The 49630-nt window shown below is 67.7% G+C and carries 46 protein-coding genes and 1 pseudogene; 24 read left to right on the top strand and 23 right to left on the bottom strand.

Features of this window, described 5'->3' with window-relative positions:
- Positions 1-739 (bottom strand): hydantoinase/carbamoylase family amidase (locus tag AC6LJ2_RS20650; RefSeq protein ID WP_498152074.1); only part of this gene is annotated, 739 nt, incomplete at its 3' end.
- An 11-nt stretch (positions 740-750) separates the two neighbouring features.
- On the bottom strand, positions 751-2106 hold the full coding sequence (gene ertD / locus AC6LJ2_RS20645) for a hydantoin-5-propionate amidohydrolase (RefSeq protein WP_498152073.1): 1356 nt from the start codon (positions 2104-2106) through the stop codon (positions 751-753).
- Between the two features lie 102 nt (positions 2107-2208).
- Here ertD and AC6LJ2_RS20640 point away from each other — a divergent pair, with 102 nt between their 5' ends.
- The 13 genes and pseudogenes from AC6LJ2_RS20640 (at position 2209) to AC6LJ2_RS20580 (ending at position 18144) form a co-directional block, all read left to right on the top strand.
- The gene (locus AC6LJ2_RS20640; protein WP_263909466.1) at positions 2209-3114 is read left to right on the top strand and encodes a LysR family transcriptional regulator; all 906 of its coding nucleotides are present in this window, start codon (positions 2209-2211) and stop codon (positions 3112-3114) included.
- Positions 3115-3318: 204 nt separating this feature from the next.
- Complete coding sequence (gene ertC, locus AC6LJ2_RS20635; protein ID WP_498152072.1) at positions 3319-4410, top strand: thiohydantoin desulfurase; 1092 nt, start codon at positions 3319-3321, stop codon at positions 4408-4410.
- 11 nt (positions 4411-4421) lie between these two features.
- Complete coding sequence (gene ertB / locus AC6LJ2_RS20630; RefSeq protein WP_498152071.1) at positions 4422-6074, top strand: thiourocanate hydratase; 1653 nt, start codon at positions 4422-4424, stop codon at positions 6072-6074.
- Positions 6075-6124: 50 nt separating this feature from the next.
- Positions 6125-7464, top strand: a pseudogene (locus tag AC6LJ2_RS20625) (MFS transporter).
- Positions 7457-9250 carry an HAL/PAL/TAL family ammonia-lyase gene (locus tag AC6LJ2_RS20620; RefSeq protein WP_498152070.1) on the top strand — a complete coding sequence of 598 codons (1794 nt, stop codon included), beginning with the start codon at positions 7457-7459 and terminating at the stop codon, positions 9248-9250. The pseudogene AC6LJ2_RS20625 and the gene AC6LJ2_RS20620 overlap by 8 nt, the downstream one beginning before the upstream one ends.
- Positions 9251-9421: 171 nt before the next feature.
- Complete coding sequence (locus AC6LJ2_RS20615; RefSeq protein WP_498152069.1) at positions 9422-10120, top strand: glutathione S-transferase N-terminal domain-containing protein; 699 nt, start codon at positions 9422-9424, stop codon at positions 10118-10120.
- A gap of 325 nt (positions 10121-10445) precedes the next feature.
- Entirely contained in the window at positions 10446-11795 is a 1350-nt protein-coding gene (locus AC6LJ2_RS20610) for a c-type cytochrome (RefSeq protein ID WP_498152068.1), read from the top strand.
- Positions 11788-12699 (top strand): c-type cytochrome, encoded by a 912-nt coding sequence (locus tag AC6LJ2_RS20605; RefSeq protein WP_498152067.1) that lies wholly within the window; start codon positions 11788-11790, stop codon positions 12697-12699. Before AC6LJ2_RS20610 ends, AC6LJ2_RS20605 begins: the two co-directional genes overlap by 8 nt.
- A gap of 135 nt (positions 12700-12834) precedes the next feature.
- Entirely contained in the window at positions 12835-13761 is a 927-nt protein-coding gene (locus AC6LJ2_RS20600) for a LysR family transcriptional regulator (protein ID WP_263910236.1), read from the top strand.
- A gap of 77 nt (positions 13762-13838) precedes the next feature.
- A complete protein-coding gene (gene tcuA / locus AC6LJ2_RS20595) occupies positions 13839-15254 on the top strand; it encodes an FAD-dependent tricarballylate dehydrogenase TcuA (protein ID WP_263909482.1) in 1416 nt (471 codons plus the stop codon).
- Positions 15241-16479, top strand: a complete 1239-nt coding sequence (gene tcuB / locus AC6LJ2_RS20590) for a tricarballylate utilization 4Fe-4S protein TcuB (RefSeq protein ID WP_498152066.1) — start codon at positions 15241-15243, stop codon at positions 16477-16479. Before tcuA ends, tcuB begins: the two co-directional genes overlap by 14 nt.
- Before the next feature lie 68 nt (positions 16480-16547).
- Positions 16548-17522: a Bug family tripartite tricarboxylate transporter substrate binding protein gene (locus AC6LJ2_RS20585; RefSeq protein ID WP_445657564.1), complete on the top strand. Its 975-nt coding sequence runs from the start codon at positions 16548-16550 to the stop codon at positions 17520-17522.
- Positions 17523-17568: 46 nt separating this feature from the next.
- A complete protein-coding gene (locus AC6LJ2_RS20580) occupies positions 17569-18144 on the top strand; it encodes a hypothetical protein (protein WP_263909488.1) in 576 nt (191 codons plus the stop codon).
- Between the two features lie 22 nt (positions 18145-18166).
- On the opposite strand, the gene AC6LJ2_RS20575 is transcribed toward AC6LJ2_RS20580, so the two are convergent.
- The 9 genes from AC6LJ2_RS20575 to AC6LJ2_RS20535 form a co-directional block, all read right to left on the bottom strand.
- Entirely contained in the window at positions 18167-18643 is a 477-nt protein-coding gene (locus AC6LJ2_RS20575) for a hypothetical protein (protein WP_263909490.1), read from the bottom strand.
- A 56-nt stretch (positions 18644-18699) separates the two neighbouring features.
- The gene (locus tag AC6LJ2_RS20570; RefSeq protein ID WP_263909492.1) at positions 18700-19422 is read right to left on the bottom strand and encodes a hypothetical protein; all 723 of its coding nucleotides are present in this window, start codon (positions 19420-19422) and stop codon (positions 18700-18702) included.
- A 102-nt stretch (positions 19423-19524) separates the two neighbouring features.
- Positions 19525-20934, bottom strand: a complete 1410-nt coding sequence (locus AC6LJ2_RS20565) for an aminotransferase-like domain-containing protein (protein ID WP_498152065.1) — start codon at positions 20932-20934, stop codon at positions 19525-19527.
- A gap of 24 nt (positions 20935-20958) precedes the next feature.
- Positions 20959-21099: a DUF2474 domain-containing protein gene (locus AC6LJ2_RS20560; protein WP_445657562.1), complete on the bottom strand. Its 141-nt coding sequence runs from the start codon at positions 21097-21099 to the stop codon at positions 20959-20961.
- Positions 21099-22106, bottom strand: coding sequence for a cytochrome d ubiquinol oxidase subunit II (cydB, locus tag AC6LJ2_RS20555; protein ID WP_498152064.1), 1008 nt, complete (start codon positions 22104-22106; stop codon positions 21099-21101). Before cydB ends, AC6LJ2_RS20560 begins: the two co-directional genes overlap by 1 nt.
- 4 nt (positions 22107-22110) lie before the next feature.
- Positions 22111-23547: a cytochrome ubiquinol oxidase subunit I gene (locus AC6LJ2_RS20550; protein ID WP_263909500.1), complete on the bottom strand. Its 1437-nt coding sequence runs from the start codon at positions 23545-23547 to the stop codon at positions 22111-22113.
- A gap of 354 nt (positions 23548-23901) precedes the next feature.
- Positions 23902-24588: an alpha/beta hydrolase gene (locus tag AC6LJ2_RS20545; RefSeq protein WP_498152063.1), complete on the bottom strand. Its 687-nt coding sequence runs from the start codon at positions 24586-24588 to the stop codon at positions 23902-23904.
- A gap of 94 nt (positions 24589-24682) precedes the next feature.
- Entirely contained in the window at positions 24683-24910 is a 228-nt protein-coding gene (locus tag AC6LJ2_RS20540) for a tautomerase family protein (RefSeq protein ID WP_263909504.1), read from the bottom strand.
- A gap of 58 nt (positions 24911-24968) precedes the next feature.
- Positions 24969-25706 (bottom strand): SDR family NAD(P)-dependent oxidoreductase, encoded by a 738-nt coding sequence (locus tag AC6LJ2_RS20535; RefSeq protein WP_498152062.1) that lies wholly within the window; start codon positions 25704-25706, stop codon positions 24969-24971.
- Between the two features lie 116 nt (positions 25707-25822).
- Between AC6LJ2_RS20535 and AC6LJ2_RS20530 the strand changes: the two genes are divergently transcribed.
- The gene (locus tag AC6LJ2_RS20530; protein WP_498152061.1) at positions 25823-26734 is read left to right on the top strand and encodes a LysR family transcriptional regulator; all 912 of its coding nucleotides are present in this window, start codon (positions 25823-25825) and stop codon (positions 26732-26734) included.
- Here the strand turns inward: AC6LJ2_RS20530 and AC6LJ2_RS20525 are convergent.
- Complete coding sequence (locus AC6LJ2_RS20525; RefSeq protein ID WP_498152060.1) at positions 26649-27611, bottom strand: EamA family transporter; 963 nt, start codon at positions 27609-27611, stop codon at positions 26649-26651. The two genes, AC6LJ2_RS20530 and AC6LJ2_RS20525, sit on opposite strands and share 86 nt — an antisense overlap.
- A 145-nt stretch (positions 27612-27756) precedes the next feature.
- Between AC6LJ2_RS20525 and AC6LJ2_RS20520 the strand changes: the two genes are divergently transcribed.
- Positions 27757-28653, top strand: coding sequence for a LysR family transcriptional regulator (locus tag AC6LJ2_RS20520; RefSeq protein ID WP_498152059.1), 897 nt, complete (start codon positions 27757-27759; stop codon positions 28651-28653).
- A gap of 78 nt (positions 28654-28731) precedes the next feature.
- On the opposite strand, the gene phbB is transcribed toward AC6LJ2_RS20520, so the two are convergent.
- From phbB to AC6LJ2_RS20485, 7 genes are read right to left on the bottom strand one after another with little or no spacing between them, the layout of a single operon-like run.
- Positions 28732-29478, bottom strand: a complete 747-nt coding sequence (phbB, locus tag AC6LJ2_RS20515; protein WP_445657558.1) for an acetoacetyl-CoA reductase — start codon at positions 29476-29478, stop codon at positions 28732-28734.
- On the bottom strand, positions 29468-29941 hold the full coding sequence (locus AC6LJ2_RS20510) for a hypothetical protein (protein ID WP_498152058.1): 474 nt from the start codon (positions 29939-29941) through the stop codon (positions 29468-29470). The genes phbB and AC6LJ2_RS20510 overlap by 11 nt, the downstream gene beginning before the upstream one ends.
- A gap of 44 nt (positions 29942-29985) precedes the next feature.
- Positions 29986-31113 (bottom strand): ABC transporter permease, encoded by a 1128-nt coding sequence (locus AC6LJ2_RS20505; protein WP_498152057.1) that lies wholly within the window; start codon positions 31111-31113, stop codon positions 29986-29988.
- 2 nt (positions 31114-31115) lie between these two features.
- Positions 31116-33917 carry a ribosome-associated ATPase/putative transporter RbbA gene (rbbA, locus tag AC6LJ2_RS20500; RefSeq protein ID WP_498152056.1) on the bottom strand — a complete coding sequence of 934 codons (2802 nt, stop codon included), beginning with the start codon at positions 33915-33917 and terminating at the stop codon, positions 31116-31118.
- Positions 33917-34984, bottom strand: a complete 1068-nt coding sequence (locus AC6LJ2_RS20495; protein WP_498152055.1) for an HlyD family secretion protein — start codon at positions 34982-34984, stop codon at positions 33917-33919. Before AC6LJ2_RS20495 ends, rbbA begins: the two co-directional genes overlap by 1 nt.
- Complete coding sequence (locus AC6LJ2_RS20490) at positions 34981-36456, bottom strand: efflux transporter outer membrane subunit (RefSeq protein ID WP_498152054.1); 1476 nt, start codon at positions 36454-36456, stop codon at positions 34981-34983. Before AC6LJ2_RS20490 ends, AC6LJ2_RS20495 begins: the two co-directional genes overlap by 4 nt.
- Positions 36457-36458: 2 nt before the next feature.
- On the bottom strand, positions 36459-37979 hold the full coding sequence (locus AC6LJ2_RS20485) for a PHA/PHB synthase family protein (RefSeq protein ID WP_498152053.1): 1521 nt from the start codon (positions 37977-37979) through the stop codon (positions 36459-36461).
- Between the two features lie 244 nt (positions 37980-38223).
- Here AC6LJ2_RS20485 and AC6LJ2_RS20480 point away from each other — a divergent pair, with 244 nt between their 5' ends.
- Both AC6LJ2_RS20480 and AC6LJ2_RS20475 read left to right on the top strand, forming a co-directional pair.
- A complete protein-coding gene (locus AC6LJ2_RS20480; RefSeq protein ID WP_498152075.1) occupies positions 38224-38826 on the top strand; it encodes a TetR/AcrR family transcriptional regulator in 603 nt (200 codons plus the stop codon).
- A gap of 77 nt (positions 38827-38903) precedes the next feature.
- The gene (locus AC6LJ2_RS20475; protein ID WP_498152052.1) at positions 38904-40472 is read left to right on the top strand and encodes an EAL domain-containing protein; all 1569 of its coding nucleotides are present in this window, start codon (positions 38904-38906) and stop codon (positions 40470-40472) included.
- Here AC6LJ2_RS20475 and AC6LJ2_RS20470 read toward each other — a convergent pair.
- Positions 40467-40664 (bottom strand): hypothetical protein, encoded by a 198-nt coding sequence (locus tag AC6LJ2_RS20470; RefSeq protein WP_263909531.1) that lies wholly within the window; start codon positions 40662-40664, stop codon positions 40467-40469. The two genes, AC6LJ2_RS20475 and AC6LJ2_RS20470, sit on opposite strands and share 6 nt — an antisense overlap.
- A gap of 97 nt (positions 40665-40761) precedes the next feature.
- Between AC6LJ2_RS20470 and AC6LJ2_RS20465 the strand changes: the two genes are divergently transcribed.
- From AC6LJ2_RS20465 to AC6LJ2_RS20455, 3 genes are all read left to right on the top strand, one after another.
- The gene (locus AC6LJ2_RS20465) at positions 40762-41397 is read left to right on the top strand and encodes a DUF2975 domain-containing protein (RefSeq protein ID WP_263909533.1); all 636 of its coding nucleotides are present in this window, start codon (positions 40762-40764) and stop codon (positions 41395-41397) included.
- Positions 41397-41636, top strand: a complete 240-nt coding sequence (locus AC6LJ2_RS20460) for a helix-turn-helix domain-containing protein (protein ID WP_263909535.1) — start codon at positions 41397-41399, stop codon at positions 41634-41636. The genes AC6LJ2_RS20465 and AC6LJ2_RS20460 overlap by 1 nt, the downstream gene beginning before the upstream one ends.
- A 188-nt stretch (positions 41637-41824) precedes the next feature.
- A complete protein-coding gene (locus tag AC6LJ2_RS20455; protein ID WP_263909538.1) occupies positions 41825-42205 on the top strand; it encodes a DUF4156 domain-containing protein in 381 nt (126 codons plus the stop codon).
- A gap of 65 nt (positions 42206-42270) precedes the next feature.
- On the opposite strand, the gene kch is transcribed toward AC6LJ2_RS20455, so the two are convergent.
- Positions 42271-43482: a voltage-gated potassium channel protein gene (kch, locus tag AC6LJ2_RS20450; protein WP_445657550.1), complete on the bottom strand. Its 1212-nt coding sequence runs from the start codon at positions 43480-43482 to the stop codon at positions 42271-42273.
- A gap of 431 nt (positions 43483-43913) precedes the next feature.
- Positions 43914-44732, bottom strand: a complete 819-nt coding sequence (locus tag AC6LJ2_RS20445) for a response regulator transcription factor (protein ID WP_498152051.1) — start codon at positions 44730-44732, stop codon at positions 43914-43916.
- Between the two features lie 712 nt (positions 44733-45444).
- Here AC6LJ2_RS20445 and AC6LJ2_RS20440 point away from each other — a divergent pair.
- Positions 45445-45840, top strand: coding sequence for a helix-turn-helix domain-containing protein (locus tag AC6LJ2_RS20440; protein WP_263909544.1), 396 nt, complete (start codon positions 45445-45447; stop codon positions 45838-45840).
- Here AC6LJ2_RS20440 and AC6LJ2_RS20435 read toward each other — a convergent pair.
- On the bottom strand, positions 45821-47047 hold the full coding sequence (locus AC6LJ2_RS20435; protein ID WP_498152050.1) for an acyltransferase family protein: 1227 nt from the start codon (positions 47045-47047) through the stop codon (positions 45821-45823). The genes AC6LJ2_RS20440 and AC6LJ2_RS20435 overlap by 20 nt on opposite strands.
- Positions 47048-47277: 230 nt before the next feature.
- On the opposite strand from AC6LJ2_RS20435, the gene AC6LJ2_RS20430 reads away from it, so the two are divergent.
- From AC6LJ2_RS20430 to AC6LJ2_RS20420, 3 genes are all read left to right on the top strand, one after another.
- Positions 47278-47808 carry an META domain-containing protein gene (locus AC6LJ2_RS20430; protein WP_263909546.1) on the top strand — a complete coding sequence of 177 codons (531 nt, stop codon included), beginning with the start codon at positions 47278-47280 and terminating at the stop codon, positions 47806-47808.
- A 161-nt stretch (positions 47809-47969) separates the two neighbouring features.
- The gene (locus AC6LJ2_RS20425) at positions 47970-48764 is read left to right on the top strand and encodes a DUF4377 domain-containing protein (protein WP_263909548.1); all 795 of its coding nucleotides are present in this window, start codon (positions 47970-47972) and stop codon (positions 48762-48764) included.
- Positions 48765-48849: 85 nt separating this feature from the next.
- Positions 48850-49587, top strand: a complete 738-nt coding sequence (locus AC6LJ2_RS20420) for a sulfurtransferase (RefSeq protein ID WP_263909550.1) — start codon at positions 48850-48852, stop codon at positions 49585-49587.
- The last annotated feature ends 43 nt before the right edge of the window (positions 49588-49630 follow it).

The raw sequence follows: 49630 nt of genomic DNA, 5'->3' as shown, positions 1-49630 counted from the left end.
CCGCGCCCACCAGGGCATCGCGGCGGATGTCCATGGGGGTGGTGCCGGCGTGGTCGGGCTGGCCTTCGACCACGATCTGCACGCGGCGGATACCGACGATGTTGGTGACCACGCCGATGGGCAGCTGCCGGCTTTCCAGCACGGGGCCCTGTTCGATGTGCAGTTCGACGAATGCGGCGGTGCCGTGGGCGCCGCGCAAGGGGGCGTTGAGTGCGGCCGGGTCGCCGCCGATGCGGGCGATGCCCTGGGCCAGCGTTTCGCCGTCGGGGTTGCGGGCGGCCAGCATGTCGGCGCTGAGCTGGCCGCTGAGCGCGCGGCTGCCGACGCAGGAAATGCCGTAGTCGCTGGGCTCTTCGGACAGGAAGTCGATGACCTCGAAGTCGTGTTCCAGTTCGATGCCGTGTTCTTGCAGGGTGTGGGCGACTTCGATGCCGGCCAGCACGCCGATGATGCCGTCGAAGCGGCCGCCGCTGGGCACGGTGTCGCAATGCGAGCCGGTGGCGATGGGCTTGCGGGCGGGGTTGCGGCCGGCGCGGGTGCCGATCAGGTTGCCGCCGGCATCCACGCGCGTCGTCAGGCCCGCGGCCTCGAATTCGGCGCGCAGCCACTGGCGCGCTTCCTGGAACAGCGGCGAGAACGCGCGGCGAGTCCAGGGCTGGTCGGGCAGGGTGAAGCGCGACAGCGCTTCGACGCGAGCCCACAGGCGGTCGGCGTTCAGGGGAGGAAAGGGCTGGGACATGGGCGCGGCCTTCATGCCTGGCGCGGGCGCAGGAAGCGGCCGTCGCCTTGCTGGTTGACGATGCGCTGGCCGTCGTAGACCTGCTGGCCGCGGCACCAGGTGCCGGCTACCCGCACGGTGAATTCACGGCCTTCGAACGAGCTCCAGTTCACGGCGGCCAGGCTGCCGGACGGATCGAAGGCGTAGCGTTCCGGGGTGAGGATGACGATGTCGGCGTCCTTGCCGATATCCAGCGTGCCCTTGCGGTCGTCGAGCAGGAAGTGCCTGGCGGGGTTGCTGCACAGCTGGCGCACCACCATGGTGGGCGAAATGCCGTGTTCTTCGCAGCCGGTCCAGAAGGCGGGCAGCAGGGTTTCCAGGCCGGGGCCGCCGGATGAGTTCTTGAAGACGTTGGGATTCTGCTTGCGCTCCAGCCCCCAGCTGACGTGGTCGGACGAGACGAAGGTGCATTCGTCGTTGGCGATGTGGGTCCAGAGCCGGTCGACCTCGGCCTTGGGGCGGATGGGCGGGTAGTGCTTGGTCTTGGCGCCGAAGCGGCGGGTGTGTTCTTCGTGGTTCAGCATCAGGTACTGCACGCAGGTTTCGATGCTGGCGCGGTGGCCGTTGCGGCGGTACATGTTGCAGATCTCGAAGCCGCGCGAGGTGGACACGTGCACGGCGTGGGCGCGGGCGCCCGTCTCGGCGCCGATCTCGTAGATCAGGGCGGTGGCCAGGTTTTCGATCAGCGGCGTGTGGGCGCGCATGAACGCGTCCCAGCCGGTGTCGCCGGCGTCGATGAGGCGCGCGATGTTCTTGCGCGTCATTTCCTGCATCTGGTTGTGCACGCCGCAGGCCAGGCCCGACGGCGCGATCAGGCGGAAGGCGTCGTACAGGTCGTCTTCTTCGATGCGTGGAAAGCGGCCGGGCGTGGCTTCGAAGGTCGAGAACTTGAAGGCACAGACGCCGCCTTCGATCAGGCCGGCCGCGGCCGCCAAGCCGTGTTGCGTGTTCAGCGTGCCGAACAGGGCCACGTCGACGTGGCAGTCGCGTTCGACCTCGGCGATCTTGGCATCAAGGTGCGGGCGCGAGGCCACGGGTTCGGGGTCGTCGTAGGGCATGTCGACCATGACGGTGACGCCACCCGCCGCCGCGGCGCGGGATGCCCAGCCCAGGCCTTCCTGGTTGGCCTGGCTGCCGGAATGCACCTGGCCGTCGACCACGCCGGGGATGATCCATTGGCCGGTGGCGTCGACGCTCTCGCGCGCCGCGGGGGCCGCGCCGGTGCCGCGCGCGGCGATCTTGCCGCCTTGCACCGCCAGCCAGCCGTTTTCCACAATGCCGTGCGGATCGACGATATTGCCGCGCACCACCCAATCGAAATCGCTCATGACCACTTCCATTCAGACCAAGGATTGAAGGGCAGTGTAGTAAGCGCAGGTCAAAACGTCTTATGCTTATATGTACGTAGGAATTAACATCAGGTTAAGCATATGAAATTGAATCTGCGGCAGATCGAGGTGTTCCGCGCCATCATGATCAGCGGCTCGATCAGCGGCGCCTCGAAGCTGTTGTTCGTGTCGCAGCCCGCCGTCAGCCGGCTCATCGCCTACACCGAGCAGCGCCTGGGGCTGATGCTGTTCGAACGCATCAAGGGCCGGCTGTACCCCACGCCGGAAGCGCGTCGGCTGTTCGTGGAAGTGACCGCGCTCTATCAGAACGTGCAGCGCGTGAACGAGGTGGCCGATAACCTGGCCGAGAACCGCGAAGGCCAGTTGCGGCTGTCTTGCAGCCCCAGCCTGGGGCAGTCGCTGCTGCCGCGTGCCATCGCCCGGTTCCGCCGCCAGTTTCCCGAGATCCGCATCGTGTTGCAGACGCTGATTCCCGCAGTGATGGAGCAGTCGCTGCTGACCCAGCAGGTCGAGCTGGGGGTGGCGTACATGCCGGTGAACCACCCCAGCCTGGCCACCCGGCCGCTCTATGAAAACAAGATCGTGGCGGTGCTGCCGGCGGGCCATCCGCTGGCCGCGCGCCGCCAGGTCACGGCGGCTGAACTGGCGCGCGAACCGCTGATCGGCTACAGCGCCGACATTCCGTTCGGCATGCTGGTGCACAAGCTGTTCGGCGCCGAAGATGCCCAGCCCGAGCCGCGCATCGAGGTGCAGCAGGCGCACGTGGCCTGCGCCCTGGTGCAGGCCGGCGCCGGGGTGGCGCTGGTGGACGAGATCACGGTGGCGGGGCCGATCTGGTCCGATGTGGTGACGGTGCCGATCGTGGATACGGTGCACGCGCCGGTCAATGTCTTTCACCTGCAGTTGCAGCCGCTGTCGCGCTTGGCGCAGGCGTTCATCGACGTGCTGCACAAGCTGGACCTGCCCGCCGCCCCGGAATCCGACTGATATATCGCCTGGGGATATCCCTAGGTGGGGCGCGGCGCCACGTCGCGCCGCTCTCTGAGTGCGGCCAACAATTAACACAGCGTTATAGACAAGGCATAAAAGGTAATACGACATTAACAAGATTGCTTCCTATGATTCCCCGAAATCTCCAGCGCCATGGCGTCGCTGGACCGGCTGAACCGCTATCGGGAAAGGAAGGGCGAAATGGGAAGAATCTTGACGATGAAAGACGTCGAAGCCGCGGTCAGGGGCGGTTCGGTGTTTGCCTGTGGCGGGGGCGGCTGGGCCGATCATGGCCGCGAACTGGGGTCGCTGGCGGTGACCATCGGCCGGCCCGAGCTGGTCTCGATGGACGAAGTACCTGACGACGCCTGGATCGCCACCGCCGCCGCCATCGGCGCGCCGGGCGGCCTGACCGATTGGCAGATGCTGGGCATCGACTACGTCAAGGCGGCCGAACGCCTGCAAGATGCCCTGGGCGAACGCCTGTACGGGCTGATCATCGGCCAGAACGGCATGTCGAGCACGCTCAACGGCTGGCTGCCGTCGGCGGTGCTGGGTACCAAGGTGGTGGACGCGGTGGGCGACATCCGCGCCCATCCCACGGGCGATATGGGGTCCCTGGGCCTGGCCGGCAGCCCCGAACCCATGATCCAGTGCGCCGTGGGCGGCAACCGCGCCAACAATGCCTATATGGAACTGACCGTGCACGGCGCCACGGGCAAGGTGTCGCCGGTGCTGCGCAAGGCGGCCGACATGGCCGGCGGCTTCATCGCCAGCTGCCGCAACCCGATCCGCGCGTCGTACGTGCGGCGTCATGCGGCGCTGGGCGGCATCAGCCGCGCGCTGGCGCTGGGCGAAGCCATCCTGGCGGCGCAGCCCAAGGGCGGCAGCGCCGTGATCGACGCCCTCTGCAAGGCCACGCAGGGCGAGATCATCGGCTCGGGCAAGGTGGTGCGCAACACGCTCAAGTACACCGAAGAAGCCTTCGATATCGGCACGGTCGAAATCGGCGAAGGCGCGGGCAAGCGCGTCATCCACGTGATGAACGAGCACATGGCCGTGACCGACGCACAAGGCGAACGCATCGCCTGCTACCCCGACGTCATCACCACGCTGGACGGCGACGGCAACCCGGTCAGCGCGGGCAAGCTGAGGGAAGGCCTGCAGGTGTCGATCCTGCACGTGTCCAAGCAGCACATTCCGCTGTCTTCCAGCGTGACCGATGCGTCGGTGTATCCCATCGTCGAAAAGGCGCTGGGCATGGATTTCACCGGCTACGCGCTGGCACGCTGAGGGGCCGCACGATGAAACGCGAATTCAACGTTCCCGGCGGCACGGCGCTGCGTTGCAAGGGCTGGCGCCAGGAGGCCCTGCTGCGCCTCCTGGAAAACGTGCTGGCGGTGGGCGAAGACCCGGACAATCTGGTGGTCTACGCCGCGCTGGGCCGCGCGGCGCGCGACTGGCCGTCGCACGACGCCATCGTGCGCGCGCTGCTTGAACTGGAAGAAGACCAGACCCTGATCGTGCAGTCGGGCAAACCCATCGGGGTGCTGCGCACGCATCCGCAGGCGCCCATCGTCATCATGGCCAACTGCAATATGGTGGGGCAGTGGGCCCACGCCGAAAACTTCTACCAGCTGCAGGACGACAACCTCATCTGCTGGGGCGGGTTGACTGCCGGCGACTGGCAATACATCGGCTCGCAGGGCGTCATCCAGGGCACCTACGAAATCTTCTGCCGCATCGCCGAGCGCCACTTCGGCAACGACCTGCGCGGCCGCTTCATCCTGACCGCCGGCATGGGCGGCATGGGCGGCGCCCAGCCCCTGGCCGGCCGCATGGCCAACGCCGCCATCCTGACCGTCGAGATCAACCCGGAACGTATCGAAAAGCGCCTGAAGGCGGGCTTCCTGGAGCGCCGCGCCGAGTCGCTGGACGAGGCGCTGGCCCTGATCCGCGAGGCCCAGGCGGCGCGCCGCCCGATCTCGGTAGGGCTGCTGGGCAACGCGGCCGACGTCTATCCGGAAATCCTGGCGCGCGGCATCGTGCCGGACATCGTCACCGACCAGACGTCCGCGCATGACCTGGTGTACGGCTACGTGCCGTCGGGCTACACGCTGGACCAGGTAGTGCGCATGCGCCAGGACGACATGGCCGGGCTGATGCACGCCAGCCGCCAGTCCATTGTGCGCCACGTCACCGCGATGCTGGGCTTCAAGGACCGTGGCGCCGTGGTGTTCGACAACGGCAACCTGATCCGCACCCATGCCAAGCAGGGCGGCGTGGAACGCGCGTTCGAGATTCCGGTGTTCACCGAGGCCTTCCTGCGGCCGCTGTTCGCGCGCGCCATCGGCCCGTTCCGCTGGATCGCGCTGTCCAACGACCCGGGCGACATCCGCAAGATCGACGACTTTCTTTTGCAGCGCTTTCCGGACAACCTGATCGTATCCAACTGGATTCGCCTGGCGCGCCAGGAAGTGCCGTTCGAAGGCTTGCCGGCGCGCATCGCCTGGCTGGGCCACGGCGAACGCACCGAGCTGGCGCTGGAAGTGAACCGCATGGTGCGGGAAGGCGTGCTGGCCGCGCCGGTGGCCTTCACCCGCGACCATCTGGATGCCGGCGCCATGGCGCACCCCAACATCATGACCGAGAACATGCGCGACGGCTCGGACGCCATCGCCGATTGGCCCTTGCTGAACGCCATGATCAATTGCGCGTCCAGCGCCGACCTGGTGGCGATTCATTCCGGGGGCGGCGGTTACAGCGGCTACATGACCAGCGCGGGTGTCACGGTGGTGGCGGACGGCACCGACGCGGCGGCGCAGCGATTGTCGCTGTCGCTCACCAACGACACCGCCAGCGGCGTGCTGCGCTATGCCGACGCCGGCTACGAAGAGGCGCTGGACGAGGTCAGCAAAAAAGGCATAGGTCGCATCGATACGTCGGTGCGGGCTTGAACGGCAGGACATAACAGCCCCGGATACGGGGCGATTCAACGGGAACGTCAATGAAGAACATCGCAATCAACCCGGGCGCCGGGGTATTGGGGGGCAATCCCCCCCATGCCGGCGCCGACGAACACAAGGGCGCCAAGAAGGCTGTCATCGCCGCATCCATCGGCAATGCGCTGGAATGGTATGACTTCTCGGTCTACGCGCTGTTTGCGGTGTATATCGGGCAGAACTTCTTTCACAACGCAGACCCGACGGTGCAGCTGATGGCCTCGTTCCTGGCCTTCGGGCTGGGCTTCGTGGTGCGGCCGCTGGGCGCGCTGGTGCTGGGCTCGTACGGCGACCGGGCCGGGCGCAAAGCCGCGCTGACCATGACCATCATGCTGATGGCGCTGGGCACCCTGCTGATCGCCATTGCGCCGCCGTACGCGGCCATCGGCGTGGGGGCGCCGCTCTTGATCGTGTGCGGCCGCATGCTGCAGGGCTTTTCGGCCGGCGGCGAAGTGGGCGGCGCCACCGCATTCCTGGTCGAGCATGCACCGGAAGGCAAGCGCGGCCAGTATGCCTCGTGGCTGCAGGCCAGCATGGGCATTTCCAACCTGCTGGGCGCGCTGGTCGCCACGCTGGTGACCACGTTCCTGACCGAAGACCAGGTGGCGAGTGGGGCTGGCGCATTCCGTTCATCGTGGGCCTGTCGATTGCGCCGGTGGGGCTGTGGATGCGCCGCACGCTGGACGAAACGCCCCATTTTCGCGAAGAGCAGGCCCGTCAGGCGGCCACGAAAAATCATGTCAAGGCGCCGCTGCTGGCGGTGCTGCGCGACTACCCGCGTGAACTGTTCACGGGCCTGTGCATGTCGGTGCTGTGGGCGATCGGCCCGTACGCGCTGATCATCTTCATGCCGATCTACGTGCAGAAAAGCATGGGCTTTACCAGCTCGCAGGCGTTTCTGGGGGCGCTGGTGGGCAACCTGTTCCTGATCGGCGGCTGCTTCTTTTCGGGCACGCTGTCCGACCGCTACGGCCGCCGCACGGTGCTGCGCGGGTCGGCCTTGCTGCTGCTGGTGACGGTGTATCCGCTGATGATGTGGCTGCAGGCCAACCACACGCAGTTCGCACTGATCGTGGTGCAGTCGCTGTTCTGCCTGCTGGTGGCGATGTACGTGGGCACGGCGCCGGCCGCCCTGTCCGAAGTCTTCCCGACGGCGGTGCGCTCGTCCGGCATGTCCCTGTCGTACAACACCGCGGTGACGGTGCTGGGCGGTTTTGCGCCGGCCATCCTGACCTGGATCACCTACACCACCGGGGTGTCGTTCGCGCCGGCCCTGTATGTGATGGGCGCCTGCGTGGTGGCGCTGGTGGCGTTGACCCTGCTGCCGCCGAGCCGCCATGTCTGACGGCCCCGTGAAGTCGCCGCGGAGGTCGGCGCCGGGATGGCTGGCCGCGCTGGCCGCGGCGCTGGTCCTGTCGCCACTGGCGGGCGTTGCCGCGCCGGCCGCACCGGCCGGCCAGGCCGCGCCCGAAACTGCCAGTGCCGCGGCATCGACCGCTGCGCCCCGGTCCGTAGCCGATTGCGCCGTCACCCTCGACGGCCGCTCGCTGACCGCCGCCCAGGTCGTGGCGGTGGCGCGGCAGGACTGCGCCGTCACCATCGCCCCGCAAGCCGCCCAACGCGCGGCCCGCGCCTACGATCTGTTGCTGGCCTACGCCCGCCTGGACAAGCCGGTGTACGGCCTGAACCGGGGCGTGGGCCTGAACAAGGACCAGACCATCTTCCAGGGCGGCGACATTTCGCCCGAGGTGCGGCGCCTGTCCGAGCAGTTCAACCGCAACCTGCTGCATTCGCACAGCGCGGCCTACGGCAACGAGGCGCCGCGCGATGTGACCCGCGCGGCCATGCTGATCCGCCTGAACACCGCGCTGTTCGGCGGGGCCGGCATGCAGCCCGCGGTGCTGGACCAATACGCCGCCTTCCTGAACCGCGACGTGACGCCGGTGATGCTGGGCGAAGGCTCGGTCGGCCAGGCCGACATCACCATCCTGCCGCAGATCGGCCTGGTCATGATGGGCGAGGGCGAGGCCTGGCGTGGCGGGCGGCGCCTGGGCGCGGCGCAGGCGCTGCGCGAGGCGGGGCTGGCGCCGGTGCGGCCGTTCGGCAAGGATGCGCTGTCCATGGTCAGTTCCAACGCCTACGGTGCCGCGGTGGCGGTGCTGGCTGCGCACGATGCGCGGGCGCTGCTGGCTCAGGCCGATGCGGTGGCGGCGCTGTCGCTGGAAGGGCTGGATGGCAATCTGGCGCCGCTGCTGGCCCCGGCGCAGTCGCAGCGGCCCTATGCCGGCCAGCGCGCCACCGCCGAGCGCATGCTGGGGCTGCTGCAAGGCAGCGCGTTGTGGAAAACCGATGCGCAGCGGCCGCTGCAGGATCCGCTCAGCTTCCGCACCGTCAGCCAGGCGCACGGGGCCGCCCGCGACATGCTGGCGCTGCTGGACGGCCAGTTGCAGGTGCAGATCAACAGTTCCGATGACAACCCGACCGTGGTGCTGGACGCCACGCCCAGCCCCGGTGCCTCCGCCTACGAAACCCAGTATTTCGTGACCGACGGCCCGGTGCGGGGGGCGGTGCTGCCCAGCGCCGGCTTTGACCCCAGCGCCTGGGTGCTGCCGCTGCAGGGCACGGCGGTGGCCCTGTCGCAGGTGGCGCAACTGTCGGCGCAGCGCACCTTGCGCCTGACCGACCCGGCCTTCACGCGGCTGCCGCGCTTTCTCAGCCCGGGCAACGGCGCCATCGGCTACGGCCCGATCCAGAAGACCGTGTCGGCGCTGGCGGCCGACGTGCGGGCCCTGTCCGGCCCGGTCGTGACCGACGTGCAGGCGCAGGCCGGCAACATCGAAGACGTGGGCACCAACGCGCCGTTGACCGGGCTGCGCGTGACCGGGCAGATCGCCGCCTTGACCCGGTTGCTGGCGGTGGAACTGATGCATGCGGCCCAGGCCGTGGACCTGCGCTATCCGCAAGGGCCGGCAGCCGCCCTGGGGCAGGGCACGGCCATCCTGTGGCGGGACTTCCGCAGGCAGGTGCCGCACCTGGCCGAAGACCGCCGCAACGACGCCGACATCATCGCGGCCACGGCATTCCTGCGGCAGAACCGGGACGCCCGATCCGCCTGGGCGCCTGGCCTGTAGGCGTGGAACAGTCTGTTGCGCGGCGGCCGCCCACGGGCCGGCCGCCGAACGCTTGCCAAGCGGGTGATTTGCGTTAAATTTGCGCGACGCCCGCAGGCGCCGGATTGCCCGCCGCCCGCGCCGCCACCGCGTTTCCAATCGCCACCCCCGGATCTCCAGGAGTTCCTACGCATGTCTTCCCTAGACTCGTTCGCCATCACCCAAAAATGGCCCGCCCGGCACCCCGACCGCATCCAGCTCTATTCGCTGCCCACGCCCAACGGCGTGAAGGTGTCGATCCTGCTGGAAGAGCTGGGCCTGCCCTATGAGCCGCACCGGGTCAGCTTCGATTCCCAGGACCAGTTTTCGCCGGAATTCCTGTCGCTCAGCCCGAACAACAAGATCCCGGCGATCCTGGACCCCAACGGCCCCGACGGCAAGCCGCTGGCGCTGTTCGAGTCCGGCGCCATCCTGGTCTACCTGGCCAGCAAGACGGGCCAGTTCATCCCCGCCGACACCGCCGGCCGCTATGAAACGCTGCAATGGGTGATGTTCCAGATGGGCGGCATCGGCCCGATGTTCGGCCAGCTGGGCTTTTTCCATAAGTTCGCCGGCAAGGACTACGAAGACAAGCGCCCGCGCGACCGTTATGTGGCCGAATCCAAGCGCCTGCTGGGCGTGCTGGACAAGCGCCTGGAAAGCCGCGCCTGGGTCATGGGCGACCAGTACACCATCGCCGACATCGCGATCCTGCCGTGGGTGCGCAACCTGATCGGCTTCTACGGCGCCGGCGACCTGGTCGAATTCTCGCAATTCAAGAACGTCGCCCGCGTGCTGGAAGCATTCGTGGCGCGTCCGGCAGTGGTGAAGGGTCTGACTATTCCGGCTTGAGCATTGCGCCGTGCCTGGATGTCGGCAAAGATCCGTTTAACGCAATAGCTGGTGAGCCCTCGGGCAAATGCGTTGACTGCCGCGATAGCGGTTCCGCCAAAAGCGGAGGTAACAGACGCCAGGCTACGGGGCCCCTTCGGGGGCCTTCGTTCTTTGCCGCGGCGCCGTTGTCTGAACGCCCTTTGCGTCCGGTCAAACAAGCCCGATACTTTCATGCTTTTCAGTCATATGCTTATTACCAGAAGGCGTAAGCTGGCCTCATAAGCTGGACAACGCTGTACGAACACCCGACGTGCGCGCTTGCCGGCGCGTAACGGAGGGTCAGATGAAGAAGTTCGGGATCAAGGCGGTGGTGGCGCTGCTGGTATTGGCAGGCGGGGCCATTGGCGGCGCCCAGGTGCTTACCGCCCATCGCAAGACAGACACCACGGCGACGATCGATCCGCAGGATCGGCGCCTGGTCGAGGCCGGCGCCTATATCGCGCGCACAGCCGACTGCGTGGCCTGTCACAGCGTGCCCGGCGACAAGCCCTTTGCGGGCGGCCTGGCGATGCAGACGCCGGTGGGCACGATCTACTCGTCCAACATCACGCCCGACAAGGCCGCCGGCATCGGCGCCTACACCTACGCCGATTTCAAGAACGCGGTGCAGTACGGCATCCGCAAGGACGGCACGCCGCTCTATCCGGCCATGCCGTATCCGTCGTACGCCATCATGCCGGACGCCGACGTGCAGGCGCTGTACGCCTACTTCATGGCCGACGTGAAGCCCGATGGCAAGCCCAGCGCCGATTCCACCATTCCGTGGCCGCTGAACATGCGCTGGCCCATGGCCTGGTGGCAGGCGCTGTTTGCCGGCAAGCGGCAGTTCGCGGCGCCGGCCGGCGCCGACGACATGCTGACGCGTGGCGCCTATCTGGTGGAAGGGCCGGGGCATTGCGGCGCCTGCCATACGCCGCGTGGCCTGGCCTACCAGGAAAAGACGCTGTCCATGGCGGATGGCGATGCCTTCCTGTCGGGCGCGGTGATCGACGGTTGGCGGGCCAAGAGCCTGCGCGGCGAAGCCCAGGGCCTGCAATCGTGGACGGCGGCCGACATCGCGCTGTTCCTGAAGACCGGCCGCACCGACAAGGTGGCGGCCTTTGGCGCGATGGCCGACGTGGTCGAGCACAGTACGCGTTATTTCAGCGACAACGACCTGGCCAGCATCGCGGCCTACCTGAAGCAATTGCCGCCGGTGCAGGGCAAGTTGCCGGTGTTTGCCGCCAAGGCCGATGCCACCACGGCGGCGTTGATGGCCGGTCGCTACGACAGTCGCGGCGCGGTGATCTACATGGAACAGTGCGTGGTCTGCCATCGCGCCGACGGCCAGGGCATGCCGCGCATTTTCCCGGCGCTGGCGGGCAATTCGGCCGTGTTCGCGCAGAACCCGCAGTCGATCATCCAGATCACGCTGGAAGGCGGCAAGATGCCCGCCAACGACCATGACGCCATGGCCTTTGCCATGCCCGGGTTCAACCACCTGAGCGACCGCGATATCACCGACGTCATCAATTTCATCCGCACGGCCTGGACCAACCAGGCGCCGGCCATCGCCGATGGCGACGTGGCGCACATCCGCGACTTCCTGGCGGGCAAGAAACCGAACATCGTGTCGGGAGGCAAACATGAATAACAGGATCAAGATCGCCGCCGCGCTGGTGCTGGCGGCCACGGTCGGGGGCGGCATGGCCGCGATGGCGGCGCAGGATGCGCCGGCTGCGGACCCCAACGGCAAGACCTTCGCCGTGCTGGACAAGGACGGCAAGCGGCTGGCCGACTACACCATTCCGTCCGACACGCTGATTGCCAAGGAACCCAACGCCGACCAGATCAACTACGGCAAGCGCCTGCTCAACGAAACCCGCCGCCTGCTGCCGCAGAACACCGGCGCCAGCATGAATTGCAACAGCTGCCACGTGCAGCAGGGCAAGAAGCCGCTGGGCGCGCCGTACATCAACACGGTCAATTCGTTTCCGCAATTCAACCCGCGCGCCAACCGCGTGGTGACGCTGGAAGACCGCATCAACGGCTGTTTCATGCGGTCGATGAACGGCAAGCCGCTGGACAAGACGTCGCCGGAAATGCAGGCCATGGTGGCCTACATGAAGTGGCTGGCGCAGGACGTGCCGCATGGCGCCAAGGTGCAGATCGAAAACGCCTGGCCGATCGACACGAGGTTGGTCGGCGACCCTGTGCGCGGGAAAAGCCTGTACGCGGCGCAGTGCGCCGCCTGCCACGGCGCCAACGGCGAAGGCAAGAAGGACCGCGCAGGCGACATCGTGTTTCCGCCGCTGTGGGGCGACGAGTCGTTCAACATCGGCGCGGGCCTGGCGCGCACCTACAAGGCCGCGGCCTTCATCCGCAACAGCATGCCGATGGGGGTGAACACCCACGGCACCTGGGGCGAAGGCGGCGTACTGTCGGACCAGGACGCGGTGGACGTGGCGGAATACTTCACTCACATGCCGCGCCCGGACTTCCCGGGCAAGGAAAAGGATTGGCCGAACGGCAAGAAGCCCAAGGACGCGCGGTATTGAGGTGATCGTTGCCGAGGACCGCCCCGAGCCGCCGCCGCGGCGCGGGACCTCGTAGCGGACGCGTTGCCGGCGGCCGTGTGCTGGCCAGACCGCCCTACAATCGGCGGATCTTCACTTGCGATCATCCGGCCCATCATGGAACTGCGCCAGCTGCGTTATTTCGTCCGCGTCGTCGAAGCCGGCAGCATCGGCCGCGCGGCCGCGTCGCTGGATATGGTGACGTCCGCGCTCAGCCAGCAGATCAGCCGCCTGGAAGGCGAACTGGCCACGCGGCTGTTGCAGCGCAGCGCCAGCGGCGTGGTGCCCACCGACGCGGGGCTGGCGTTCTTTCGCCAGGCCCAGCTGGCGCTGCGCCATGCCGATGACGCCGTGCGCGCCGCGCAGCAAGCCCGGCTGGCCGGGCACGTCAGCGTGGGGCTGTCGTCCACCACCGCATCGATCCTGGGGGCGCCGTTCGTGCAGGCCATGAACGAACGCTATCCCGACATCCGGCTGCACCTGGTCGAGGCGCTGTCGGGCCACCTGGCCGACATGCTCAACGGCCGGCTGCTGGACCTGGCCATCGTGTTCCATGCCGAGGCCGCGCGCCGCTGGAGCGTCATGCCGCTGCTGGACGAACCGCTGTACTTGTGTGCGCGTCGCGGCATGGCGGGTTTGCCGGCTGGCGCCACGACCCGCCTGGAAGACCTTGCCGACCTGCCGCTGGTGCTGCCCAGCGGCCGCCACGGGCTGCGCGCCCTGGTCAACCATGCCTTCCAGAAGTCCGGATTGACGCCACGGGTGGTGGCCGAGGTCGACGGCCTGGCGCTGCTGATGGACGTGGTGCAGCTGGGCTACGCCGCCACCATCCAGCCCAGCTCGGCCACCGCTCGCATCGCGCCTGGCCAGTTGGCGATGGCGCGCATCGACGATGCGGACCTGTTCCGGCCCAATCTGCTGGCCAGCCTGTCCGAAGATGAGCTGTCGCCCGCGGCGCTGGCCGCGCGGCTGGTGCTGGCGGACGTGTCGCGCAGCCTGGCGCGCGCGGGCACCTGGGCGGTGACGACCCTTCACGAATCGTGAAGACCCGTTGACGCCGCGCTGATATCGCGGCGCAGGGCGTAGACCTACAGTGCATTCCTTGATTCAGGAATGCTGTCATGGTCGACGTTCTGGTGGTGGGAGGGGGCAATGCGGCGCTGTGCGCGGCCCTGATGGCGCGCGAAGCCGGCGCCAGCGTGTTGCTGCTTGAGGCCGCGCCGCGCGAATGGCGCGGCGGCAATTCGCAGCACACGCGCAACCTGCGCTGCATGCACGATGCGCCGCAGGACGTGCTGGTGGACGCGTATCCCGAAGAGGAATACTGGCAGGACCTGCTCAAGGTCACCGGCGGCCAGACCAATGAACACCTGGCGCGGCTGGTGATCCGCGAGTCGTCCACCTGTCGCGACTGGATGCGGCGCCACGGCGTGAACTTCCAGCCGCCGCTGTCGGGCGCGCTGCACGTGGCGCGCACCAATGCGTTCTTCATGGGCGGCGGCAAGGCGCTGGTGAATGCCTATTACCGCAGCGCCGAAGCGCTGGGCGTGCAGATACGCTACGACGCGCCGGTGGACGCGCTGGAACTGCAAGACGGCCGCTTCATCGCCGCTCGCATCGGCGCCGAACGCATCGAGGCGCGCGCCTGCGTGCTGGCGGCCGGCGGCTTCGAGTCCAACCGCGAATGGCTGCGCGAGGCCTGGGGCCAGAACGAACGCGGCGAATGGCCGGCCGACAACTTCCTGATCCGCGGCACGCGTTTCAACCAGGGCGTGCTGCTCAAGTTCATGCTGGACGCGGGCGCGGACCGCATCGGCGATCCGTCGCAGTCGCACTGCGTGGCGATCGACGCCCGCGCGCCGCTGTACGACGGCGGCATCTGCACCCGCATCGACTGCGTGTCGCTGGGCGTGGTGGTCAACCGCGACGCGCAGCGCTTCTATGACGAAGGCGAGGATTTCTGGCCCAAGCGCTACGCCATCTGGGGCCGCCTGACCGCGATGCAGCCGGGGCAGATTGCCTATTCCATCATCGACGCCAAGGCCATCGGCCGCTTCATGCCGCCGGTGTTTCCCGGCGTCAAGGCCGACACGCTGCCCGAGCTGGCCACGCAGCTGGGCCTGGACCCGGTGGCGTTCGAGCGTACCGTGCGCGATTACAACCAGGCCTGCCGGGTCGGGAAGTTCGACCACACCGCGCTGGACGACTGCCATACCGAAGGCGTGACGCCCGCCAAGACCCACTGGGCCCGACCGATCGACACCGCGCCGTTCTACGGCTATGCGCTGCGTCCCGGCATTACGTTTACCTACCTGGGCCTGAAGGTCGACGAGACCGCCGCGGTGCGCTTTGACGACGTGCCCAGCGACAACCTGTTCGTGGCCGGCGAGATGATGGCCGGCAATGTGCTGGGCAAGGGCTATACGGCGGGGGTGGGCATGTCCATCGGCACGGCGTTCGGCCGCATCGCCGGCACCCGCGCCGCGGCCGCCGCGCGCCGCGCCCACCCTGAAGGAGCCCGCCATGCGGCAGCTTGAAGCCCTGGCCCAGGAGGCCCAGTCGTTCACCCCACCCCAGCCGGCGATGACCGAGCAGGTGGTCACGTGGCATGGCCGCGGCGCCGGGCCGGCTTCAGCACCGGTGACCGCCGAGCCCGGCGCGCTCAGCGGCGACGAGGCCGAGGTGGCCCGCGTCATGCAGATCTGCAACGCCTGCCGCTATTGCGAAGGGTTCTGCGCGGTGTTTCCGGCCATGACCCGGCGCCTGGAATTCGGCAAGGCCGACCTGAACTACCTGGCCAACCTGTGCCACAACTGCGGCGCCTGTCTGCACGCCTGCCAGTACGCGCCGCCGCACGAGTTCGCGGTGAACGTGCCGCAGGCCATGGCCAAGGTGCGCATGCAGACGTACACCGACTACGCCTGGCCGCCCGCGCTGGGCCAGCTGTATCGCCGCAACGGATTGACGCTGTCGCTGGCCACCGCGGCGGGCCTGACGCTGTTCCTGACGCTGGCGGTGCTGCTGACCGGCGGCCTGTGGCATGCGCCGATGGCCGGCAATTTCTATGCGGTGTTTCCGCATAACACGCTGGCGCTGATGTTCGGCGTCGTGTTCGGCTTTGCCATGCTGGCCCTGGGCGTGGGGGTGGCGAAGTTCTGGCGCGACGTCAGCCCGGGCGCGGCCAGCGGTGCCGCGGTGGCCGAAGCCGCGCACGACGCGCTGCGGCTGCGCTATCTGGACGGCGGCCACGGCAAGGGCTGCAACAACGCCGACGACGCCTTCACCCTGTGGCGTCGCCGCTTTCACCACTTCACGTTCTACGGCTTCATGCTGTGCTTTGCCGCCACGGTCGTGGCCACGCTGTACCACTACCTGCTGGGCCAGCAGGCGCCGTATCCGTTCTGGAGCGCGCCGGTGCTGCTGGGCACGGTGGGCGGCATCGGCCTGCTGGTCGGGCCGGCGGGGCTGCTGTGGCTGAACCTGAAACGCCATCCGCAGCATGGCGACGCCGCGCAAAAGCCGATGGACCGCGGCTTCATCGCGCTGCTGTTCCTGACCAGCGCCACGGGCCTGGCGCTGCTGGCCGGACGCGACACGGGCGCCATGGCGCTGTTGCTGGCGGTGCACCTGGGCGTGGTGATGGCGCTGTTCCTGACGCTGCCCTACGGCAAGTTCGCGCACGGCATCTACCGGTCGGCTGCGCTGCTCAAGTGGTCGATCGAAAAACGCCAGCCCAACAAGCTGCAGTTGGGATCTGACTGATCCGTTGTACCCGCTCGCATGACGGCGCCCTGGATGGCGCCGCAATCCATACCTATCAGGAGACTCGCATGTTCCCTTCCCGCATCGCCCGCGCGGCGCTTGCCGCCTGTCTGTGGTCGGCCCTGCCGACCGTGCACGCGCAGACCTTTCCCGCCAAGCCCATCACGCTGGTGGTGCCGCATTCGGCGGGCGGCACGTCCGACATCCTGGCGCGCACGGTGGCCGCCGAAGCGGCCAAGACGCTGGGCCAGACCATCGTGATCGACAACAAGGGCGGCGCCAACGGCACCATCGCGGCCAAGCAGGTGGCCTCGGCCGCGCCGGACGGCTACATGCTGCTGCTGGCCACCGCCAGCACGCACGGCATCAACCCGTCGCTGTACTCGCGCATCTCGTACGACGCGGCCAAGGACTTCACGCCCGTCACGCTGCTGGCCACCGTACCCAACGTGCTGGTGGTCGGCCCCAATGTGAAGGCTACCGACGTGCAGGCGCTGATCGTTCATATCAAGGCGCAGGGCGACCGCAGCAACATGGGCTCGGCCGGCGCCGGCACCCCGGGCCACCTGGCCGGCGAGATGTTCAAGCGTGCGGCCGGCCTGCAGTTCACCCATGTGCCCTACAAGGGCGGCAGCCCCGCCATCACCGACCTGATCGGCGGGCAGATCGATTTCCTGTTCACCACCATTCCTGGCGCGTTGCCGCATATCAAGGCGGGTACGTTGCGCGCCTTGGCGGTGACCTCGCCGCAGCGTTCGCCCGCGCTGCCCGACATTCCCACCATGGCCGAATCCGGCTTGCCCGGCTTCCAGGCCCTGTCGTGGCATGGCGTGGTGGCGCCGGCCGGCACGCCGGACGCGGTGGTGCAGAAGCTGAATGCGGCGTTGAGCGGGGCATTGGCCGCGCCCGCCGTGCGCCAGCGGCTGATGGAAGAGGGCGCGCAGGCATCCAACGTGAACACGGCTGCGTTCGGCGTCTTCATCCGGGAAGAAATCGTGGCCTGGGCGCAGGCGGTGAAGGATTCGGGCGCGACGGCGAACTGACGATCGTCATGTGAACCCTGCGGGGGCGCGTGCTAGGATTTCGCGCATGCTCACGACCCTGCTTTTTTCGTTGCTGGCACACGCGCCGGTGACCGCTTCCGATTTCGACCTGAGCTGCCTGGCCGCGGCCCGGGGCACGGGCGGCATGATGGAAACCACGGCGCATTGCGCGCGTCGTGACGGCAGCCAGCTGTCGTTCAATCCGGCCGTGCTTGGGCAGCTGGAATACGATGCCGACGGCCTGAGCGCGGTGGCGGTTGGCGGCGGCTGGTCATGGGTGCGCGCCGATGGTGCATCGGCGCAGGTGATCCCCTTCGACAATGGCCCCGACGATTTCGTCGACGGGCTGGCTCGTGGCCGGCGGGCCGATGGCGCCATGATCTACATCGACAAGCGCCTTGACGTCGCGTTGGCGACACCCTACACCTGGGTGGAACCCTTTGCCGACGGCATCGCCGCGGTCTGCGCGCGTTGCCGTTTCGAACCCGACGCCAGCGGGGAGCACCAAGTGGTGGTCGGCGGCGAGTGGGGCGCCATCGATCGCGCGGGCAAGCTGGTGTTGCCTTTGCGCGCGGATGCCGCCTCGTTGCGGCGGGAATTGGACGCCGCCAGAAAGCGCTAGCGGCGGCGCCTATCAGTGTCGGTCAACGCGCCTGGTAGGCGTCGCACAAGGCCAGGTATTCGTCGCCGTTGATCTCCAGCGCCATGGCCTGGATCAGCACGCGCTTGCGATTGGGCAGCGAGGTCTTCAACTGGATCTGCTTGGCGATCGGGATACCGACGTAGCTTTGGTTGACGTAGGTGTTCTCGTTGATGGCGTGCCACGGCACGACGGTGCCGTCGGTGATCTTCAGCCCGTCGCGGGTGAAGGTGATGACGGGCGTGGGCGGGCTGAAGGCGCGCTTCAGGCATCTGATGACCAGCCAGACGCCGATGGCGGCGATGGCGCCGAAGAACGCCAGTGCGCCCATGCTGTCGCGCGACCGCGCGGCCAAAAAGCCGAAGACCCCCGCGGCCACCGTCCAGATGATCGCACCGGCAATCAGGCGGTTGCGGGAGAAAAACACCGGGCGGTCGGCCAGCGTTTGGGATTGTTGGGCGTTGGAGCTGTAGATTTCCATATCGAGGCTGCGCAAAAGGGGAAGGGGGCCGCCCTGTAAAGGGGGCGGAATCGAAGTCAGGCGCCGGGCAGGTATTGGCGCAGACAGGCCAGCATCACCGGCTCATTGACGATCTTGGACCGGTCGATCTTGTGGGTCTTGCCCCGCGCGACGATGATCAGCGTCTCGTCGGTTTCCATGCCTTCGCTGTCCGATTGCGTGCGGATGGTGTCGATGGCGGTCCAGGGAATCTGCTGGCCCTTGTGCACCAGGCCGGCGGCGTTCATGCCCAGCGGGCCGAACGCCACGGTGGCGCCGGCCTGCAGCTTGCGGTGGGTGTCGGCTTCGAGATTGCCGCCCACCGCGTCTTCCAGGTGCTCGGCCAGTTCGTAGGCGTCTTGCCAGATCGCCAGGCGCAGCCGGATGCGTTCGCCGCCGTGCAGGGTCAGCAGCAGATGGTCGCGGTTGTGCAGGTGGCGCATCGACGCGATGTCGGCGTAGGGCACGGTGCGTGTGCCAAGGTGCAGCGCGTGGTCGTCAAGCGTGATTGCGGCCGGGGCGCGCCACCACGCGACCAGGTCCGATCCGCGCCACAGCAGGTAGCCGACGGTGGGCAGCGTCAGGAAGAACACCAGCCACATGGCGCGGTAGCGCAGCATTTCGACCAGCAGGCTGCGGGGCAGCAGCCAGATGTCGATCGCGGCCAGCAGTTGGGCGCAGAACAGATACAGCAGGGCCGCGGCGCCCAGGTAGCAACCCAGCGCGTAACGCGGCAAAACTCGGGGGAACGAAGCAGTCATGAGAAACGCGCCGCGACGCGGCACCGTCCGGATGTCGAAGGCTTCGCACTCTAAGGGATGTGCGTCAGGGTGGGGTTTCTATCTGTATCAAGATGGCGAATTTCATGTCCCCATCAGCTTGCCCAGGGTGGCCATGCCCTGTTCCATCTCGGCATTCCAGGGGTGTCCGTAGTTCAGGCGCAGGAAGTTGCCGAAGGCGCCCGACGACGAGAACAGCGGCCCCGGCGCGATGCTGATGCCGTGGTCCAACGCGGCGCGGTGCAGCCGCAAGGTGTCGATGTGGGCGGGCAGTTCCACCCAGGTGAAGTAGCCGCCCAGCGGCCGCGTGGCGCGCGTGCCTTTCGGAAAGTAGCGCGCCACGGCCTGAAGGACTTCGCCCTGCTGCAGCGCCAGTGTCTGGCGGAAGTGGCGCAGGTGCCGGTCGTAGCCGCCCTGGGCCAGATAGGCGGCAATGGCGGCTTGGGTAGGCGCGGCGGTGGCCAGGCTGGTGGTGAGCTTGTTGCGCATGATGGCTCGGGTGTAGCGCCCGGCCGCCACCCAACCCACGCGGTAACCCGGCGCCAGCGTTTTCGAGAACGACGAGCAATGCATCACGATGCCTTCGCGGTCGAAGGCCTTGGCGGGGCGCGGGCGGGTGTCGCCAAAGTAGAGCTCGCCGTAGACGTCGTCTTCGATCAGGGCCACGCCGTGTTCGGTCAAGAGCCGCACCAGCGATTCTTTCTTGGCCTCGGGCATCAGGCTGCCCAGGGGGTTCTGGAAGGTGGTCATCAACCAGCAGGCGCGCGGCTTGTGCTGCACGATGGCCTGCTCCAGGGCTTGCAGGTCGATGCCTTCGCGCGGATGCGTGGCCACTTCGATGGCGTGCAGCTGGTTGCGTTCCAGCGATTGCAGCGCGGCGTAGAAGGTGGGCGATTCGACGATGACGGCATCGCCCGGCTGCGTCACGGCGGCCAGCGACAGGTTCAGCGCGTCCAGCGCGCCATTGGTGATGATGATGTCGTCGACCGGCACCGTCAGGCCGTCGGCCAGGTAGCGCAGCGCGATGGCGCGGCGCAGCGCGGCATCGCCCGGGCTGAGGTCGTCGATGGAACTCCAGGGGTCCAGCTGTTGCACGGTGGCGGCCATGAACCTGGCCAGCCGGCCGTAGGGCAATAGCGACGGGCTGGGAAAGGCCGAGCCGAACGGCAGCATGTCGCGCCGCAGGGTGGCATTGAGCACTTGCAGTACGTTGTCGCTGACGTCCACCGGATGGCGGCCCGCGCTGGCGCTGGACAGGGCGTCGGGTTCGGGCAGGGCGGCGTGCGGCGTGCGCAGCACGTAGTAGCCCGAGCGATCACGTGCGCGGATCAGGCCGCGCGCTTCCAGCAGGTAGTAGGCCTTGAACACCGTCGACGGGCTGACCCCGCGGCTGGCGCTGGTCTGACGCACCGAGGGCAGGCGGTCGCCCGCCTGCAACAGGCCCGAGAGGATCGAGGCGGTGATGTCTTCGGTCAGGCGTTCATAGCGTTTCATGGCGGGTCCGTGAAAGGCGGGGAATCAGGTCGACATGCCGATGGCGCGCATGACCAGGCGCAGGGCGCAGGCGGTCACGCCCAGCGCCGCCACGCTGCCGGCCCAGATCAACGCCAGCCACAACAGCCGGCTGCGCCACGTGGTGGGGGGTGTGCGAGCGTGCATCAATGGAACTCCTCGCCCGTGCGTACCTTGCCGCGGAACACGTAGTAGGACCAGGCGGTGTAAATCAGGATAATCGGAATGATGGCCAGCGCCCCGACCAGCGCAAAGCCCAGGCTTTGCGGCGGCGCGGCGGCGGTCCAGATGGACACGTCGGGCGGAATCACGGCGGGCCAGATGCTGATGCCCAGGCCGCTGTAGCCCAGGAACACCAGGCACAGCGCCAGCACGAAGGGACCGGCGTTGGGCGTGCCACGCACGCGCCGCACCAGGTCGAAGCCGGCGGCGGCCACCAGCAGCGGCACGGGCAGGAACCAGAACATGTTCGGCAGGCTGAACCAGCGCTGCGCGATCTGCGGCTGCGCCAGCGGCGTCCACAGGCTGAGCGCGGCGATCACGGCCAGCAGCGCCAGCGTCAGCGGCCGGGCCAGCGCGCACATGTGGCGGTGCAGGCGGCCTTCGGTCTTCATGATCAGCCAGGTGCAGCCCAGCAGCGCATAGGCCACTACCAGGCCCACGCCGGTGAACAGCGAGAACGGGCTGATCCAGTCCCATGCGCCGCCGTGATACGCGCGGTCCACGACCGGAATGCCTTCGATGTAGGCGCCCAGCGTCACGCCCTGGAAGAACGTCGCGCACAACGAGCCCAGCACGAACGCACGGTCCCACAGCGGGCGATGGTGCGGGTCCGCCTTGAAGCGGAATTCGAACGCCACGCCGCGAAAGATCAGCCCCAGCAGCATGAACACCAGCGGCAGGTGCAGCGCGCTGAGAATCACGGAGTAGGCCAGCGGAAACGCGGCCAGCAGGCCCGCGCCGCCCAGCACCAGCCAGGTCTCGTTGCCGTCCCACACGGGCGCCACGGTGTTGACCATCACGTCGCGTTCCTCGGCATCGTTGACCAGCGGGAACAGGATGCCGATGCCCAGGTCGAAGCCGTCCATCACCACGTACATCATCACGCCGAACAGGATGATGACGGCCCATATCAGTGCAAGATCGATACCCATGGCGTCAGGCTCCCGTGGCGTTGCGTGAGGCGGACGGGACGTCCGCCGTGGTGGAGGCGGCCGACAGCGGCCGCGAGGGTTGGCGCGGTTCGCCCGGCCCGCCGGACAGGGGCGCATGGCCGGGCGCCGGGGTCGGGCCCATGCGGATCAGGCGCAGCATGTACGACACGCCGGCGCCGAACACGAACAGGTACACGACCACGAACAGCGCCAGGGTCAGCGTCAGTTCGCCGATGCCATGGCGGGTGGCGGCATCGGCCGTGCGCATCACGCCGTAGACGATCCACGGCTGGCGGCCGATCTCGGTGACGTACCAGCCCGCCAGCATCGCCACCAGGCCGGATGGGCCCATCCACAGCGCAAAACGCTGCAAGGCCCGCGACTGGTACAGCTTGCCGCGCCAGCGCGCCCACAGCGCCCAGGCCGCCAGGGCGATCATCAGCATGCCCAGCCCGGCCATCACGCGGAATGACCAGAACACCACGGTGGCGTTGGGCCGATCTTCGGGCGGATACGACTTCAGGCCGGGAAACTGGCCGTCCCAGCTGTGGGTCAGGATCAGGCTGCCCAGACGGGGAATGTTGAGCGCGTAGCGGGTTTCTTCGCGTTCCATGTCGGGAATGCCGAACAGCGTCAGCGGCACGCCCGCACCGGGTTCGTTGTCCCAGTGGCCTTCGATGGCGGCGATCTTGGCCGGTTGATGCTTGAGGGTGTTCAGGCCATGGAAGTCGCCCACCACGGCTTGCAGCGGCGCCGATATCGCCAGCATGGCCATCGCCATCGCGAACATCTTCTTCACGGCCGGGCTGCGGTCGCCGCGCAGCAGGTGCCAGGCGCCGGAGGCGCCCACCATGAGCGCGGTGGCCAGGAAGGCGGCGATGCCCATGTGCGCCAGGCGGTAGGGAAAGGACGGGTTGAAGATCACGGCCAGCCAGTCGGTCGGCACCACGCGGCCATCCAGGATCTCGTAGCCCGCGGGCGTCTGCATCCAGCTGTTGGACGCCAGGATCCAGGTGGCGGACACCAGCGTGCCCAGCGCCACCATGATGGTCGAGAAAAAGTGCAGGCCCGGCCCCACGCGGGACCAGCCGAACAACATCACGCCCAGAAAGCCGGCTTCCAGGAAGAAGGCGGTCAAGACTTCGTAGGCCAGCAGCGGTCCGGTGACGCTGCCGGCGAAATCGGAAAAAAAGCTCCAGTTGGTGCCGAACTGGTAGGCCATCACCAGGCCGGACACGACCCCCATGCCGAAATTGACGGCGAAGATCTTGGTCCAGAAATGGTAGAGGTCGCGGTAGACCGTGTTGCGGGTCCGCAGCCAGCAGCCTTCCAGCACGGCCAGGTAGCTGGCCAGCCCGATGGTGATGGCGGGAAAGATGATGTGAAAAGAGATGGTGAAACCGAACTGTATTCGGGCAAGCAGTAGCGCGTCGCTATCCATGGCGGGGTTTTCCTGACTCAAGGCCCGCGCGGGGAAACCGCTGATGGGCGGCGCGCGCGGACAGGCTGGTGCCTGTAGCGTCAAGGTAGGCCGGCGGCGAAAGTTAGTACAGATTCAGAAAGCGCTGAAAAAAGCGGATCAGTTTGTGAGGGTGGTGGAGCGTTACGCCCGAATTTCATAGGCAAGCGGGCGATTTTTCGCTGAAGGGGACAGGCTTGCGGGTTACAAAAAAAGCAGCACAGCGGGAAGGCTGTGCTGCCTGATATCGTGCGGCCCTGCGATGCAGGCGGCGGCGCGGCGAGGGGGCCATGGCCTTGCCTGGCGCCCGCCAGCCTGCGCAGGGCTCATCCTGCGCTAGGCGCGCGCCGCCTCGTCGATCAGCGCGGCCACTTCCTCGGCCCGCGACGCCAGCGACGCATGGCTGGCGTCCAGCTTGAGCAGCTTGCGCGGCTGCATGCGTGTCGCCATCTTTTCCTGGTTCGCGGGGGTGATCATGCGGTCCTGGGTGGACAGCTGGTACCACGACGGCTTGTGGCGCCACGCCGGCACGCTGATGGTGCTGCCAAAGGTGCTGGCCAGCGGCGCCTTCTGGGTCACGGCCATCACCAGGGCGTCGTCGGCGCTCAGGTCCTGGCAGAAGCTTTCGTGGAATTTATCGGCGCGCAGCCACAGGTAGCCGTCGCTGTCGGGGGCCAGGTTGGGCGCAGCGGCCGGCAGGTCCTGCTGCGTGATGCCGCCCGGGCTTTCGCCCGCGTCCGGCGCGAACGCGGCGATGTACACCAGGCCCGCGACGTTGGGCTGGTTGCCGGCCTCGGTGATGACGGCGCCGCCATACGAATGGCCCACCAGCAGCACGGGGCCGGATTGCTGCGCGATCATCTTGCGGGTGCGCTCGGCGTCGTCGGCCAGCGACGTCAGCGGCAGCTCGACCGCATGCAGGTCTTTGTGCCCAAGACGGGCCAGGGCCAGGATGACCCGGCCCCAATGCGCGGCGCCGCCCCAGAAGCCGTGCGCCAGAATGATGGTTGGTGTGCTGCCCATGGTGAGTCTCCCGACTGTGGATGGAGCCACGATCATGCTACGGCCACACCCGGCGCGCCATGGGTTTTCGGCAGTTTGTCATCGATGGATACGACTATGTCGATGGCGCGTCTTTGGCGGCGCGTTGGCGCTGGCGCAGCGCCGTGACGGTCTCGCCGCCCACGCCCCAGCTGTCGGTGTCGACCTCTTCGATGACGACGAAGGTGGCCTGCGGGTCCTTGCCCAGGACACGCACCATCAGGTCGGTGGCGCCCTTGATGAGTTCGGCCTTCTGTTCGCGCGTGACGCCTTCTCGGGTGATCTGGATGTTGATGTACGGCATGTCGGTCTCCTTGGGGAAAACGGCGCTGGCCTGACGGCCGGCGCCGGCGGGATCAGGCTTACCAGCGGCCGGCGGTGGCGCCGCCGTCGACAGGGATGATGGCGCCGGACGTGAACGACGAGTCGGTCAGGTACAGCACGGCATCGACCACGTCGCGCGGCGCGCCACGGCGGCCGGACGGCGACAGGCGGTCCAGGAAGTCGGTGTCGCCGCCGTCATGCATCGGCGTGGCGATGATACCCGGCGCCACCGCGTTGACCAGGATGTTGTGCGGCGCCAGTTCCAGCGCCAGCGCCTTGGTGGCCTGGTTCAGCCCGCCCTTGACCAGCACCGGCAGCAGCGCCGGCACTTGCTGCACCGGTTGCAGGCCGATGCTGGCCGTGGTGTTGATGATGTGGCCGCCGCCGTGCGCCGCCATGTGCGCGGCCGCTTGCTGCGACGGGTAGAAAAAACCCTTCAGGTTGGTGCTGAACAGCGCCTCGGCGTCGTCGACGGTGTAGTCGCCCACGGGCTTGGCGATGAAGATGCCGGCGTTGTTGACCAGCACATCGACGCGGCCGAAGGCTTCGATGGCGCGGTCGAACAACAGGCGCGCGGTGTCGGGCTGGCCGATGTCGCCGGCCACGCCCAGAAAGCGCGGCGGGTTGCCCAATTGGCGGGCCGCCTGTGCCAGGCGTTCGGCGCTGCGGGCATTGCCCACGACGTTGTCGCCGCGTTCCAGGTAGGCGCGGGCGATGGCCAGGCCGATGCCGCTGGAGGCGCCGGTCACGATGAGGGTCTTGGCTTGCTTGGACATGATGGATTTCCGGGATGAAAAGAAGGAAACCCCACTCTACTTATGACTCCAAACGTGATAAACACACCAAATATCAAATCTATGCATACACCATGTAATGAATAGGCGCGCCATCCATGCAAAGACGTTTTGAAGACCTCATGCTCGGCAGCGTCGAGCTGTTCTGCCTGGCGGCGGATTTGCAGAGCTTCACGGCGGCGGCCAACGCCGCGGGGGTGACGCCGGCGGCGGTCAGCCGGTCGGTGTCGCGGCTGGAAGAGCGGCTGGGCGTGCGCCTGTTCGTGCGCACTACCCGCCAGATCGGCCTGACGGCCGCTGGCCAGCGTTACATGGAGCAGTGCCGCTCGGCGCTGTCGCTATTGACCGAGGCCGAACGCGAGGTCACCGGCCAGCAGGCCGAACCGGCCGGCAAGCTGCGCATCAGCCTGCCTACCCCTTATGCCCACCATCGCGTGCTGCCGTTGCTGGGGGAATTTCGCCAGCGCTATCCGCAGGTGCACGTCGACGTGCATATCAGCAACCGCAACATCGACTTCGCCGAAGAAGGCTACGACCTGGCCATTCGCGGACGTCTGCCGCCTGATTCCAATCTCGTCGCACGCAAGCTCGAAGACGCCGAACTGGTGCTCGTGGCCGCGCCCGGCTACCTGCGGCGCGCGGGTACACCGCAAACGCTGGAAGACCTGCGGCAGCATGACTGCATCCAGTTCGAATTGCCCAGCACCGGGCGCAACATTCCGTGGATATTCATGCAGGGTGGCCGCCAGATCGATGTGCCGACCACCGGCGGCGCCAGCTGCTCGGGCGACGTGCTGGGTGGAGTGAGCCTGGCGCGCCATGGCGCGGGGCTGTTCCAGGCCTATCGCTTCACGGTGCAGGACGACCTGCGGCGCGGCGACCTGGTCGAGGTGTTGCCGCAGTTCGGCGGTGCAACGCGCGCGTTCACCCTGCTTTATCCGCACGTGCGCCACGTATCGCTGCGGGTGCGCACGTGTGTGGACTTCCTGCTGGAACGGCTGCGGCACTAGCTGCGGCACTAGCTGTGGCACTGGCTGCGACGCGGCGCTGCACGTGCTGGCTGAGCCAGACGCTGCCCACCACGATCACCATGCCGGCCATCTGCGCTGCGCTCAGGCGCTGGTCCAGCAAGGCCCAGCCCAGCAGCACGGCGGTGACCGGGCTCAGGAATCCCAGCGACGACACCACCGCGGGTTCCAGCCGGGCGATGCCGCGAAACCAGATCACGTAGGTCAACGCCGCGCCGATCAGCCCCAGATAGGCGATGCCCAGCACGTTCAGGGCCGTGACCGGCGGCAGGGCCGGTTCGGCCAGCAGCGCCACCGGCAACAGCAGTACGCCACCCGCCGTCAGTTGCCACGAGGTAAAGGTCAACGCCGACACCGGCGGCTGCCAGCGGCGGCTGAGCACGGTGCCCAGGGCCATGGACGCTGCGCTGAACAGGCCGGCCGTCACACCGACAGGGTCCAGCGCGGCCTTGGGGCCCAGCACCAGCAGGGCCACGCCGCCGATGCCGGCCAGCGCCGCCAGCACCGCCAGGCCGCGCACGGGCGAGCCCAGCAAGGCGCGCGCCAGCAGGATGACCACCAGCGGCTGGATCGCGCCCAGCGTCGCGGCCACGCCGCCTGGCAGGCGGTAGGCGGCCACGAACAGCAGCGCCCAGAACACCGAGAAGTTCAGCGCACCCAGGACAAAGGCGCGCAGCCACCAGATGCCCTGCGGCAGTTGCCGCACGGCCAGCAACAGCAGGATGCCGGCGGGCAGGGCGCGCAGCATGGCCACCGTCAGCGGGTAGCCCTGCGGCAGCATCAAGGTGGTGACGACATAGGTGCTGCCCCAGATGGCGGGGGCCACCGCGGTCAGGAGCAGGTCAGCGCTGCGGCTCATGGCGAGAATTCCTTGGAAGGGCAAGACGGGCCGGGCGCGGGCGCGGCATCCATACCGACAGGCTAATTGAATCGTCTGGCCGCGATAATATCCATTCCAATGGCAAAATCATTCACTGGCAGTGAATGATCACCCCGGGGATTCCATGGATCATCTCACCGCGCTCAAGGTGTTTCGCCAGGTGGTGGAGCAGGGCGGTTTTGCGGCGGCCTCGCGCCAGTTGGGGCTGTCGCCGGCCGCCGTCAGCAAGAACATCGCCGAACTCGAAGCCCATGTGGCGGCGCGCCTCTTGAGCCGCACCACCCGCCGCATGAGCCTGACCGAGGCGGGGCGGCAGTACTACGACCAGGTCTCCCGCATTCTGGATGACCTGCACGAGGCCGAGTCGTCACTGGGGCCGCTGCAACAAGAACCCGCCGGCACGCTGCGCGTGAGCGCGCCGCTGTCGCTCAGCCTGACGTTGCTGGCCGGTGCCATGCCGCGATTCCTGGCACGCTATCCGCGCCTGTCGCTGGACCTGCATCTGGAAGACCGCCGCATCGATCTGGTGAAGGAAGGCTTCGACGTGGCCATTCGCGGCAGCGACCGGCTGGAAGACTCCAGCCTGGTGGCGCGCAAGCTGCTGACGCTGGATCACGTGCTGTGCGGCGCGCCCGCGTATTTCCGGCAGCATGGGGTGCCGGTCCAGCCCGCCGACCTGCGGCGCCTGGAATGCGTGCGCTTCACGTTGTCGGGGCACGCCGATGAATGGACTTTCCAGCGCGCGGGGCTGGTGGAACGCATCCCGGCGCGGGGCCGCTACCAGGTCAGCTCCAGCCTGGCGGTATGCGATGCCTTGCGGGCAGGGTTTGGCGTGAGCCTGGTGCCGCGCGTGTATGTGCAGGCCGACCTGGACAGTGGCGCGTTGCAGGCGGTGCTGCCGGATTGGGTGCCCGTGCAGACGGAGGTCTACGCGGTGTATCCGTCGCGCCGTCACATGGTGGCCAAGGTGCGGGCGCTGGTGGATTTCCTGGTCGAGGAATTGGGCGCGCCGGCGGCGTGAGCCGGCCGCGCCCGTCGTGAGCAGGAGCTCGGGCGCGTGCCATCGCAAGCGCCCGTGCTCCAGGCAGGCGAGCAGGCCTCAGTACATATGCTGCCCGCCGTTCATGGCGACATTGCTGCCGGTCATGAACGCCGCCGCATCGCTGCAGATGAACGCCACCAGCGCGGCGATTTCATCAGGTTCCCCCAGCCGTCCCAGCGGAATCTGCGGCAGGATCTTTTCCTTCAATACGTCTTCGGGCACGGCCTTGACCATCGCCGTGGCCAGGTAGCCCGGCGACACGGTATTGACCGTGACGTTCTTCTTGGCCAGTTCCAGCGCCAGGGCCTTGGTGAACCCGTGGATACCGGCCTTGGAGGCCGCGTAGTTGGTCTGTCCGAATGCCCCCTTGGACCCGTTCACCGACGAGATGTTGATGATGCGGCCCCAGCCGCGGTCGGCCATCGGTCCGCACAGCGGCTGCGTCATGTTGAACATGGAATCGAGGTTGCTGCGCATGACCTCGGTCCAGTTTTCGTAGCTCATCTTGCGCAGGCTGGCGTCGCGCGTGATGCCGGCGTTGTTGACCAGGATGTCGATCTGGCGGCCGTCATCTTCCAGGCGCCGGGCCAGCGCCTGGCACGAGGCATAGTCGGCCACGTCCACCTTGACCATGTCAAAGTGCCGGCCCTGCGCGGCTTCCTCGGCCAGCCAGGCGCGCGAGGCCTCTTCGCTGGAGTGGTACGTGACGATGACGTCGTGGCCGGCGTCGTGCAGCGCGCGGGCGATGGCGCGGCCCAGGCACCCCGCGCCGCCGGTGACCAGGGCCGTGCGCTTAGCGGCCATGGCGCGCCCCGACTTGCGTGGCTTCCTGCATGGCCGAGCACGCCGAGGTCATCTGCTCGGAAAAGCTGGACCACATGCGCGTCAGCGGCGAGGCCGACAGGCCGCCCGTGGCGGCGGCCGAGGCGTTGCTGAGCCAGCCGCTGAAGGCCTCGCTGACGCCGGCGGCCAGGGCCGCCTGGTCTTCGAGCGCGGCATGGGTGATGGCCTGGCTGGCTTCGAGTTGGCATTGCCAGTGCTTGCGCGTGGCTTCGCCCAGGGCCGGGGCGATGCTCTGCCAGTTGCCGTCGACCTTCAGCGGTCCGAACGCGGCAAAGTACTGGCCTGCGGTGTCGCCGGCCAGGCGTTGGCCCAGCTGCAGCCAGCGCTGCTGGCTTTCCTGGGCCAGTTCGGCCAGGCGCTTGCAGTAGGCGACATTGGCGCCGGCGAGGTCCGGGGGCGTGGGGGCGGTTGTCTTCTTCATCATGCGTCCTTTTAAGAGAGTGATAAGGGCCAACGAATACACAGGCCTCACGCCATCTGGCTGAGGGTCTTGCGAAAGCGCGTCAACGAGAAGGCGAACAGGACGCTGCCGATCAGCGCCAGCGCCAGGAACGGTTTCCAGACGACGCTGAATCCCGCGCCGCGAAAGAGAATGGCCTGGCCGAGTTCCACGAAGTGGGTGGTGGGGGCGGCCAGCATGATGTGCTGCACGAAGTCGGGCATGCTTTCGCGCGGCGTGGTGCCGCCGGAGAGCATCTGCAAGGGCAGCAGCACCAGCACCAGCAGCATGCCGAACTGCGGCATGCTGCGCGCCAGGGTTGCCATGAAGATGCCCATGGCGGTGGTGGCAAACAGGTGCAGCGCCACGCCGACCAGAAACAGCGCGACGGATCCTTCGACCGGCACCTGCAACAGGCCGCGCACGATGAACGTCAACGATAGCGCAGCGGACACCAGTACGACCAGCCCCATCGACCAGACTTTCGCCAGCATGATCTCGGTCGGTGTTACAGGCATCACCAGCAGGTGCTCGATGGTGCCGTGTTCGCGCTCGCGGATCAATGCGGCGCCGGTCAGGATGATGGACAGCATCGTGACGTTGTTGATGATCTCCATCAGGCTGCCGAACCACGCCTGCGTCAGGTTCGGGTTGAAACGCATGCGCACCGCCAGGTCCACCGCAAGCTCGGTCGGCTTGCGGTAGCGCTGCACGAATTCGTTGATCTCGTCGGTGATGATCTGCTGGATGTAGTTGCTGCCCGTGAACGCCTGGCTCATGCGGGTGGCGTCCACGTTCAGCTGGATCTGCGCGGGGCGGCCCGCCAGCACGTCGCGCTGGAAATTCGGCGGGATGTTGACGGAAAAGGTATAGCGCCCGGCGTCCATGCCGGCGTCGGCCTCGGCCGAATCGATCATCTGCGGCCGGGTGAAGTGCGGCGGATAGAACGCCGATGCGATGCGCGAGGACAGGGGCGATACATCTTCGTCGACCACGGCGATGGCGGCGTTGTGCAGCGATTCGGGCACGGCCGTGGCAGCGGTGTAGATCATCAGCGTGAACGACACGCCGATCAGCACCAGCATCATCGGATCGCGCGCCAGGCTCCAGAGCTCTTTGACGCCCAGCCGGAAGATATTGGCGGCATGTCGCAGCATGATCAGGTCTCCTGCTTCTTCAGCAACAGCACCGACGCGCCCAGGATGACGGGAATCGCGACCAGCAAGGGCCAGAACGCGCCTTGCAGGTTCGAGAAGTCCAGCGCCTTGCTGAAGACGCCGCGGCTGATGGTGAGCATGTGCGTGGCGGGGTAGACCTGGCCGATCAGCTTGCCGCCGCCTTCCAGCGACGACACCGGGTTGAGCAGGCCGGCGAACTGCACGGCCGGCACCAGCGTGCCGATCATGGTGAAGAACAGCGCCGCGATCTGGCTGCGGGTGAAGGTCGAGGCCAGCAGGCCGATGGCGGTGGCCACCACGTTGTAGATCAGCGCGGCGGCCAGCAAGGTCAGGAAGCTGCCGGTGATGGGCACGCCGAACAGCGTCACTGCCAGCAGCGTCATCAACAGGAAGTTCAGCATCGCCAGCGCCACGTAAGGCCCTTGCTTGCCCAGCAGGAATTCCAGCCGCGTCACCGGCGTGACGTACAGGTTGATGATCGAACCCAGTTCCTTTTCGCGCACCACCGCCAGCGCGGTCAGCATCGCCGGCATCATCAGGAGCAGCAGCGGGATCACGGCCGGCACCATGGCGGGCAGGCTGCGCACGTCGGGGTTGTAGCGAAAGCGGGTTTCGATGCTGAAGGGCGGCGTGGCGCCCGCGCCCAGCCGTTCGCGCGCCTGCTGCTGCAGCCAGCCCTGGTGCATGCCCAGGACGTAGCCGCGAATCGTCTCGGCGCGTTGCGGCATGGCGCCGTCGATCCACACGCCGATCTGCGCGTGGCGGCCGCGTTCGGCGTCGCGCGCAAAACCTTGCGGAATCTCGATCGCCAGCGACAGCTCGCCGCTGCGCATGCGCGCATCCATGTCCTGGTAGTCGGCGATGGGCGGCTGCTCGATGAAGTAGCGCGAGCCGGCCAGGTTCAGGCTGTAGTTCTGGCTCAGCGTGGTCTGGTCGCGGTCCATCACCGCGTAGCGCAGGTCTTCCACGTCCAGGCTGATGCCAAAGCCGATGACGAACATCAGCAGCAGCGAGCCGGCCAGCGCCAGCGTGGCGCGCACCGGGTCGCGGCGCAGCTCCAGCGCTTCGCGCCACATGTAGCTGAACATGCGTTGCAGGTTGAAGCCGCGATGGTCGGGGTGGGCGTTGCCGGGGGCCTCGCGCGCTGGCGGGGCGGCGGGCGCGGCGTTCTCCGCCCTGGCGGCCACCGGCTGCGCCGATGGCGCCGCGGCCTTGCCCGGCTGCGTGCCCGCTCCGGCATCGATCAGGTAGGCAATGAAGGCCTCTTCCAGCGTCCGGGCGCCGCGCAGCCGGATGATCTCGTCCGGCGAAGCGCTCACCAGCACCTTGCCCGCGTGCATCAGCGACATGCGGTCGCAGCGCTGGGCCTCGTTCATGAAGTGGGTGGAAATGAAGATCGTGACCTGGTCCTGCCGCGCCAGTGCGATCAGCAGGCGCCAGAAGTTGTCGCGCGCCACCGGGTCCACGCCGGAGGTGGGTTCGTCCAGGATCAGCAGTTCGGGCTTGTGCACCATGGCCACCGCCAGCGACAGGCGCTGGCGCACGCCCATGGGCAGCTTTTCCGGCAGTTCGTCCAGGGCGTCGGCCAGGTCAAAGCGCGCCACCATCTCGTCGACGCGGGCGGGGATGTCCGCCTCGGGTACGTGGAACAGCCGCGCGTGCAGCACCAGGTTCTGCCGCACGGTCAGTTCGCCATACAGCGAGAACGCCTGCGACATGTAGCCGACGCGGCGGCGCGTGTCGATGTTGTTCGGGTCGACCTCGGCGCCGAACAGCCAGGCCTGGCCCTCGCTGGCCGGCAGCAGGCCGGTCAGCATCTTCATCGTGGTGGACTTGCCGCAGCCGTTCGAACCCAGGAAGCCGAAGATTTCGCCCTTGCGGATGCGGAAGTTGACATGGTCCACCGCCACGAAGTCGCCAAAGCGCATGGTCAGGTCGCGCGCCTCGATGGCGATGGGCGCGTTGTCGTCCAGCGCCAGCGGCGTGATTTCCACGGGTTGGTGACCGCGCCGCTTTTCCTCGGGCAGCAAGGCGATGAACGCGGCTTCCAGCGAGTCCGTGCCGGTGCGGGCGCGCAGTTCGTCAGGCGTGCCGGTGGCCAGCACGCGGCCTTCGTCCATGGCGATCAGCCAGTCAAAGCGCTGCGCCTCGTCCATGTAGGCGGTGGCGACGATGACGCTCATGCCGCGGCGTTCGCGGCGGATCTGGTTGATCAGGTCCCAGAACTGGGCGCGCGCCAGCGGGTCGACGCCGGTGGTGGGTTCGTCCAGGATCAGCAGGTCGGGGTCATGGATCAGGGCGCAGCACAGGCCCAGTTTCTGCTTCATGCCGCCGGACAGCTTGCCCGCGGGCCGCGACAGGAAGGCGTCCATGCCGGTGCTGCGGGTCAGGCTGTCGATGCGGCGGCGCCGCTCGGCCTCGCCATGGCCGAACAGGCGGCCGAAGAATTGCAGGTTTTCCTCCACCGACAGGGTGGGGTACAGGTTCTTGCCCAGCCCCTGTGGCATGTAGGCGATGCGCGGGCAGACGTCATCGCGGTGGCGCTTGCTGGCCATGTCGCCGTCCAGCACCCGCACCGTGCCGGCCTGCACCGCGCGTGAGCCGGCCACCAGGGCCAGCAGGCTCGACTTGCCCACGCCGTCGGGGCCGATCAGGCCCACCATGCGGCCGGCGGGTATATCCAGCGTGATGCCATCCAGCGCCACGGTCTTGCCGTAATGCAACGCCACTCCCGACAGCTGCACCACCGGGGCGGGGGACGACGCTGTCGTGGCGGTGGGCATCAGGGCACCTTGACTTCAAGCGTGGCGGGCCAGGCGGCGTTGCCGTCCAGCTTCAGCCAGGCCACGCCGGGCAGGCCGGTCTTGACCTGGGTCAGGTGCTGCTGCAGCAGCGCGGGGTCGATCTGCGCCTTGACGCGGAACATCAGCTTCTGGCGTTCGGTGGCGGTCTCTACCGTCTTGGGCGTGAACTGTGCGGTGCTGGCCACGAACGACACCTTGGCCGGAATCACGTATTGCGGCGCGGCGTCCAGGATGATGCGCACGTCCTGGCCCAGCGCCACGCGGCCCGCGGCCTGTTCGGGCAGGAAGAAGGTCATGTAGACGTCGGCCAGGTCGACCATGTTCAGTACCTTGCCGCCGGCGCCCAGCACTTCGCCGGCCTGCGCCACGCGGTATTGCACCCGGCCGGCGCGCGGGGCGCGCAGTTCGCTGTCGGCAATGTCGGCGTCGATGCGGGCAATGGTGGCCTGTGCGGCGTTGACCGCAGACTGCGCGCCCACCTGGGCGGCGCGGGCCGCATCGATGGCGGCTGCGGCGGCCTTGACCTGCGCGCGCGCCGCATTGACGGCGGCCTGGGCGCTGCGCACGCGGGCGCGGTCGTCATCCAGTTCCTGGATAGACGATGCGCCTTCGCGCGACAGCGTTTCCGAGCGCGCCAGGCGGCGCCGGGCGGCGTCCAGTTCGCTTTCACGCTGCACCACCACGGCTTCGGCGGCGAGTTTGTCGCTTTCGCGCTGTGCGATCTGCGCGCTGGCGCTGGCGGCGTTGTTGATGGCCTGCTGGTGCTGGGCGCGGGCTTCTTCGCGCTGCGCGGTCAGCGTATCGATCTGCATGCGCGCCAGCGGCTGGCCGGCGGCGACGAATTCGCCTTCGGCGGCCAGCACGTCCTGCACCCGGCCGGCCAGTTTGGTGGCCACGTCGATCTCGGTGGCTTCGATGCGGCCGTTGCCGCTGATGAAGCCTTCGCCGGGGCCGTTGTCGGCCAGCATGCGCCAACCGCCATAGCCGGCGGCGGCGACAGCCAGGACGATCAGGACGGGAATCAGTTTTCGGGCAGGCAGCTTCATGATGCGGTTCCGGGGGGGATCGAGGGCGTGGCAGGCGCCTGGGTGCCGCCGCCCAGCGCGGCATAAAGGCCGACGCGGGCCGACAGAAGCGCGCGGCGGGTCTGCACCAGCGTCTGCTGCGCCGCCAGCAGGTCGCGCTGGGCGTCCAGCACTTCCAGGTAGGGCGAGGCGCCATGGTCATAGCGCAACTTGGCCAGGCGCGCGCGTTCGGCCTGGGCGGCCACGGTGGCGCGCAGTACCTGCACCTGCTCTGCCAGCCAGCGGCGCGCCGACAGCGCGTCCGAGACGTCCTTGAACGCACTCTGGATGGATTGCTCGTAGCCGGCCACGGCCTGGTCACGGCGCACTTCGGCCAGGTCCAGGTTGGCGCTGCGGCGGCCGGCATCGAAGATCGGCAGGTCCAGGCTGGGCGTGAAGTTCCAGGCGCGGCTGCCGCTGCCGAACAGGCCGTCGAGTTCGGCGCTGGCAGTGCCGAAGGCGCCCGTCAGCGTGATGCGGGGAAAGAAGGCGGCGCGGGCCGCGCCGATGTTGGCGTTGGCGGCGCGCAGCTGGTGTTCGGCCGCGACGATGTCGGGGCGGTTGGCCAGCAGGTCCGACGGCAACCCGGCTGGCAGGTCGCGCATCACCGCGTCGTCGTCCAGGCCGGCCTGGGGCAAGGGCAGGTCCAGCGGCTTGCCCACCAGCAGTTCCAGGGCGTGGGCCTGCGTGGCGCGGGCCTGTTCCAGGTCGGCGCCCAGCGCGCGGGCCTGTTGCCACAGCGTTTCCACCTGGGTCAGGTCCAGCTTGGATATCGATCCGACTTCGTAGCGGCGGCGGAAGATGCGCAGGGATTCCTCGCGCGATGCAATCGTGGCGCGGGTCAGGGCCAGGCGCTCGTCCAGCTCGCGCAGCGACAGGTAGCTGTCGGCCACCTGGGCGATCAGGCTCAGCGTGGCGGCGCGGGCGGCGGCATCGGAGGCCAGGTAGTTTTCCAGCGCCGCATCCTTCAGGCTGCGGACGCGGCCCCAGAAGTCCAGTTCCCAGGTCGCCATGCCGACGCCGGCCTGGTACTGGCTGGCCACCTGCGGCCGGCCGGTCAGGTTCAGGTCGCCCGGCGTGCGGGCACGGGTGCCTTCGGCTTGCACACCGATCGTTGGGAACTGGTCGGCGCGCTGGATGCCGTAGAGCGCGCGCGCCTCTTCGACCCGCAGCAGTGCCACGCGCAGGTCGCGGTTATGCGCCAGCGCCTCCCCGATCAGGCCTTGCAAGGTGGGGTCCGAAAAGTAGTCGCGCCAGTCGACCTGCGCGGCCGGCGTCGACGCCGGCGCGGCAGAGGCGGGCCCGGCAGTCTCGGCGGCATAGGTGGCCGCCACCGGCAGCGCCGGGCGGTCGTATTGCGGGGCCATCGACACGCAGCCCTGAACCAGCAGCACGGCCAGGGCGGCCGGCGCCAGGCGGGCAACGGTTCTGGGTGCAAGGGAGCGGCGAGTCATGCTCAGGTCTCCATCACGTAGGTGCCGGGCGCATCGTCCAGCACCGGGTAGCCTTGACGGGCAGCGCCCAGCGCAGGCGGCTTGGCGGGCCTGCCCGACCGGGCATCCAGCCACGCCCGCCAGTGGGGCCACCAGGAACCTGCGTGCGTCGTGGCGGCCGCCAGCCAGGCATCGGGGGCCAGCGCCGGTTGGCCGGCGGGCCGTGTCAGGCTGCGGAAATGACGCCGCGGATGGCCGGGTTCGCTGACGATGCCGGCGTTGTGGCCGCCCCGGGTCAGCACGAAGGTCAGCGGCGCCGGCGCCAGGCCGTGCAGTTTGTAGACCGAGCGCCAGGGCGCCACGTTGTCGGTTTCGGTGCCGACGCAGAACAGCGGCGTGCGCAGGTCGGCCAGGCTCACCGGCTGGCCGTCGACGGCGTAGCGGCCCGCGGCCAGGTCGTTGTCCAGGTACAGGCGGCGCAGATACTCGCCATGCATCCGCGCCGGCATGCGGGTGGCGTCGGCGTTCCAGGCCTGCAGGTCGGTCATGGGCTGGCGCTGGCCCAGCCAATAGTCATTGATCATGCGGCCCCACACCAGCTGCTGCGAGCGCAGCAGCTGGAACGCGCCGCTCATCTGCTGCGCCGGAAAATAGCCCAGCGCCTGCATCTCGGCTTGCAGCAGCGCCACCTGGAATTCATCGATGAACAGGCCCAGCTCGCCCGGTTCGGAGAAATCCGTCTGCGCGGCCAGAAGGCTCAGGCTGGCCAGGCGGGTATCGCCGTCCCGCGCCATGGCGGCCGCGGCGATGGCCAGCAGTGTGCCGCCCAGGCAGTAGCCCGCCGCATGTACCGCGGCACCGGGCGTGATCGCGTTGACCGCGGCCAGCGGTTCGCGCACCCCCAGGTTCAGGTAATCGTCCATGCTCAAGTCGCGCTCGGCGGTGCCGGGGTTTTTCCACGACACGCAGAACACCGTGTATCCCTGCCCGACCAGATAGCGGATCAGGGAGTTGTGCGGCGAGAGATCCAGGATGTAGTACTTCATGATCCAGGCCGGCACGATGAAGATGGGCTCGGGCCGGACACGCTCGGTGCCGGGGCAGTACTGGATCAGCTCGATCAGGCGGTTGCGCAGCACGACCTTGCCGGGCGTCACCGCCACGTCGTGGCCGGGCCGGAAATGCTCCGCGCCCGCCGGCGGCAGGCCGCCCCACTGGCGCAGGCCGTCTTCCCAGGCCGCCTGCGCGCCGCGCAACAGGTTGGCGCCGCCTTCCTGCAAGGTCTGGCGCAGCACCTGGGGATGGGTATACGGGTGGTTATCGGGCGCCAGCACTTCCAGCCACTGGCGTGCCGCGAAGGCGGCCAGCGCGCGCTGGTGCGCATTGGCCAGGGGCAGCGCGCGGACATACGTGTTCCAGCCACCCTGGGCCTGCTCAAAGGCCTGGCGCCACCACGAATAGGGCCACTGCCCCCAGGCGGTGTCGTCGAACCGGCCTGCGGTCATCGCAATGTCCTTGCGTGCTGGCGGGGTCGTGTCCGACATGCTGGCTCCATGGCGTGCAGGGCAGCGCGGTCATCGCGCTGGGGGGGGGGAGGCCGGCGCGTCGTGGTGCGGGGCTTGTGGCCCGGCACCGGGCGCACCGGTGTCAAACGTCCTGGATTGATTGTGCGCCAGCCGTCGTGCCCCCTCCTTGATCGAAATCAAGCTAACGACTGACTGGTCGGTTTTTAATGGGACTGTTGGCGGGGCCTTGATGCCGCGCCGACTCGCACAGGGAGCAGTGATGATGGGCACGCAACGTCAGCGTCTCCCCCCCACCGTGCGCGTCGGGCAGATTCTCGACGCCGCGTTGCAGGAATTCTCGATCGCCGGTTATGCCGGCACCCGGATGGACGACATCGCCCTGCGGGCCGGGCTGTCCAAGGGCGGTCTTTACGCGCATTTCTCCAGCAAGGAGCAGGTCTTCGAAGCGCTGCTTGCGCGTCATCTGTGCCCGCCGCGGCTGGACGCCCAGGCCCTGGTGGCGGGGGCGTCCACGCCCCGGCATCTGGCCGAACGCCTCGTCAACCACCTGTACGCCAGCCTGGCCAATCCGGCCATGGTCGCCACCATGCGCCTGCTGCTGGCCGAAAGCGGGCGCGTGCCGCACCTGGCGCGCCGCTGGCGCCAGGACACCGTGGATGCGCACCAGGCCGACATCGCGCAGTTGCTGCGGCTGGCCCGCGAACGCGGCCTGTGCGGCGACGGCGTGGCGCTGCGGCATCCGTGGCTGCTGCTGTCGCCCGTGGTTCACGCCATCTTCATGGCGATCCTGCTGGGTCCGGACGAACGCATCAACCTGCCGGAGCGGCGCGAGGCGCACGTCGCCATGATCTGCGCCCTGCTGTAGCCGGGGCGGCTCGCTGCCCTGTATTCTTGCGCTACTTCCACGACTCGATCCGCGAGGACGATTTGCCTACTTCCGGAATGACCGTCCGCGTGCCGTCCTGGCGTTACTTCCCGGTGGCGTTGGCCCTGGTCCTGCCGGTGCTCGGTTGCGTTGCCTGGACCTGGCTGCACGCGCAGTCCACCGAACGCGCCGAAGCCGCCACCGCCGCGCGCATCGTGCGGGTCCAGACCGAGCAGATCGTGGCCCGCGCCGTGGACATCCTGCCGCGCGTGGCGGCATTGACGTCCGGCTCCTGCGAAGAGGCGCTGCCCGACCTGTACCGCTGGGGCACGCTCAATCCGTACTTCCGCGCGCTGATCCTGGTCGAGCGCGACCACATCTATTGTTCGTCGGCCGTGGGCGAGGTCGATTTCGTCACGGGCCAGTTCCGCAAGTGGCCCGTGGATGTGCCGCCGGCGCAGTGGTTCTTCAGCGTGGCGGGTACGCCCCTGGCGCCTGAGCGGCCGGCGCTGCTGCTGGGCATGCCGGCCGCCGATGGCCGCGGCGGGGTGGTCGCCATCGACGGGCGTTACGTGCAGGACATCCTCAATTCCGTCGCCTCGCTGGGCGAATACCAGCTGGAAGTCACGCTGGGCCAGGGCGCGCCTATCCGCAGCGATTCCTGGGGGCGGGCCTCGGTGGCGCCCGAACTGCTGTTCGAGCAAGCCGCCAACGTCGCCGGCCGGGCTGACCTGGCCGTGCGCGTGCTGGCCCCGCCCGAAGCCGTGGTGCGGGCCTGGCAGCAACTGCTGGTGACCTACCTGCCGATCGCCTTGTTGTTCGGCGCGCTGCTGGCCTTCGGCGCCTACCGCCTGCAGGTGAACCGGCAGTCGTTCAAGGAACAGCTGCGCCGCGCCATGGCGGCCGACGAATTCCACGTCGAATACCAGCCGGTCTACGGCAAGGCCACCGGCCGCTGCGAAGGGGTCGAGGCCTTGATGCGCTGGAACCGTCCCGGCGTGGGCCCCGTGCGTCCGGACATCTTCATCGCGGCGGCCGAGGTCGAGGACATGATCGTGCCGCTCACCCAGCATCTGCTCGCGCTGATCCAGCGCGACATGCGCGATTGGGTCACGCCGCCCGAATTCCACATCGCGGTCAATTTCGCGCCCGAGCATCTGTCCAGCCCCACGCTGTTGGCCGACGTGCAGGCCTTTCGCGCCGGCATCCGGCCGTCGCTGATGGTGCTGGAAATCACCGAGCGCAGCCTGATCGCCGACAACGGCCAGGCCCGCCGCAACATCGACGCGCTGCGCGCCGAAGGCGTGTTCGTGGCCATCGACGATTTCGGCACGGGCCATTGCTCGCTGTCGTACCTGCAGAAATTCCCGGTCGATTACCTGAAGATCGACAAGGGCTTTGTGCACGCCATCCAGCCCACCGGGGAAGAGGCACCGGTGCTGGACGTGATCATCACGCTGTCGCATCGCCTGGGCCTGGCGGTCGTGGCCGAAGGCGTCGAAACCCCCGAGCAGTTCAACTACCTGACGCAGCGCGGCGTGGCGTTCATCCAGGGCTATCTGTTTGCCCGGCCCATGCCGTCGGCCGACTTCGTGCGGTGGTATGCCGAGAAGGCGGCGCAGCCGCCGGTGCCCGCGGTCTCATAGCGCGCGCAGCGGCAGGTTCAATAACGAAAAGCGGTTACCCAGCGACCACAGGACGCCGCCGCGCCCAGCTTGCGCGAAGACCGGGCCGCGGCAGAGCCGTGCGCCCGGGTCGGCCGTGTCGCCGCAGGGGACTGACAGCACGAAGTACAGCAGCACGGCGAGCAGCGACGCGACTGCCAGGGTGGCCCGCATGACTTTCCTTTATGGGATAAAAAATTATTGTGAAACGATAATTTGTTGCTACACTACAGCAACTTCATCACCCCAGCAATGTCATCCGGAGACCGCCATGGCAGCCGCGCCGACCTTTTCATCCGCCCCGCAGACCTCGCCACCCGCCAGCGGCGCGCGGCGCCTGGCCCGCATTCGTGGGCTGTCGCGCTGGATGCGTGGCCTGCTGGTCGTCGCGGCGGTGATCCTCATCGCCGCACTGATCGGCATGTGGTTCTTCACATCCGAGGCCGTGCTGGCCCGCGGCCTGTATTCCTTTCTCGGTGTCGCGGCGCCGGCCTATGCGGATGCCGCCACGCCCGTCACCTTGCCGCACCTGAACCTGGGGCCTGCGTACCGGGTGCTGGGCTTTGCCTTGTTCGGCGTATTGGCGGCCCTGGCGTTGCGCGCCATCGCGCATGCCCATGCGATGTTTTCCGACTTCAGCCGCGGCGAGGTGCTGACCGTGGCCACGGCCCGGCGCCTGCGCGGCATTGCCTTGCTGGTCACGGTGTTCAGCGTCGCGGTGCCGGCCTTGAAAACCGTATTGATGCTGGCGCTGACGCTGGCCAACGGGCCGGGCGAGCGCCAGCTGATGATCGGCATCGATATCAGCGACATCCTGCTCGGCCTGCTTGGTGGCCTGTTGTTCACGCTGGCCTGGGCCATGGAAGAAGCGGCCCAGGTCGCGGAAGAAAACCGGGGATTCATCTGATGGCGATCGTGGTCCGGCTGGATGTGATGCTGGCGCAGCGCAAGATGAAGGCGCGCCAATTGGCCCAGGAAATCGGCATTACCGAGCCGAACCTGTCGCTGCTCAAATCGGGCAAGGTCAAGGGCATGCGCTTTGACACGCTCGAGCGCATTTGCGAGGTGCTGCAATGCCAGCCCGGCGACCTGCTCGAATACCAACCCGGCCCGCCCGCGGCCGGCGACGACACCGGCGTCGACTAGGCGCCGCGACGGGCGCTGTTCGCCGCGTGGCGCCGCCCTCGCGGCAGGCGCCGGTGGCCATGGCCTGATCCGTCCAGGGCCGCCCCGCGCTCGCCCGGCGGCCGCCCCTTGATCTTACTTTTCAACCGCCTGTCGCGCGGGGTTCGCCCGCGTGCCGGGTTCCCACGTCCCTTTGATGGATGCTTGCCATGCACTACCTGTCTGCGATTTCCCGCGATGCACTGCGTGTCGCTTCCCTGTTGACCTCGGCCTGCGCGCTGGCCGCCTGCGCACCCACGGCGCTGTCGCCCGGCGCCGCCTCCAACGTGCGCATCACGCACAACGAACCCGGCAAGGACTGCGTCTTCCTGGGCGACGTGACCGGCAACCAGGGCAACTTCCTGGCGGGCGCGATCACCTCGAATGCGGATCTGGAAACCGGGGCGCGCAACGACCTGAAGAACAAGGCTGCCGCGCTGGGCGGCAACGTGGTCTACCTGCTGACGCAGCGTGCGGGGCAGACAGGCGGCAAGGACCACCTGGAGCAGACCAACGTCACGCTATCAGGCAACGTGTATCGCTGTGGCTAGGAGGGGGCACCGTGCGCAGGCCCGCGCTTGCGGCCAGGCGGCACGGGCCGCGCGCGGCGGCGGGCTCAGCTCGCCTTGGCTTGCGGCGCCGCCTTGGCAAAGAACAGATCCGTGATGGACTGGCTGTCCATCGGCTCGCCGTTGATGGCGCGCGCCAGCAGTTCGGCGCCCAGCAACTGCACCGAGAACACCAGGTCGGGCTGTACGCGGCGGATCTTTTCCAGGTGCTTGCTGGTGTTGACCAGGGCGACCGTCTTGGCGCCTTGCTCGCCCACGGCCTCTTTGGCGGCCAGCACGATGAAGGCGTTCTCGGCGTCGTCATCGCGCAGCGCCAGCACGTAGCGCGCGCGGGTCACGCCCGCGCTGCGCAGCACTTGCACGCTGGACGGGTCGCCTTCGATCAGGTCGGTGGCGGCCGGGTATTCCTGCGGCACGCCGGGCGGCACGATGACGGTGACCTCGTCGCCGCGGCGCCGCAGGCCTTCGTAGACGCTCATGGCCAGGGGCGTGGCGCCGGCGATGATGATGTGGTTTTTTCTCATGGCGCTGGAAAACCGGCCTTTGACCAGCCGTTTCAGGTTGCCGCCGATCACCGGGCCGGCGATCGCACTGATGGAAGTGGCAAAGACGGTGATGCCAAGAATGATAATCGACGCGGTGAACAGCCTGGCCGCATTGCTGTGCGGCGTGATGTCGCCGTAGCCCACCGTGGACATCGACACGATGGAAAAGTACAGCGCCGTTGCCGCATCCTTGATGGGCGGATTGAATTCCTCGCCCAGGTACAGCGTGCCGAAGATCGCGTAGATCAGCAGCGATGCCATGCTGACCAGCGCGAACAGCGAGCCCGCCGTGACGCTGGCGCGGTCAAAGCGCCGCCAGTAGGCGATCAGCGCAATCACCAATACCAAGGTATAGACGCCCAGCCCGGCCCGACCGCTGTCGCCCAGGATGGCGAAGGTGCCCACCCCGATCAGCAGCACCAACGAAAAGGCCCACGCGATGCGGGCCTTCAGGATGAGGCCCAGCGCGATGATCTGCAGGCCCACGCCCAGCACCAGCCGGGGAATTTCGAGCAGGCCCACCACCTGCATCACGTCATGCCAGTTATCCAGCGCCAGCCAGAATGAATACTCGCGCGCCCGCACCTCGCGCAGCACGGGATGCATGAAGGCATAGCCGTCCAGCGCCACGAGAATGGCAAGGCACCAATTGGGGGGAATGCGGGTCAGCGCCAGGCGCAATCGGCGCGCAAGGCCGGACAGGGAATGGGGCATGGCAGGGGCGTCCTTTGCGGCTCATTCTATAGGGCAGGGCGGCAGGCTTCCTATATCCAATATGTATAGAAGGCTATCAACAAAGAATTACTTGAATTGCGCCCGACGTCCTAAACTTCTTTCATCACGCGGCTATCCGAGAGGAACACCGCTGATACGGGCGACAAGCCTGCCAGCTGCAAGGGCAGGCGAAATCACCCGGGCGTTGATCACGCTGCAGCTTGGGTGGGGACTAGAGACCCCGTTCGGGCTCACGGCCAGTCCGTGCGTGAGTAGTATGAGGCACGAATGTTGGAATCGCGTGATCTAGGTAGAAGGCATCAGTGCCGGCTGATGACTCCAGGCTCACGTGTTGTTTTAGCGCGGCGTCTTACCTTCGGGGCAGCGCCGCGTTTTTTTCGCCTGGCGCCAGTCGCCAGGTCGCAAGCGTATCAGTAAGTCGGCACGTTGGCATCCAGCGCGTGGCGTCGCCAGTGCTCCGGCCCGTCCGGACGACCTTCCTCTCCCCCCTCCCGATTGTCCAGTTCCAGCGTGATGTCCGCCGCGAACATGTAGCCCCAGCCGTGCACGGCGCGGATCGGCAGCGTCATCTCGTTGACCGTCGCCTTGCGCCGCAAGCGGCTGATCATCACGTCCACGAAGCGGCGCCGCGTAATGGCCCCATCAGCATCCTCGGCGCCATCCGGGTAGAAGGCATCGCGACTGACCTTGCGGTCGGGCGCCTGCACCAGCTTGGTCAGGAAATCGCGCTCGCCCGTGGTCAGCCCCAGCTTGCGGCCCGCCGGGCTGATCAGCGTCCACCCCTTGTTGGCCAACCGCCAGGTGCCATGCGGCCTGTCCTCGGGCAGCGACGGTTCGGCCGCGGCCTCTGATCCGTCCAGCCCGACCGCGCGCCGCACCAGCGCTTGCAGCACCGCCGCCAGTTCCAGTCCGGTGACGTCCGGCGGCAGGCAGGCGTCGGCGCCGCAAAGCAGCGTGCGGATGCGGTTTTCCTCGGCCCCGAATGGGGCGATGGCGACAATGCCCAGGCTGCGGTCGATGGCCCGCAGGCGCACCGCCGCATTATGGATATCGGGCAGGGGGGCTTCCAGGATGATGAGCGGGCTGGGGCGGCGCGAGTAACGGTCGTACACGTCGGCCAGGTCGTGGCAGCGCCGCACGCCGAAGCCCAGGTGGGACAGGGCCTCGACCAGGCGGGCGTGCCGGGCATCGTCCTGGCTGAGAAAGATGACATCCAGCGTGTTGGTCATGAATGCCCGCCTTTGCCGACGACAGCGTGATCGTTGCGTGTCATGCCCCTCTCCCTTTGCGGCGCGCCATGATGTGGCGGCATCTGGCGATGTTGTTGGTGGCGGGCTAGGGCTTTCAGTGTCGTCAGGCCAGGCAATGGCCGGTCGATCAGCGTCTGGGCCGCGGCGGATGAATGCCGCGGTCGGGGTCTGGGGCGGCATTTGGCTGCAAGCGTGTCGCGCTTGGGCCGCCGATGATCCGATTCCGCATGGAAGTCACGCCCGTGTTTCATTTAAACACGGGCGTGTTTTTTTGTGAAGATACGTTTCTGTAGTTTCTGGTAGTAACACAGGGGCGGGGGCAAATCTCAGGGAAGCGCTTGAAACGCTGTTCGTTTGCGGGCTTGCGACCACAGGATATTAAGTATTACCGATACATTATTTTTTATTTTTCATTCCGAAGCGACATAAACTCGGGCGGGCTTTAATGGCTTGGCCGGTCCAGCGGGCGATCGGGCGCGCCGGGCTGCGTGGCCCGCAGGGTTGCGTGCAAGCCGATGATAGCAATGGTCTTTTTTACGGGTTGTGGCCTTGCCGGCGCGCCCGGCGCCGCGCCGGGCTGATGGCTGGGGGAGAATGCCGCGATTTACGGATTAGCCCCGGAATTGGTGTGCAATCCGTTTGTTTGGCGGCAGTATTGAGATGTTTTAATCAAATAAATAAATTCATATTAATGTCTCAGGTTGATCGATTGGACACGTTTAGCCATCGTCTGCGCAACGCAAGAATGCTTCAGGGATGGACACAAAAGGACTTGGCAGTCGCTAGCAACCTGTCGCAAAGCGCCATCGGCAACTACGAAAGCGGCCAGCGCCTGCAGCCTTCCAGCGACGCGCTCATCAAGCTGACCCGGGCGCTGCGAGTCAATCCCCTGTGGCTCAGCACCGGTGAAGGGCCGATGGTCAGCCCGGCGTATGACGAGCCTTCGCCCAGCCTGGGCCAACGCCCCGAGCAGCCTCCCTGGCCGTTCGAAACCGTCTCGTACGCCACCTATGCCCGCTTGAGCCTGCAGGAAAAGCGCCAGATCGAACAGGTGCTGGCGGCCTACATCAAGGCGCGCGGCGAATAGTTCCCACGCCGCGCCCACGCGGCGTGGCGGCCAGCCTGCGCACGGGCTGCACGAGACCCGACGGGCGGGGAGCGTTGGCGGGTTGCTCGCCTTCGCCTGGGGCCGCGGTGGCGCCGGCCTCGGTTCCCCGGTTACGCAGGCGCCGGCGCAAGCGCTCGACCGGGTCTGCCACCAGGGTATTGAGCAGCGCGGCAAAGCCGATGCAACCCGCCACGACCAGCACCATGAACATCACCGGCTGGCGCGCCTGCGCGCCCTCCAGCAGCCAGCCGAAGAACAGGATGACCAGCGCGTGGCAGATATAGATCGGGTAACTGAGCTCGCCGATGGCCTTGTCCAGCCGATATCGGGACTGGAACAGGAAGGCCAGCGGCAGCAGCGCAGCGAACAGCACCACCGCCATCGCGTCGCGCACGGTGTGCGGCAGGCCGATGGAAAAATGGGCCAGCGCGTAAAGCAGCAGCAGTGCGCTGCCGGCTTCAGGCAGCCGCGGAAAACGGCGCGTCCACGCCTGCCAGCGCGGCAGCAGCACCTGGTGCGACAGCGACCCCACCAGGAATAGCGCCAGTTCGGTCGGGAAAAAGCGGTAGGTCCAGGGATCGGCCAGACCGATGCCGGTGGCGACCAGCACCGCCCGCAACGCCAGGGATGCGACCAGCAGCGCCAGCAGGCGACGCGGCGAATGCAGGACGAACGGGGCGATCAGGTAGAAGCTCATTTCCACGCCCAGCGTCCAGGCCTGCGGCACCAGCAGGCCCTGGTAGAGCGGGACCTCGCTGTGAGCGAAGCTTCCCGTGAACGCCAGGGCGCCCTGCTCGATGCCGAAGAACATCAACCAGTCCTGCCCCAGGATCAGCAGGTTCGACACGCCCAGGAACAGTTCCGCGGCAAAGGGCAGAGCGTCGTAGAAGCGCCAGAACGCGCCGCCGTCCGCCGCATGCGCCAGCAGGGTCAGCGCCGCCACCGCCAGGTACACCGGATACAGGCGCAACGCCCGGTTGGCATAGAACCGGCCGACCGACCCCTGGTAGTGGTCCGTGGCGGTCAGCACGTAGGAAATCAGGAAGCCGGAAATCACATAGAAGAGCTGCACCGCCAGCCGGCCGCCCACCAGCCAGTCGGTCGTGCCGCCACCCAGGTGGTCCAGTACAACGGACAGCGCCAGCAAGGTTCTCAAGAAGCCCATCGCCGTGTCTCCGGTCGTCATTGTTGTGTGCTGCGCGGCTCCGCCGCGGGCGGGGAGCCGGACGCGTGCGGGGTGTCAACCGATTCTGCGCGTGGCGGCACGCCGCCGCCATGCGGCGTACGATGCAGACCCCCCCTGCGCAGGGAGGACGGTGCGTGCCGCTTTCGGATTCGGCTGTCAGGCGGAGGCCCGGGACGCGCCGACCGCGTGGCGGTTACAGTTGGGGTATGTCCATTCAGGAGTGCTGTTCCATGTCTTCCTTCCTGTCTTCGCATTGCCGCCTGTTGGGCGTGGGGTTGCTGGCCGTGGCGCTGGCGGGCTGCGCCGGTTCCACGGGGGGCGCACGCGCCCAGGGTGCGGCGGCCGCCAATGCGGCCACCAGCGCCGATTCGCTGGCCCAGACCAGTTGGGAACTGGTGCGCTGGACGCAGTCCTCCGGCGGGCTGCGCAACATTCCGCATGGCGACAACGGTGAACCGATACGGCTGACGTTCCTGGCGCAGGGCAAGGAATACCGCACGGGCGGCTTTTCGGGTTGCAACCGCTACATGGGCAGCTACAAGCTCGAATCCGGCAAGCTCTTCATCCAGGCCAATGCCGCCACCCGCATGGCCTGCGTGCCGGCCGAGCGCGCCGCCCTTGAAAACGACTACCTGCGCAGCCTGGGCGCGATCGATACCTTCACGCTGGACAGCGGCGGCGCCCCGCGCCACCTGACCTTCAATCTGCGTGGCGGCGACGTGCTGGAGTTCGAACGCCGTGAGGATCCGCCCACGCCCTGAGGCCCGCCGGGCCAGGTGTTTCAGTCTGTTTTGCGCCGGCAGGCGCAGGCCCGGCGCGCGCCTACAATGGGCGCTGCCCGGGGCGCCCGGCCGTGCCGCCGCGGCGCCGTGCCGAGTGTTGCCGGCGCTGAACCAGCCCTAGTTTCTTGCGGGAGAATCCCATGTCCTTGTCCTCATCCTTGCGCTGGCTCGCGCCCTGCGTGCTCAGTCTCGGCCTGGCGGCCTGCGCGTCGCCGCCGCGCACCGCGGATGGGCGGGATCCCCGCTTCCAGCCGGCCGCGGCCTCGGATGTGCTGGCGCAGACCAGCTGGGACCTGGCCCGTTGGACCCGCCCGGGCGGCGCGCTGCGCGAGATTCCGCATCCATCATCCCATTCGCGCCCGCTCACCATCAGCTTCATCCATGACCAGGGCGCCACGCGCGCCAGCGGTTTTGCCGGCTGCAATTCGTACAACGCGCCCTATACCGTGGCCAATGGCCAACTGATCATCACGTCCAACCCCGTGGCAACGATGATGGCCTGCGCGCCCGTGAACATGCAGCTCGAACAGGAATTCCTGGCCGGTCTGACGCGCATCACGGCCACCTCGTTCGACAACACCAGCAATCCCCAGCGCATGACCTGGGCGCTCAGCAACGGCGACACGCTGGATTTCGGCCGCCGCATCGATCCCGTCGCCGGCGGCCAGGTGGGGCCCACCAAGCTGGTCTACGTCAACGCCGAACGCGTGCCCTGCAATGCCGGCGCCGGCCGCACCACCTGCTACCAGGTGCGTGACAGCGCGTCGCAGCCCTGGCAGCTCTGGTATGGCGACATCACCGGCTTCAACTTCCAGCCCGGCATCCGCTACCGCCTGCGCGTGGTCGAAATCAAGGACCCCAATCCGCCCGCCGATACCTCCGGCTTGCGCTGGGTGCTCGACGCGGTGATCGAACAGGAAATCGTCAGGCGCTGACGTACCGGTTTGACCTGCGGCAAGCGGGCAGGGCGGGGCAGCGATTACTATTACGGCCTTCTTTGCCCAATCGCCCCGCTTTGCCATGTCTTCCGTCGTCAATATTGCCGCTTACAAATTCGTCTCGCTGGATGCCCTGCCCGAGCTGCGTGCCCGGCTGCTGGCCCAGGCGGGCGAGGCCGCCCTGAAGGGCACCGTGCTGCTGGCCGAAGAGGGCATCAACCTGTTCCTGGCCGGGTCGGCCGACGGCATCGACGCGTTCCTGCGGGCCTTGCGGGCCGACGCGCGCTTTGCCGACCTGGAAGTGAAGTTCAGCCATAGCGCGCAGGTGCCATTCCGCAAGCTGCTGGTCAAGATCAAGCGCGAGATCATCCGCATGGATCACCCCACGATCCGGCCCGAGGCCGGCCGTGCCCCGGGCGTGGATGCGCACACCCTGGCCCGCTGGCTGGCGCAGGGCGCCGACGACGACGGCCGCCCCGTGGTCATGCTGGACACCCGCAACGCGTTCGAGGTCGACGAAGGCACCTTCAAGAACGCCATCGACTGGCGCATCGACCGCTTCACGCAGTTTCCCGCCGCCGTGCAGGCGCACCGCGCCGAACTCGAAGGCAAGACGGTGGTCAGCTTCTGCACCGGCGGCATCCGCTGCGAAAAAGCCGCCATCTACATGAACGAGGCTGGCATTCCCAACGTCTACCAGCTCGACGGCGGCATTCTCAAGTACTTCGAGGAAACCGGCGGCCCGGGCTTTGACGGCAAGTGCTTCGTGTTCGACGAACGCATCTCGCTGGACCCGGCGCTGGCCCCCAGCAAGGACTGACGGCGGCACCGAGACCCACGTGCCCCAAAGCAACAAGCCCGCC

The sequence above is a fragment of the Achromobacter sp. 1014246743 genome (assembly GCF_059760725.1).
This window is presented reverse-complemented; position numbering and strand designations above follow the sequence as displayed.

Coding starts and splice junctions, on each gene's coding strand:
- ertD (WP_498152073.1), bottom strand. CDS start 2,106: ATGAGCGATTTCGATTGGGTGGTGCGCGGCAATATCGTCGATCCGCAC.
- AC6LJ2_RS20640 (WP_263909466.1), top strand. CDS start 2,209: ATGAAATTGAATCTGCGGCAGATCGAGGTGTTCCGCGCCATCATGATC.
- ertC (WP_498152072.1), top strand. CDS start 3,319: ATGGGAAGAATCTTGACGATGAAAGACGTCGAAGCCGCGGTCAGGGGC.
- ertB (WP_498152071.1), top strand. CDS start 4,422: ATGAAACGCGAATTCAACGTTCCCGGCGGCACGGCGCTGCGTTGCAAG.
- AC6LJ2_RS20620 (WP_498152070.1), top strand. CDS start 7,457: ATGTCTGACGGCCCCGTGAAGTCGCCGCGGAGGTCGGCGCCGGGATGG.
- AC6LJ2_RS20615 (WP_498152069.1), top strand. CDS start 9,422: ATGTCTTCCCTAGACTCGTTCGCCATCACCCAAAAATGGCCCGCCCGG.
- AC6LJ2_RS20610 (WP_498152068.1), top strand. CDS start 10,446: ATGAAGAAGTTCGGGATCAAGGCGGTGGTGGCGCTGCTGGTATTGGCA.
- AC6LJ2_RS20605 (WP_498152067.1), top strand. CDS start 11,788: ATGAATAACAGGATCAAGATCGCCGCCGCGCTGGTGCTGGCGGCCACG.
- AC6LJ2_RS20600 (WP_263910236.1), top strand. CDS start 12,835: ATGGAACTGCGCCAGCTGCGTTATTTCGTCCGCGTCGTCGAAGCCGGC.
- tcuA (WP_263909482.1), top strand. CDS start 13,839: ATGGTCGACGTTCTGGTGGTGGGAGGGGGCAATGCGGCGCTGTGCGCG.
- tcuB (WP_498152066.1), top strand. CDS start 15,241: ATGCGGCAGCTTGAAGCCCTGGCCCAGGAGGCCCAGTCGTTCACCCCA.
- AC6LJ2_RS20585 (WP_445657564.1), top strand. CDS start 16,548: ATGTTCCCTTCCCGCATCGCCCGCGCGGCGCTTGCCGCCTGTCTGTGG.
- AC6LJ2_RS20580 (WP_263909488.1), top strand. CDS start 17,569: ATGCTCACGACCCTGCTTTTTTCGTTGCTGGCACACGCGCCGGTGACC.
- AC6LJ2_RS20575 (WP_263909490.1), bottom strand. CDS start 18,643: ATGGAAATCTACAGCTCCAACGCCCAACAATCCCAAACGCTGGCCGAC.
- AC6LJ2_RS20570 (WP_263909492.1), bottom strand. CDS start 19,422: ATGACTGCTTCGTTCCCCCGAGTTTTGCCGCGTTACGCGCTGGGTTGC.
- AC6LJ2_RS20565 (WP_498152065.1), bottom strand. CDS start 20,934: ATGAAACGCTATGAACGCCTGACCGAAGACATCACCGCCTCGATCCTC.
- AC6LJ2_RS20560 (WP_445657562.1), bottom strand. CDS start 21,099: ATGCACGCTCGCACACCCCCCACCACGTGGCGCAGCCGGCTGTTGTGG.
- cydB (WP_498152064.1), bottom strand. CDS start 22,106: ATGGGTATCGATCTTGCACTGATATGGGCCGTCATCATCCTGTTCGGC.
- AC6LJ2_RS20550 (WP_263909500.1), bottom strand. CDS start 23,547: ATGGATAGCGACGCGCTACTGCTTGCCCGAATACAGTTCGGTTTCACC.
- AC6LJ2_RS20545 (WP_498152063.1), bottom strand. CDS start 24,588: ATGGGCAGCACACCAACCATCATTCTGGCGCACGGCTTCTGGGGCGGC.
- AC6LJ2_RS20540 (WP_263909504.1), bottom strand. CDS start 24,910: ATGCCGTACATCAACATCCAGATCACCCGAGAAGGCGTCACGCGCGAA.
- AC6LJ2_RS20535 (WP_498152062.1), bottom strand. CDS start 25,706: ATGTCCAAGCAAGCCAAGACCCTCATCGTGACCGGCGCCTCCAGCGGC.
- AC6LJ2_RS20530 (WP_498152061.1), top strand. CDS start 25,823: ATGCAAAGACGTTTTGAAGACCTCATGCTCGGCAGCGTCGAGCTGTTC.
- AC6LJ2_RS20525 (WP_498152060.1), bottom strand. CDS start 27,611: ATGAGCCGCAGCGCTGACCTGCTCCTGACCGCGGTGGCCCCCGCCATC.
- AC6LJ2_RS20520 (WP_498152059.1), top strand. CDS start 27,757: ATGGATCATCTCACCGCGCTCAAGGTGTTTCGCCAGGTGGTGGAGCAG.
- phbB (WP_445657558.1), bottom strand. CDS start 29,478: ATGGCCGCTAAGCGCACGGCCCTGGTCACCGGCGGCGCGGGGTGCCTG.
- AC6LJ2_RS20510 (WP_498152058.1), bottom strand. CDS start 29,941: ATGATGAAGAAGACAACCGCCCCCACGCCCCCGGACCTCGCCGGCGCC.
- AC6LJ2_RS20505 (WP_498152057.1), bottom strand. CDS start 31,113: ATGCTGCGACATGCCGCCAATATCTTCCGGCTGGGCGTCAAAGAGCTC.
- rbbA (WP_498152056.1), bottom strand. CDS start 33,917: ATGCCCACCGCCACGACAGCGTCGTCCCCCGCCCCGGTGGTGCAGCTG.
- AC6LJ2_RS20495 (WP_498152055.1), bottom strand. CDS start 34,984: ATGAAGCTGCCTGCCCGAAAACTGATTCCCGTCCTGATCGTCCTGGCT.
- AC6LJ2_RS20490 (WP_498152054.1), bottom strand. CDS start 36,456: ATGACTCGCCGCTCCCTTGCACCCAGAACCGTTGCCCGCCTGGCGCCG.
- AC6LJ2_RS20485 (WP_498152053.1), bottom strand. CDS start 37,979: ATGTCGGACACGACCCCGCCAGCACGCAAGGACATTGCGATGACCGCA.
- AC6LJ2_RS20480 (WP_498152075.1), top strand. CDS start 38,224: ATGGGCACGCAACGTCAGCGTCTCCCCCCCACCGTGCGCGTCGGGCAG.
- AC6LJ2_RS20475 (WP_498152052.1), top strand. CDS start 38,904: ATGACCGTCCGCGTGCCGTCCTGGCGTTACTTCCCGGTGGCGTTGGCC.
- AC6LJ2_RS20470 (WP_263909531.1), bottom strand. CDS start 40,664: ATGCGGGCCACCCTGGCAGTCGCGTCGCTGCTCGCCGTGCTGCTGTAC.
- AC6LJ2_RS20465 (WP_263909533.1), top strand. CDS start 40,762: ATGGCAGCCGCGCCGACCTTTTCATCCGCCCCGCAGACCTCGCCACCC.
- AC6LJ2_RS20460 (WP_263909535.1), top strand. CDS start 41,397: ATGGCGATCGTGGTCCGGCTGGATGTGATGCTGGCGCAGCGCAAGATG.
- AC6LJ2_RS20455 (WP_263909538.1), top strand. CDS start 41,825: ATGCACTACCTGTCTGCGATTTCCCGCGATGCACTGCGTGTCGCTTCC.
- kch (WP_445657550.1), bottom strand. CDS start 43,482: ATGCCCCATTCCCTGTCCGGCCTTGCGCGCCGATTGCGCCTGGCGCTG.
- AC6LJ2_RS20445 (WP_498152051.1), bottom strand. CDS start 44,732: ATGACCAACACGCTGGATGTCATCTTTCTCAGCCAGGACGATGCCCGG.
- AC6LJ2_RS20440 (WP_263909544.1), top strand. CDS start 45,445: ATGTCTCAGGTTGATCGATTGGACACGTTTAGCCATCGTCTGCGCAAC.
- AC6LJ2_RS20435 (WP_498152050.1), bottom strand. CDS start 47,047: ATGACGACCGGAGACACGGCGATGGGCTTCTTGAGAACCTTGCTGGCG.
- AC6LJ2_RS20430 (WP_263909546.1), top strand. CDS start 47,278: ATGTCTTCCTTCCTGTCTTCGCATTGCCGCCTGTTGGGCGTGGGGTTG.
- AC6LJ2_RS20425 (WP_263909548.1), top strand. CDS start 47,970: ATGTCCTTGTCCTCATCCTTGCGCTGGCTCGCGCCCTGCGTGCTCAGT.
- AC6LJ2_RS20420 (WP_263909550.1), top strand. CDS start 48,850: ATGTCTTCCGTCGTCAATATTGCCGCTTACAAATTCGTCTCGCTGGAT.